The 56,617-nt window shown below is 68.2% G+C and carries 45 protein-coding genes and 1 other RNA gene (1 of these 46 running past the window's edge); 27 read left to right on the top strand and 19 right to left on the bottom strand.

Going from position 1 to position 56,617, the window contains the following annotated elements; all coding sequences use genetic code 11:
- The 5 genes from UU7_RS14075 to UU7_RS14095 form a co-directional block, all read right to left on the bottom strand.
- Positions 1-1,223: the 5' portion of a nucleoside permease gene (locus UU7_RS14075; protein ID WP_007809379.1), read on the bottom strand. Its footprint begins 58 nt before the window's first position; the window shows 1,223 of its 1,281 coding nt (coding positions 1-1,223); the start codon lies at positions 1,221-1,223; its stop codon lies off the left edge, out of view.
- A 119-nt stretch (positions 1,224-1,342) separates the two neighbouring features.
- A complete protein-coding gene (locus UU7_RS14080) occupies positions 1,343-1,972 on the bottom strand; it encodes a uracil-DNA glycosylase family protein (RefSeq protein WP_007809381.1) in 630 nt (209 codons plus the stop codon).
- A gap of 16 nt (positions 1,973-1,988) precedes the next feature.
- Complete coding sequence (locus tag UU7_RS14085; RefSeq protein WP_007809383.1) at positions 1,989-3,359, bottom strand: FAD-binding oxidoreductase; 1,371 nt, start codon at positions 3,357-3,359, stop codon at positions 1,989-1,991.
- Between the two features lie 26 nt (positions 3,360-3,385).
- Positions 3,386-3,742: a YraN family protein gene (locus UU7_RS14090; protein ID WP_007809384.1), complete on the bottom strand. Its 357-nt coding sequence runs from the start codon at positions 3,740-3,742 to the stop codon at positions 3,386-3,388.
- On the bottom strand, positions 3,742-5,658 hold the full coding sequence (locus tag UU7_RS14095) for a penicillin-binding protein activator (protein WP_007809386.1): 1,917 nt from the start codon (positions 5,656-5,658) through the stop codon (positions 3,742-3,744). The genes UU7_RS14090 and UU7_RS14095 overlap by 1 nt, the downstream gene beginning before the upstream one ends.
- Positions 5,659-5,739: 81 nt before the next feature.
- Between UU7_RS14095 and rsmI the strand changes: the two genes are divergently transcribed.
- The 17 genes from rsmI to lpxC all read left to right on the top strand — a co-directional run bounded on the left by rsmI (position 5,740) and on the right by lpxC (position 24,339).
- Positions 5,740-6,573 (top strand): 16S rRNA (cytidine(1402)-2'-O)-methyltransferase, encoded by an 834-nt coding sequence (rsmI, locus tag UU7_RS14100; RefSeq protein ID WP_040673497.1) that lies wholly within the window; start codon positions 5,740-5,742, stop codon positions 6,571-6,573.
- Positions 6,574-6,664: 91 nt separating this feature from the next.
- Positions 6,665-7,031: RNase P RNA component class A (gene rnpB / locus UU7_RS17450), an RNA gene on the top strand.
- 326 nt (positions 7,032-7,357) lie between these two features.
- Positions 7,358-7,804, top strand: a complete 447-nt coding sequence (gene mraZ, locus UU7_RS14105) for a division/cell wall cluster transcriptional repressor MraZ (protein ID WP_007809390.1) — start codon at positions 7,358-7,360, stop codon at positions 7,802-7,804.
- A 41-nt stretch (positions 7,805-7,845) separates the two neighbouring features.
- Complete coding sequence (rsmH, locus tag UU7_RS14110) at positions 7,846-8,772, top strand: 16S rRNA (cytosine(1402)-N(4))-methyltransferase RsmH (protein ID WP_007809393.1); 927 nt, start codon at positions 7,846-7,848, stop codon at positions 8,770-8,772.
- A gap of 5 nt (positions 8,773-8,777) precedes the next feature.
- Positions 8,778-9,038, top strand: coding sequence for a cell division protein FtsL (gene ftsL / locus UU7_RS14115; RefSeq protein ID WP_193385086.1), 261 nt, complete (start codon positions 8,778-8,780; stop codon positions 9,036-9,038).
- The gene (locus UU7_RS14120; RefSeq protein WP_007809396.1) at positions 9,035-10,849 is read left to right on the top strand and encodes a peptidoglycan D,D-transpeptidase FtsI family protein; all 1,815 of its coding nucleotides are present in this window, start codon (positions 9,035-9,037) and stop codon (positions 10,847-10,849) included. The genes ftsL and UU7_RS14120 overlap by 4 nt, the downstream gene beginning before the upstream one ends.
- A complete protein-coding gene (locus UU7_RS14125) occupies positions 10,846-12,408 on the top strand; it encodes a UDP-N-acetylmuramoyl-L-alanyl-D-glutamate--2,6-diaminopimelate ligase (RefSeq protein WP_007809398.1) in 1,563 nt (520 codons plus the stop codon). Before UU7_RS14120 ends, UU7_RS14125 begins: the two co-directional genes overlap by 4 nt.
- Positions 12,405-13,775 carry a UDP-N-acetylmuramoyl-tripeptide--D-alanyl-D-alanine ligase gene (locus tag UU7_RS14130; RefSeq protein ID WP_007809400.1) on the top strand — a complete coding sequence of 457 codons (1,371 nt, stop codon included), beginning with the start codon at positions 12,405-12,407 and terminating at the stop codon, positions 13,773-13,775. The genes UU7_RS14125 and UU7_RS14130 overlap by 4 nt, the downstream gene beginning before the upstream one ends.
- Positions 13,765-14,865 carry a phospho-N-acetylmuramoyl-pentapeptide-transferase gene (gene mraY / locus UU7_RS14135; RefSeq protein ID WP_007809401.1) on the top strand — a complete coding sequence of 367 codons (1,101 nt, stop codon included), beginning with the start codon at positions 13,765-13,767 and terminating at the stop codon, positions 14,863-14,865. Before UU7_RS14130 ends, mraY begins: the two co-directional genes overlap by 11 nt.
- A gap of 117 nt (positions 14,866-14,982) precedes the next feature.
- Positions 14,983-16,215: a putative lipid II flippase FtsW gene (gene ftsW / locus UU7_RS14140; RefSeq protein WP_007809402.1), complete on the top strand. Its 1,233-nt coding sequence runs from the start codon at positions 14,983-14,985 to the stop codon at positions 16,213-16,215.
- Positions 16,212-17,285 carry an undecaprenyldiphospho-muramoylpentapeptide beta-N-acetylglucosaminyltransferase gene (gene murG, locus UU7_RS14145; RefSeq protein WP_007809403.1) on the top strand — a complete coding sequence of 358 codons (1,074 nt, stop codon included), beginning with the start codon at positions 16,212-16,214 and terminating at the stop codon, positions 17,283-17,285. Before ftsW ends, murG begins: the two co-directional genes overlap by 4 nt.
- On the top strand, positions 17,282-18,721 hold the full coding sequence (gene murC / locus UU7_RS14150) for a UDP-N-acetylmuramate--L-alanine ligase (RefSeq protein ID WP_007809404.1): 1,440 nt from the start codon (positions 17,282-17,284) through the stop codon (positions 18,719-18,721). The genes murG and murC overlap by 4 nt, the downstream gene beginning before the upstream one ends.
- Before the next feature lie 5 nt (positions 18,722-18,726).
- Complete coding sequence (locus UU7_RS14155; protein ID WP_193385087.1) at positions 18,727-19,659, top strand: D-alanine--D-alanine ligase; 933 nt, start codon at positions 18,727-18,729, stop codon at positions 19,657-19,659.
- The gene (locus UU7_RS14160; RefSeq protein ID WP_007809406.1) at positions 19,656-20,390 is read left to right on the top strand and encodes a cell division protein FtsQ/DivIB; all 735 of its coding nucleotides are present in this window, start codon (positions 19,656-19,658) and stop codon (positions 20,388-20,390) included. The genes UU7_RS14155 and UU7_RS14160 overlap by 4 nt, the downstream gene beginning before the upstream one ends.
- Positions 20,391-20,400: 10 nt before the next feature.
- The gene (gene ftsA / locus UU7_RS14165) at positions 20,401-21,633 is read left to right on the top strand and encodes a cell division protein FtsA (RefSeq protein ID WP_007809407.1); all 1,233 of its coding nucleotides are present in this window, start codon (positions 20,401-20,403) and stop codon (positions 21,631-21,633) included.
- Positions 21,634-21,755: 122 nt separating this feature from the next.
- Complete coding sequence (gene ftsZ / locus UU7_RS14170) at positions 21,756-22,949, top strand: cell division protein FtsZ (protein WP_007809408.1); 1,194 nt, start codon at positions 21,756-21,758, stop codon at positions 22,947-22,949.
- A gap of 475 nt (positions 22,950-23,424) precedes the next feature.
- Positions 23,425-24,339, top strand: coding sequence for a UDP-3-O-acyl-N-acetylglucosamine deacetylase (gene lpxC, locus UU7_RS14175; RefSeq protein WP_007809409.1), 915 nt, complete (start codon positions 23,425-23,427; stop codon positions 24,337-24,339).
- Positions 24,340-24,518: 179 nt separating this feature from the next.
- On the opposite strand, the gene UU7_RS14180 is transcribed toward lpxC, so the two are convergent.
- The gene (locus UU7_RS14180; RefSeq protein ID WP_007809410.1) at positions 24,519-25,001 is read right to left on the bottom strand and encodes a DciA family protein; all 483 of its coding nucleotides are present in this window, start codon (positions 24,999-25,001) and stop codon (positions 24,519-24,521) included.
- Positions 25,002-25,028: 27 nt separating this feature from the next.
- Here UU7_RS14180 and UU7_RS14185 point away from each other — a divergent pair, with 27 nt between their 5' ends.
- Together UU7_RS14185 and secA are read left to right on the top strand one after the other, a co-directional pair.
- Entirely contained in the window at positions 25,029-25,958 is a 930-nt protein-coding gene (locus UU7_RS14185; RefSeq protein ID WP_007809412.1) for a M23 family metallopeptidase, read from the top strand.
- Between the two features lie 192 nt (positions 25,959-26,150).
- A complete protein-coding gene (gene secA / locus UU7_RS14190) occupies positions 26,151-28,886 on the top strand; it encodes a preprotein translocase subunit SecA (RefSeq protein ID WP_007809414.1) in 2,736 nt (911 codons plus the stop codon).
- A 69-nt stretch (positions 28,887-28,955) separates the two neighbouring features.
- Here secA and UU7_RS14195 read toward each other — a convergent pair whose 3' ends face one another.
- The 9 genes from UU7_RS14195 to UU7_RS14235 form a co-directional block, all read right to left on the bottom strand.
- Complete coding sequence (locus UU7_RS14195; protein WP_007809415.1) at positions 28,956-29,807, bottom strand: symmetrical bis(5'-nucleosyl)-tetraphosphatase; 852 nt, start codon at positions 29,805-29,807, stop codon at positions 28,956-28,958.
- 15 nt (positions 29,808-29,822) lie between these two features.
- A complete protein-coding gene (gene apaG / locus UU7_RS14200; protein ID WP_007809417.1) occupies positions 29,823-30,206 on the bottom strand; it encodes a Co2+/Mg2+ efflux protein ApaG in 384 nt (127 codons plus the stop codon).
- Positions 30,207-30,262: 56 nt separating this feature from the next.
- The gene (gene rsmA, locus UU7_RS14205) at positions 30,263-31,051 is read right to left on the bottom strand and encodes a 16S rRNA (adenine(1518)-N(6)/adenine(1519)-N(6))-dimethyltransferase RsmA (RefSeq protein WP_007809419.1); all 789 of its coding nucleotides are present in this window, start codon (positions 31,049-31,051) and stop codon (positions 30,263-30,265) included.
- Positions 31,051-32,100: a 4-hydroxythreonine-4-phosphate dehydrogenase PdxA gene (gene pdxA / locus UU7_RS14210; protein WP_007809421.1), complete on the bottom strand. Its 1,050-nt coding sequence runs from the start codon at positions 32,098-32,100 to the stop codon at positions 31,051-31,053. Before pdxA ends, rsmA begins: the two co-directional genes overlap by 1 nt.
- A gap of 15 nt (positions 32,101-32,115) precedes the next feature.
- Positions 32,116-33,453, bottom strand: a complete 1,338-nt coding sequence (locus tag UU7_RS14215) for a peptidylprolyl isomerase (protein ID WP_007809423.1) — start codon at positions 33,451-33,453, stop codon at positions 32,116-32,118.
- 33 nt (positions 33,454-33,486) lie between these two features.
- Positions 33,487-35,901: an LPS-assembly protein LptD gene (locus tag UU7_RS14220; protein WP_040673500.1), complete on the bottom strand. Its 2,415-nt coding sequence runs from the start codon at positions 35,899-35,901 to the stop codon at positions 33,487-33,489.
- A gap of 126 nt (positions 35,902-36,027) precedes the next feature.
- A complete protein-coding gene (locus tag UU7_RS14225; RefSeq protein WP_202946806.1) occupies positions 36,028-36,945 on the bottom strand; it encodes a histone deacetylase family protein in 918 nt (305 codons plus the stop codon).
- Positions 36,946-36,956: 11 nt separating this feature from the next.
- Positions 36,957-37,529 carry a cob(I)yrinic acid a,c-diamide adenosyltransferase gene (locus tag UU7_RS14230; protein ID WP_007809429.1) on the bottom strand — a complete coding sequence of 191 codons (573 nt, stop codon included), beginning with the start codon at positions 37,527-37,529 and terminating at the stop codon, positions 36,957-36,959.
- An 18-nt stretch (positions 37,530-37,547) separates the two neighbouring features.
- Complete coding sequence (locus UU7_RS14235) at positions 37,548-38,165, bottom strand: hypothetical protein (RefSeq protein WP_040673509.1); 618 nt, start codon at positions 38,163-38,165, stop codon at positions 37,548-37,550.
- A gap of 89 nt (positions 38,166-38,254) precedes the next feature.
- On the opposite strand from UU7_RS14235, the gene ubiH reads away from it, so the two are divergent.
- The 3 genes from ubiH to UU7_RS14250 all read left to right on the top strand — a co-directional run bounded on the left by ubiH (position 38,255) and on the right by UU7_RS14250 (position 41,559).
- Positions 38,255-39,484, top strand: coding sequence for a 2-octaprenyl-6-methoxyphenyl hydroxylase (ubiH, locus tag UU7_RS14240; RefSeq protein ID WP_040673501.1), 1,230 nt, complete (start codon positions 38,255-38,257; stop codon positions 39,482-39,484).
- Positions 39,481-40,692: a UbiH/UbiF/VisC/COQ6 family ubiquinone biosynthesis hydroxylase gene (locus UU7_RS14245; protein ID WP_007809434.1), complete on the top strand. Its 1,212-nt coding sequence runs from the start codon at positions 39,481-39,483 to the stop codon at positions 40,690-40,692. The genes ubiH and UU7_RS14245 overlap by 4 nt, the downstream gene beginning before the upstream one ends.
- A 72-nt stretch (positions 40,693-40,764) precedes the next feature.
- Positions 40,765-41,559, top strand: a complete 795-nt coding sequence (locus UU7_RS14250) for a dienelactone hydrolase family protein (protein ID WP_007809436.1) — start codon at positions 40,765-40,767, stop codon at positions 41,557-41,559.
- Between the two features lie 70 nt (positions 41,560-41,629).
- Here UU7_RS14250 and UU7_RS14255 read toward each other — a convergent pair whose 3' ends face one another.
- The gene (locus UU7_RS14255; protein ID WP_007809438.1) at positions 41,630-42,082 is read right to left on the bottom strand and encodes a hypothetical protein; all 453 of its coding nucleotides are present in this window, start codon (positions 42,080-42,082) and stop codon (positions 41,630-41,632) included.
- Positions 42,083-42,130: 48 nt separating this feature from the next.
- Positions 42,131-43,597, bottom strand: a complete 1,467-nt coding sequence (locus UU7_RS14260) for a GTPase (protein WP_007809441.1) — start codon at positions 43,595-43,597, stop codon at positions 42,131-42,133.
- Positions 43,598-43,769: 172 nt separating this feature from the next.
- On the opposite strand from UU7_RS14260, the gene UU7_RS14265 reads away from it, so the two are divergent.
- Both UU7_RS14265 and UU7_RS14270 read left to right on the top strand, forming a co-directional pair.
- On the top strand, positions 43,770-47,324 hold the full coding sequence (locus UU7_RS14265; protein WP_007809443.1) for a hybrid sensor histidine kinase/response regulator: 3,555 nt from the start codon (positions 43,770-43,772) through the stop codon (positions 47,322-47,324).
- Complete coding sequence (locus UU7_RS14270) at positions 47,324-50,881, top strand: hybrid sensor histidine kinase/response regulator (protein WP_007809445.1); 3,558 nt, start codon at positions 47,324-47,326, stop codon at positions 50,879-50,881. Before UU7_RS14265 ends, UU7_RS14270 begins: the two co-directional genes overlap by 1 nt.
- Position 50,882: 1 nt before the next feature.
- Here the strand turns inward: UU7_RS14270 and UU7_RS14275 are convergent, their stop codons facing one another.
- Both UU7_RS14275 and UU7_RS14280 read right to left on the bottom strand, forming a co-directional pair.
- Entirely contained in the window at positions 50,883-51,302 is a 420-nt protein-coding gene (locus UU7_RS14275; protein ID WP_007809447.1) for a DNA polymerase III subunit chi, read from the bottom strand.
- 84 nt (positions 51,303-51,386) lie between these two features.
- Positions 51,387-52,871, bottom strand: a complete 1,485-nt coding sequence (locus tag UU7_RS14280) for a leucyl aminopeptidase (protein ID WP_007809449.1) — start codon at positions 52,869-52,871, stop codon at positions 51,387-51,389.
- Positions 52,872-52,969: 98 nt separating this feature from the next.
- Here UU7_RS14280 and lptF point away from each other — a divergent pair, with 98 nt between their 5' ends.
- From lptF to ltaE, 3 genes are all read left to right on the top strand, one after another.
- Positions 52,970-54,085 carry an LPS export ABC transporter permease LptF gene (gene lptF, locus UU7_RS14285; RefSeq protein WP_007809451.1) on the top strand — a complete coding sequence of 372 codons (1,116 nt, stop codon included), beginning with the start codon at positions 52,970-52,972 and terminating at the stop codon, positions 54,083-54,085.
- Positions 54,082-55,182: an LPS export ABC transporter permease LptG gene (gene lptG, locus UU7_RS14290; RefSeq protein WP_007809454.1), complete on the top strand. Its 1,101-nt coding sequence runs from the start codon at positions 54,082-54,084 to the stop codon at positions 55,180-55,182. The genes lptF and lptG overlap by 4 nt, the downstream gene beginning before the upstream one ends.
- 337 nt (positions 55,183-55,519) lie before the next feature.
- Positions 55,520-56,539 carry a low-specificity L-threonine aldolase gene (gene ltaE, locus UU7_RS14295; RefSeq protein ID WP_007809456.1) on the top strand — a complete coding sequence of 340 codons (1,020 nt, stop codon included), beginning with the start codon at positions 55,520-55,522 and terminating at the stop codon, positions 56,537-56,539.
- Positions 56,540-56,617 lie beyond the last annotated feature (78 nt).

Raw genomic sequence — 56,617 nt, forward strand, 5'->3', positions numbered from 1 at the left:
GGCACGAACAGCAGCGCCATCACCAGCGAGTAGCCGGCGAAGGCCAGCCAGATCCCGGGCCAGTCCTTGCAGATCGCCACGGTGTCGTCGCACTGGTGGCTGGTGAAGAAGTGGTCGATCACGAAACCGGCGATCAGGCTGCCCAGCACCGCGCCGATGCCGTTGGTCATCAGCATGAACAGGCCCTGGGCGCTGGCGCGGATCTTCGGGTCGGCCTGGCTCTCCACGAACAGCGAGCCTGAGATGTTGAAGAAGTCGAACGCCATGCCGTAGATGATGCAAGAGAGCACGATCATCCACAGGCCGCCGGCCGGGTCGCCGAACGCGAACAGCCCGAAGCGCAGCACCCAGGCCAGCATGCTCATCGTCATCACCGCCTTGATGCCGAAGCGCTTCAGGAAGAACGGGATGGTCAGGATGAAGGCGGTTTCGGAGAACTGCGAGATCGAGATGATGATGGTGGAGTACTTCACCGCCAGCAGGTTGGCGTACGCGGGCACCTTGACGAAGTCGCTGAGGAAGGCGTCGCCATAGGCGTTGGTCAGCTGCAGCGCCGCGCCCAGCAGCATGGCGAAGATGAAGAACACCGCCATGTTGCGGTTCTTGAACAGGGTGAACGAGGTCAGTCCCAGCCGGTCGGCGAGTCCGCGGCCTTCCTCGGCGCGCAGCCGCGGCGGGCACTTGGGCAGGGTGAACGCGTAAAGGCCCAGCAGCAGCGAGGCAGCCGCGGCCACGTGGAACTGGGCGGGCGACGCCTTGAAGCCGAGCAGGCTGGTGGTCCAGGTGGCGGCGATGAAGCCGATCGTGCCCCACACGCGGATCGGCGGGTAGGTGTTCACCACGTCCAGGCCGTCCTGCTTCAGCGCGTTGTAGGTCACCGTGATGGCCAGCGAGATGGTCGGCATGTAGAAGCACATGTTCAACAGCATCACCCAGAACATCTGCTCCGGGCCCTGCACGTGCGGGATCGAGAACAGCACCGCGGCGCCGCAGATCTGCAGGATGCCGTACAGGCGTTCGGCGTTGATCCACTTGTCCGCCACGATGCCGACCAGCGAGGGCATGAACAGGGAGGCGATGCCCATGGTGGAGAAGATCGCGCCGAAGCTGGTGCCCGACCAGTGCTGGGTCTGGAACCACCACGTGCCGATGGTCAGCAGCCACGCGCCCCAGATGTAGTACTGGAAGAAATTGAGTACGGTGAGACGGAGCTTGAGGCTCATGAACGAGGATTCCCCTGCAAGGCCGGGGTCGGCCCCGTGGCCACGATATCGTAGCGGCGCAGGTTAGACGACGCTGCCGCCAAGCGGCAAGGTGCAATGCGGCAGCTCGTTCCGGCCGCTCACCCCGGCACGGCCAGCACATCGGCCACGCGCTGGCGCAGCACCGGCAGCAGCTCGGCCTCGAACCACGGGTTGTGCATCACCCACGGCCGGTTGCGCGGGCTCGGGTGGGGCAGCGGCAGCACGCCGCGGGCCAGGTGGGTGCGCCAGTTGCGCACGGTGTCGGTGAGCGTGGCATCGCGCGTGTCGCCGAGCATGCCCACCTGGGCGTACTGCCCGATGGCCAGGGTCAGCTGCACGCCGGTGAGCAGCGGAAACAGGCGGGGATGCCAGATCGCGGCGCACGCCGGTCGCGGCGGCAGGTCGCCGCTCCTGCCCTTGCCGGGGAAGCAGAAATCCATCGGCACGATCGCCACGCGCTCGGCATCGTAGAAGGTGGCGCGACCGATCTGCAGCCAGTCGCGCAGGCGCTCGCCGCTGACGTCGTCGAACGGGATGCCGCTTTCCTCCACCTTGCGCCCCGGCGCCTGGCTGACGATCAGCAGGCGCGAGCGCGTCGACGCCTGCAGCACCGGTCGCCGCCCCGGCGGCTGCTGCATCGCGCAGGTGTGCCCGCAGCGGATTTCCGCCAGCAGGGCATCCATGGCGCGTTGTTGCTGCATCGGGTCCAGCTTTCCTTTCTTCTCCATTCCCTGTTCCCGGCCCTCAAACCACCTTGCCCGGGTTGAGGACGCCGTCCGGATCGAACGCGGCCTTGACCGAGCGCATCAGCGCGAGGGTCGACTCGCCCAGCGCCAGCGGCAGGTACTCGCGTTTCACCACGCCGATGCCGTGTTCGCCCGACAGCGTGCCGCCCAGCGCGATCACCAGGGCGAACAGCTCGGGCAGCATCGCGTAGCCACGTTCGATCTCATCCACGTCGCGCGGCAGCAGGTTCACGTGCAGGTTGCCGTTGCCGGCGTGGCCGAAGCACACCAGCGGCACCGCGTGCTTCGCCGCCAGCGCCTGCGCGCCGGCGACCAGTTCGGGCAGGCGGCTCACCGGCACCACCACGTCCTCGTTGATCTTGTGCTCGGTCACCGCACGCTGGGCGAACGAGAGCGCCTTGCGCGCGGCCCACAGCGCGGTGTTTTCGCTGGCGTCGGCCGCGACGTCGAGGGCGAGCAGGCCGTCGCCGCGCGCGGCGCGTGCCACCGCGTCCTGGGCAAAGCGCACGGTCTCGGGCGTTCCGTCGACCTCGATCAGCAGCAGCGCTCCCGCTTCGGGCACGTCGGCATCCGGTGCGTGGTCGCGGGCGAGTTTGAGCGCCAGCGCATCCATGAATTCCAGCGCCGCGGGCGTCACCGGCTGCGCCATGATGCGCGCCACCGCCTGCGCCGCGCTGGCCGTGTCGCGATAGGTGGCGCGCAGCGAGCGCACGGCGGCGGGTCGCGGGGTGAGTTTCAGCGTCGCCCCGGTGATCAGTGCCAGCGTGCCTTCCGAGCCGATGAGCAGGCGGGTCAGGTCGTAGCCGGTGGAATCCTTGGTGGTTTGCGTACCGGCGATGAAACCTTCACCGGTGCCGGCCACTGCGCGCAGGCCCAGCACGTTGTCGCGCGTGGCGCCGTACTTCAGCGCGCGCGGTCCACCGGCGTTGCAGGCAAGGTTGCCGCCCACGGTGCACCAAGGTGCCGAGCCCGGATCGGGTGCCCAGAAGAACCCGTGCGGCGCCAGCGCCTGCTGCAGGGCCTCGTTGGTGACGCCCGGCTCGACCACCGCGAGGCGATCGTCCGGCGCGATGCGCACGATGCGATCCATGCGCTGGAAATTCGCCACCACGCCACCGGCCAGCGGCACCGACGCGCCGGTGGAACTGGTGCCGCCGCCGCGCGCGGTGAGCGGCACGCGATGTTCGCGGCAGGCGCGCACCAGCGATTCGACCTGGGCGTGCGTGGCGGGATGGACGACGACGTCGGGTCGATGCGCGTGGCGCGAGTGGTCGCGTGCCGCGAGGCGCAGCGCGTCGTCGCCGCTGTCCAGTGCGTCGCCGGGAAAGATCGTGCGCAGGCTGTCGAGCAGGGAAGCGGGCAGGGTCATGCCGCGATTATCGCACCGGGCGGGGTTCAGCCCGCCTCGAATGCACCGCGCAGCCATTGCCGCTGCGGTGCTTCCACCGGGCCGTCGTAGCTGACCACGTCGAAGCGGCAGGCCGCGCGCGCATGTTGCGGGTGCGCGGCCAGCCAGTGTTGTGCCGCGAGTATCAGCTTGCCCTGCTTGGCGGCGGTCACCGAAGTGGCGGCGTCGCCGTGGCTGGCGCTCTTGCGGTAGCGCACCTCGACGAAGACCACGGTGCCGCCGTCACGCATCACCAGGTCCAGCTCGCCGTGGCGCGTGGTGTAGTTGCGCGCCAGCAGTTTCAGGCCGGCGCGTTCGAGCTCGCCGCAGGCGCGTTGCTCGAAGTCGTCGCCGGCCGCGCGCATCAGCGCGATTCGGGCTGGAAGGTTCCGCTGGACGACGGACTCGCCGGCACCGGCTCCGCGTTGGCCGGCGGCGCGGTCGATGGCATGTCGTCCATCTGCAGGCTGCCGCCCAGCGGACGTGCCAGGCCATCCTGGAAGCGCGCCCAGATCAGCACGCGGCGCACGCGACCGAACTGGTCGGCGGCAAGCTGGCCGCTGGCGCCCGGCAGGTAGCTGCCCGGATGGGCGCGCATCCATTCGATGTAGGGCACCAGGTTCCAGGCATCCATGCCGAAGGCGAACAGCCGCGCCGCGCCGCCCCGGGCTGCGGGCAGGCGCGTGGCGATGTCGTCGTGGCTTGGCAGTCCCGGCTGGGCGTCGAACAGCCAGGGCGCGTCGCAGAATTCCAGGCCGTCCAGGTCGCGATTCGCGGCGGAGTCGTCATTGCCTTCATAGACGTGCGAAGTGCCGAACACCGGCAGGCCGACCCGGGCAATGTGCAACTGCGGCAACAGCAGTCGCGCCTGTTGCGGGCGCATGCTGATGAAGATGCCGCTGTCCACCACCACAGGATTGTCCGGTTGCGCCGTGCTGGCGCTGGCTGCGGGCTCGGCGGTCGCCGGTGCCGTCGGCAGTCGCATCCCGGCAATGACATCGGCGTAGCTGGTAACTCCGGGCGGCAGGGTGATCGAGCCCAGCAACTCGCCGCCGCGGGCCGTCAGCTCCGCCTTGAACGCGCCGGCCGCACGCTGGGCAAAGTCATCGACCGAGACCATCACGTAGGCCTTGCGGATGCCTCGTTCGATCATGTGATCGGCAGCCTGCGCGCCCTCGGTCTCCGGCAGCAGGCCGAATTCGCTGGTGTCACCGGCGGGCAGTTGCTTGTCGTCGGGATGATTCAGGGCCAGCAGCGGAACCGGCAGTTGCGCCTGGCCGAACACGGCGGCGACCTCGGCACGGGTCAGCGGGCCGACGACCAGTCGCGCGCCGTCACTGACGGCCTGCTGATACGCCTTGAGCGCACCGTCGGCGGTGCCCTGGCTGTCGTAGACCCGCACCGAGGGGCGCGGCGCGTGATTGCGGCCGGCATCGAGGTAGGCCGCGAAGAAGCCTTCGCGGATCGCCGTGCTGGCGGCGGCGTAATTGCCGTCGTTGGGCAACAGCAGGGCCACCTGGGTGGGCACCTGGTAGCCCTCGCGCACGTTGGCGTCGGCGCCGGGCAGCAAGGTGCCGACCGGTTGCTGGAGGTCGGGCGTCGGCTGCGCCACGGTGACGCCGAGCTGGCTGAGCGCCTCGTTCACCCACGGCAGCATGCGGTCGCCGCGCTGCATGCCGGCGGCACGCTGCTTAAGCGAATCGACGCCGACCTTGCCCAGCAGGGTGAGGATCTGCTGGCGATTCTGGCTGTGGTCGAAACCGCTGAGCTGCCCGTCCAGCTCCACGCGGGTTCGTGCGGCTCCCCACGGGTCGCCGCTGGCAGCCATCGCGCGGGCGCGGAATTCCAGCAGGCGCGGCTGCAGCGCCGCCGGGACGGCGACCCGCGGCTGCGTGGTCAGCCGCAGCGCGGTGGCCGCATCATGCTGGTCCAGCGCCAGTTCGGCGCGCAGCAGGTCCAGTCGTACCGGTTCGTCGCCGGCAAGGTTCTGCCGCTTGATGCCGGCCAGCACGGGCGCGGCGCGCTGGAGCTGGCCTTCCTCGCGCCACGCCTCGGCGGCGTACAGGCGATAGCTGTCGGCGTGTCCGCGCGATTGCCCGGCCAGTGCGAGCCATGCCTGCGCGGCCTGGTCGAACTGGCCCTGCGTGGCCAGTGCGGCGGCACTCTGCGCCGCGGCAAGCTCCGCCGGCGAGCGTGGTGCATTGCTGGGCACGCAGGCTGCCAGCAACAGCGAAAACAGCAAGGCAGTCGCGGCGACGCGCGAGTGGCGCATGAAGCGCATGGGAAATCCCTTGGTCGTCATGGTCGTCAATGCGCGATCATAACGGATTGGATTGTCGCCCCGTGGTGCAGGAGTTAGCAGATGTCGTCGGTTCAGTCAGGGTGTTTGTGGGTGGTGGCCACGCCCATCGGTCATCGCGACGATTTTTCAGCACGTGCGATCGCCACCTTGCGCGCGGTGGCGGTGATCGCAGCGGAAGACACCCGCCACAGCCGCCCGCTGCTGGTTCACCACAATATAGATACGCCGCTGCTCGCACTGCATGACCACAACGAGCGCGATGCCGTGGATGCGATCGTGCGTCGGATGCAGGGCGGCGATTCGGTCGCGTTGATCTCGGATGCGGGCACGCCGCTGATCAGCGACCCGGGCTTCCGGCTGGTACGCGCCGCGCGTGCCGCAGGCATCCGCTGCATTCCGGTGCCGGGCGCGTGCGCGGCGATCGCGGCCCTGTCGGTGGCCGGCCTGCCCAGCGATCGCTTCGTGTTCGAGGGTTTCCTGCCGCCGAAGGCGGCGGCGCGGCGCAGTCGCCTGCAGGAACTGGCCGGCGACCCGCGCACGCTGATCTTCTACGAGTCGTCGCACCGCGTCGCCGAAAGCCTGGCCGACATGCGCGACGTGTTCGGCGCCGACCGCGAGGCCGTGCTGGCGCGCGAGCTGACCAAGATGTTCGAAACCGTGCTGGGCGAGCCGCTGGCGGAGCTGGCGGCGCGGGTCGTCAGCGATCCGGACCAGCAGCGCGGCGAGCACGTGATCCTGGTGGCGGGGCGCGGCGAGGAAGCCGACGCGAAACTGGCCGAAGGCCGGCGCGTGTTCGCGATCCTGCGCGACGAGCTGCCGCCGGCGAAGGCGGCCAAGCTGGCGGCGGCGATCAGCGGGGCGCCGCGCAAATCTCTCTACGAGAGCGAGAAGTGAGTGGAGAGGAGTGAGGTAGGGGCAAACACGCATGCAGCGGCTTCTCTCTCGTTTCTCACTCCTCCTCACTCACTCCTGTATCCTTTCCCGTGGAGTCGGCCGGACAGTCGCGTCGCGCGCAAGCGCATCGAGGAAAGTCCGGGCTCCGCAGGGCAGAGTGCCAGGTAACTCCTGGGCAGCGTGAGCTGACGGCCAGTGCAACAGAGAGCAGACCGCCGAACGGCATCTCCGGATGTGCGTGGCAAGGGTGAAAGGGTGCGGTAAGAGCGCACCGCGTACGGGGCCAACGTCGTACGGCACGGTAAACCCCACTCGGAGCAAGACCAAATAGGGGAACGATAACGCGGCCCGCGTTGTTCCCGGGTAGGTTGCTGGAGCCAGGCGGCGACGCCTGGCCGAGAGGAATGACTGTCGCGTCGCAAGACGTACAGAACCCGGCTTACAGGCCGACTCCACCTCTTCGTGCATGTCATCGCCACCCCGACGTCTTCGTCAGGGTGGCGATGGCACGCCCATGTGAACGGGAAATTCAGTCCGCGGGCGCCAAATGGCGTGATTTCGCGTGGAATTCACCCCGTTCCGGCCCAAAGCAGCGCGGCCCTGATTGCAAAAAATTCCCTGCTTTCAAACACCTTGCTGGTGTTCCTGAGAATATGCTGCATGTACGGTCAGGATTTTGCCTTTACTCATTGATTCACAAGCGAAATTGCCTTGACAGTCTCAGGGGGCGAGATTATCGTGGGCTCCAGTGTGAAATTGTGGGTTTTCGTGGAGTCTGCTGATCGTGTTCCAGGGCGAAACCGCCATCACCATCGACGACAAGGGTCGCCTGACCATCCCGACAGCGTATCGGGAGCAGGTGGCGGGCGAGTGCGCCAATCGTCTGGTGATCACCTACAACCCGTTCGAGGCGGGCAGCCTGTGGCTGTTTCCGCATGCGGAGTGGGAAAAGGTGCGCGATCAGGTGAACGCCCTGTCCAAGGTCAAGGCGGCTCACCGCGACATGCAGATGAAGCTGGTCGGCGCCGCCGCCGTGGTCGAGCCCGATGGTGCGGCGCGCGTCCTGCTGCCGGCCAGCCAGCGTGCCACCACCGGCATCGAGAAAAAGGCGGTGCTGCTGGGCATGGGCAACAAGTTCGAGCTGTGGAGCGAACAGGCTCACCTGGCCAAGATCCGCCAGAGCATCGGCGAAGACGACATCACAAGCGAAATGGCCGAACTGCGCCTGTAAACGGCGCGGCGACACACGTGGGACGGGAGCGGGAGTGCGGCATGGCCGAGCAAGTTTTGCGGCACATCCCGGTGATGCTGGGTGAAGCAGTGGAGGGTCTCGCCGTGCATGCGGGCGGGCGTTATCTCGATGGAACCTTCGGTCGCGGCGGACACGCCCGCGAGGTCCTGTCGCGCCTGGGCGCCGACGGTCGCCTGCTGCTGATGGATCGCGACCCCGCCGCCATCGCCACGGCCCGTGCCGAGTTCGCCGCCGATCCGCGGGTATCGATCCGCCATGCGAATTTCTCCAGCCTGGCCGAGTGGGACGAAACCGCTGCCGGCCTCGATGGCGTTCTGCTCGACCTGGGCGTGTCGTCGCCGCAACTGGACGAGGCCGCGCGCGGTTTCAGCTTCATGGCCGATGCGCCGCTGGACATGCGCATGGACACCAGCCAGGGCGAGAGCGCGGCCGATTTCCTGGCCCAGGCCAGCGAGCGCGAGATCGCCGACGTGCTGTGGAACTACGGCGAGGAACGCCACAGCCGGCGCATCGCCCGCGCCATCGTGGCCGATCGCGAGGCGACCCCGTTCACCCGCACCGGCCAGCTGGCCGCGCTGATCGAGCGCGTGGCGGGCCGGCGCGAGCCGGGCAAGCATCCGGCCACGCGGAGCTTCCAGGCGCTGCGCATTCGCGTGAACGGCGAGCTGGATGCCTTGCAGCAGGGCCTGAATGCCGCGCTGGAACGGCTGAAGCCGGGCGGTCGCCTGTCGGTGATCAGCTTCCACTCGCTGGAAGACCGCGCGGTGAAGCTGTTCATCCGCGACCACTCCGGCCGCGTGCAGAACAGCCGTCGCGGACCGCCGGTGCAGGGCGCGCCGGCGCAACTGGCTGCGGTCGGCAAGGCGCAATTCCCGGGCGATGCCGAGCTGGCGGCGAACCCGCGCTCGCGCTCGGCTGTCCTGCGCGTGGCGGAGAAACTCGCATGAAGGCCATCGGCGCCCTCTGCCTGCTGGTGTTGCTGGTGGCCGTGCTGGCCAGCGCGCTCGGCGTGGTGTGGACGCGCCACGAGAGCCGCGTGCTGTTCGTCAACCTGACCGCGCTGCAGAACCAGCGCGACGAGTTGAACATCGAATACGGCAAGCTCGAACTGGAGCAGGCCACCTATGCCGAACCCCGGCGCATCGACGACGAGGCCCGGCAGAAGCTGGGCATGGTCGATCCGCGCCCGCAAGACATCCGGTTGCTGCGATGAGCTGGCGCAAGCACGTCAAGCCATCCCCGCCCGGTCGCCGCCGCGTCGCAGGTCCCAGTGCGCGGCGCCGCATGATCGTGGTGGTCGGCCTGCTGGGGCTGGTTTCCGCAGCGCTGGTCGCGCGCGCGTTCGACCTGCAGGTGGTGCGCAAGGAGTTCTACCAGCGCCAGGGCGACGCGCGCTTCCTGCGCGAAGTGCCGATCCCGGTGTCGCGCGGCACCATCTTCGACCGCAACGGCGAGCCGCTGGCGGTGTCGACGCCGATGATGTCGATCTGGGCCAATCCGTCCGAGGTGCTGGACAACGACGAGCGCATTCCCGCGCTGGCCCAGGCGCTTGGCGTGGAAGCGGACGGCCTGAAGGCGCAGCTGGCGCAGCGTTCGGATCGCGAGTTCGTCTACCTGCGCCGGCAGATGTCGCCGGCCGCGGCACAGGCGGTGCTGGACCTGGGCATTCCGGGGATCAACGGCCAGCGTGAATTCAAGCGCTACTACCCGTCCGGCGAAGTCACCGCCCACGTGCTCGGTTTCACCAACATCGACGACCGCGGCCAGGAAGGCCTGGAGCTGGCGTACGACGAATGGCTGGCCGGCAAGCCGGGCGCCAAGCGCGTCATTCGCGACCGCATGGGTCACGTGGTCGAGGATCTGGAGCAGGTGCGCGCGCCCAAGCCCGGCCAGAACCTCACGCTGAGCATCGACCGGCGCATCCAGTTCCTGGCCTACAACGAGCTGAAGAACACGCTGGAGAAATCGCAGGCCGACTCCGGCTCGATGGTGGTGCTCGACGTGCGCACCGGCGAAGTATTGGCCATGGTCAACCTGCCGACCTACAACCCGAATGCGCTGGGCGGCAGCAAGCCGGGCCAGCGCCGCAACCGGGCGATGACCGACGTGCTCGAACCCGGCTCGACGATCAAGCCGATCCTGATGGCGGCGGCGCTGTCCAGCGGCAAGTACACGCCGACCAGCCCGCTCATCGACACCACCGGCGGGCACTGGTACTTCCAGGGCCACGACATCCACGACACGCACAACTACGGCGTGCTGACCCCGACCGGGGTGATCACCAAGTCGAGCAACGTGGGCGCGGCGCACATCGCGATGCAGCTGGACACCTCGCTGATGTACGACACCTATCGCGCGTTCGGCTTCGGCAACAGCACCGAGAGCGGCTTCCCCGGCGAAGCGTCCGGCTACCTGCGCATCGGCCGCGACTGGCGCCCGCTGGAAAAGGCCATTCTCGGCTACGGCTACGGACTCAACGTCACCGTGCTGCAGCTGGCCAATGCCTACGCCACCATCGCCGATGGTGGCGTGATGCACAGCCCCACCTTCATCAAGGACAACGACAGCACCGCGAAGCAGATCATCTCGCCCGAGGTGGCGCACGAACTGCTGCAGATGATGGAGACGGTGACCGGGCCGGGCAGTACCGGCACGATGGCGCGCATCGCCAACTACAGCGTGGCCGGCAAGACCGGCACCGCGCACAAGGCCGCCGGCGGCAGCTATGCCAAGAGCAACTACACCTCGGCGTTTGCCGGCATCGTGCCGGCCTCCAGCCCGCGCCTGGCGGCGGTGGTGGTGATCGACAACCCGCAGAAGGGCAGCTATTACGGCGGCACCGTGTCCGGTCCGGTCTTCTCCAAGGTGATGGAGGGCGCGCTGCGCCTGCTCGACGTGCCGCCCGACAATATCGGTCGCTGGTATGTCGGCGGTCCGCTGCAGAGCCCGGACGGGCTGGTCGGCAGCAAGCCGCCGGTGGATGCGCCGATCGACGACGCGCCCGTGGACGAGGACACGCCATGAACACCGGCCACCTCGATCAATTACTGCTGGGCATCGCAGACGCGCAACTGGCAGCGATGCCGGAAGCCGCGCGCATGACGGTCTCCGGCCTGAGCCTGGATTCGCGCAGCGTGCAGCGCGGTGACGCGTTCTTCGCGCTGCATGGCACCCGCGCCCATGGCATCAGCTTTGCGCCTGCCGCCGTGCAGCGCGGCGCGCGCATCGTGCTGGCCGAGGCGCCGGCGGCTGGCGAGTCGCTTCCCTCGCTGGCAGGGGAAATTGACGAGGGCGGAAGGGATGCACTGCCGCAGGCAGTCGGCGAGGTGCCGGTGCTGTGGATCGACGACCTGCACGCGCAGGTCGGCGAGATCGCCGCGCGCTTCCATCAGCGACCCAGCGAATCGCTGCGCCTGATCGGCGTGACCGGTACCAACGGCAAGACCTCCTGCGTGCAGCTGCTGGCCCAGGCGCTGACCCTGCTGGGCCATCGCGCCGCCTCGATCGGCACGCTCGGCGCAGGCGTGCACGGCCAGCTGCATGAGGGCGAACGCACCACCCCCGACGCGATCAGCGTGCAGGCGCAGCTGGCGGCGTTCCGCGACGACCGGGTCAGCCACGTGGCGATGGAAGTTTCCTCGCACGCGCTGGTGCAGGGGCGCGTGGCTGCGGTCGACTTCGAAGTGGCCGCATTCACCAACCTCACCCGCGACCACCTCGACTATCACGGCAGCATGGAAGCCTACGGCGCCGCCAAGGCCATGCTGTTCGCGTGGCCGGGTCTGCGCAGCGCGGTGATCAACATCGACGACGCGTTCGGCCGCGAGCTTTCGAGTCAGCTGTCCGATGATCTGCAGTTGCTGCGCTTCAGTGCGGCCGGCGACGACGAGGCGGAAGTTGCCGCCAGCGACATTGTCACCTCGGCCGAGGGCCTGGCCTTCCATCTGCGCACCCCGTGGGGCAGTCAGGCGATCCGCAGCCAGCTGATCGGTCGCTTCAACGTGGCCAACCTGTTGGCCGTGGTGGCCAGCCTCGGCGCGCTGGGCGAACCGTTCGCGCGCATCGTCGAAGTGGTCGCCCGGCTGCAGCCGGTGAATGGCCGGATGAACCGGATCGGCGGCGTGCACGGCCAGCCGCTGGTGGTGGTCGACTACGCGCATACCCCGGATGCGCTGGAGCAGGCACTGAATGCCGTGCGCGCCCACTGCGCCGGCAAGCTGATCTGCGTGTTCGGTTGCGGCGGCGAGCGTGACGCCGGCAAGCGCCCGTTGATGGGCGAGATCGCCGCCAGGCTGGCCGACGTGGCGATCGTCACCGACGACAACCCGCGGGGTGAGGACGGCGACGCGATCGTGGCGCAGATCGTGGCCGGCATGACTGCCGCGCCGGCGATGGCGGTCGAGCGCGATCGCGCGGTGGCGATCGCCGACGCGCTGGCGCTGGCCAGGCCGGGCGATGCGGTGCTGATCGCCGGCAAGGGCCACGAGACCTATCAGGACGGCGCGACCGGCAAGCATCCGTTCGACGACCTGCTGGTGGCTCGTGCTGCGCTGGAGCAATGGCAGCGGGAGCAGCGCGCATGATGGCGCTCGCCACCATCGCCGTGTGGACCGGCGGCCGCCTGCTTGCGGGCGATGCCGAGATCACCGGCGTGGCCATCGATACGCGCAAGCTCAAGCCCGGCGACCTGTTCGTCGCGATCAAGGGCGAGCGCGCCGACGGCCATGACTACCTGGCCGAGGCTGCCGCGAGGGGCGCGGTGGCCGCGATGGTCACGCGCAAGGTCGACAGCGACTTGCCGCAGGTGCTGGTCGACGACGCCGGATTGGCGCTGGGCGACCTGGCCAGTGCGGTGCGCGCCCAGCGCGACGTGCGCGTGGTCGGCATCACCGGCTCCAACGGCAAGACCACGGTGAAGACCCTGGTCGCCTCGATCCTGTCGCGGCACGGTCGCACCCATGTCAGCGGCGGCAACTACAACAACGAACTGGGCCTGCCGCTGAGCCTGCTGGCGATGCCGGCCGACACCGAATACGCGGTGTTCGAGATGGGCGCGGGCAAACCCGGTGACATCGCGTACCTGGCTGCCATCGCGCGGCCCGATATCGGCCTCGTCACGCTCATCGCGCCGGCGCATCTTGAGCGCATGGGCAGCATCGAGGGCGTGGCCGAAACCAAGGGGGCGCTGTATCAGGCACTGCCGGTCGACGGCACCGCGATCATCAACGCCGACGATGCGTTCGCCAGTTTCTTCGGCGGCCTGGCCGGTTCGCGCCAGGTGCTGCGGTTCGGCCTGGAGCACCGGGCCGACGTGGGCGCCGACATCATCGAGCAACGCGTGGACGGTTCGCGTTTCGTGCTGAGCACGCCCCGGGGCGACGCCGAGGTGGCGCTGCCGCTGCCCGGTCGCCACAACATCGCCAACGCATTGGCCGCGGCCGCGGTGGCGCTGGCGCTCGATGTGCCGCTGGACACCATTGTCGCCGGGCTCGAGCAGTCCTCCGGCGTGGCCGGCCGGCTGCGCCGCGTGGTGGCTGCCGGTGGCTGGACCGTGATCGACGACAGCTACAACGCGAACCCCGGTTCGATGGCGGCGGCGATCGACACGCTGCTGCTGGCCGGTGGCGAGCGCTGGCTGGTGCTGGGCGACATGGCCGAGCTGGGTGCCGATGCGCGGGCACTGCATGCAGGCATCGGCGCGATGGCGCGCGAGCGCGGCATCGAGCGCCTGTTGGCGGTGGGCCCGTTCGGTGCGGCGACGGTCGAGGCCTTCGGCGCCGGCGCCACGCACTTCGACGACAAGCCGGCGCTGATTGTCACGCTGCAGGCGCAACTGCATCCGGGCGTCACCTGCCTGGTCAAGGGTTCGCGTTCGGCCGGCATGGAGCAGGTCGTGGCCGCCATCGACGGTGGCGCAGAGAAGAAGGGGGAGGCATCCCATGCTGCTTGAGCTGGCCGACTGGATGGCACGGCACTTCACCGCGCTGCACCTGTTCCAGTACATCACCTTCCGCACGATCATGGCCGCGCTCACCGCGCTGGCGATGTCGCTGCTGTGCGGGCCGTGGCTGATCAATCGGCTGGCTGCGCTGAAGGCGGGCCAGGTGGTGCGCAGCGACGGTCCGCAGACGCACCTGGTCAAGGCCGGCACGCCGACCATGGGTGGCGTGATGATCCTGCTGTCGGTCACCGTGGCCACCCTGCTGTGGGCCGACCTGCACAACCGCTATGTGTGGGTGGTGCTGGCGGTACTGCTGAGCTTCGGCGCGATCGGTTTCTACGACGACTACCGCAAGCTGGTGCTGAAGGACAGCCGCGGCCTGGCCAGCCGCTGGAAGTATTTCTGGCAGTCGGTGTTCGGGCTCGGTGCGGCGCTGTTCCTCTACTACACCGCACCGCATGCCGCGGCCGCCGGGCCGGTGGCGGAAACGGCGCTGTATCTGCCGCTGTTCAAGCACGTGGTGTTGCCGCTGGGCCTGTTCTTCATCGCCATCACCTACTTCATGATCGTGGGCTTCTCCAACGCGGTGAACCTCACCGACGGCCTGGATGGCCTGGCGATCATGCCGACCGTGCTGGTCTCCGGCGCGCTGGGCGTGTTCGCCTATCTGGCCGGCAACAAGGTGTTCTCCGAATACCTGGGCATCCCCTCGATTCCCGGTGCGGGCGAGCTGGCGATCTTCACCGGCGCGCTGGCCGGTGCGGGGCTGGGCTTCCTGTGGTTCAACACCTATCCGGCCCAGGTGTTCATGGGCGACGTGGGCGCGCTGGCGATGGGCGCGGCGCTGGGTTGCGTTGCGGTGATCGTGCGCCAGGAAGTGGTGCTGCTGGTGATGGGCGGCGTGTTCGTGATGGAAACCGCCTCGGTGATGATCCAGGTCGCCAGCTTCAAGCTCACCGGCAAGCGCGTGTTCCGGATGGCGCCGATCCACCACCACTTCGAGTTGAAGGGCTGGCCCGAGCCGCGTGTGATCGTGCGCTTCTGGATCATCAGCGTCGTGCTGGTGCTGATCGGCCTCGCCACGTTGAAGGTGCGGTGATGATCAAGGCCGGGAATCGGGCATCGGGAATCGGGAAGCGGAAGGGCGTGCGCCTGTGCGCTTTTGCCCATTCCCCATTCCCCATTCCCCATTCCCGTGCCTCCAAGGGAGGCACCCATGTTTGACGCCTCGCAAGCCAGACGCCGGACCGGGCCGCGCGGCAGCTTCGACTTGTGGCTGCTGGTCGCGCTGATCGGTCTGGCCAGCGTGGGCGTGGTGATGGTGACGTCCAGCTCGATCGCGGTGGCGGACAGCCAGCACATCGGCGCGTTCTACTTCCTGAAGAAGCACCTGCTGTTCCTCAGCCTTGGCCTGCTCGCCGCTGCCCTGGCCATGCGCACCGAGCTGAAGCTGCTGGAGAAGTACGCGTTCCCGCTGCTGGCGCTGGCCTTCCTGATGCTGCTGGCGGTGTTCGTGCCGCACTTCGGCATGCGCATCAACGGCGCGCGGCGCTGGTTGAACCTGCTGGTGACCACGTTCCAGCCGGTCGAGGCGGTAAAGCTCATTCTGGTGATCTACGTGGCCAGCTACCTGGTGCGCCATCGCGACAGCGTGGAGACGAAATTCCTCGGCCTGTTCAAGCCGTTGCTGGTGGCCGGCCTGATCGTGCTGCTGCTGCTGGCGCAGCCGGACTTCGGCTCGGCCACGCTGGTGATCGCGGTGACCATCGCGATGGTCTGGCTGGGCGGCGCGCGGCCGATCTTCCTGTTCCTGATGGGCCTGCCGCTGATGCCGCTGCTGTATGTCGCGGCGACCGGCGAGAGCTACCGCATGAAGCGACTGACCTCGTTCATGGACCCGTGGAAGGACCCGTTCAACGACGGCTTCCAGCTGACCCAGTCGCTGATGGCGATCGGCCGCGGCGAGTGGACCGGCGTGGGCCTCGGTTCGAGCGTGTTGAAGCTGTCCTACCTGCCTGAGGCGCATACCGATTTCATCTTCGCGGTGATCGGCGAGGAGCTGGGCCTGGCTGGCGTGATCCTGGTGATCAGCCTGTTCGGACTGGCGGTGGGCCGCGGCCTGTACATCGGCCTGAAGGGCGTCGAGGTGGGCCAGCGTTTCGCCGGCTACGTGGCGTTCGGCATCTCGCTGATGCTGGCGATGCAGGCCTTCGTGTCGGTGGGCGTGAATCTCGGCGCGCTGCCGACCAAGGGGCTGACGCTGCCGCTGATCAGCTACGGTGGTTCGTCGATGGCGCTGACCTGTGCCATGGCCGGCGTGCTGCTGCGCGCCACCTACGAGATCAACCGTGCGCTGGACGCGCGGCAGATGGCCACCCGGATGCCGGCAGCTGTCGCTGCTGTCGACGCGAGCGCCGCGGCAACGCCGCGCGAGGCGGTGGCTGCATGACCGCGCAGCGTCCCGTGCTGATCATGGCCGGCGGCACCGGTGGCCATATCTTCCCCGGACTGGCCGTGGCCGAATGCCTTCGGGCGCAGGGCGTGCCGGTGGTGTGGCTGGGTGCGGTCGGCGGGATGGAAACGAACGTGGTGCCGTCCCAGCGGATCGAGCTGCACACGGTGGCCGTCGGCGGTCTGCGCGGCAAGGGTTGGAAGACCCGGTTGCTGGCGCCGCTGATGCTGTTGCGTTCGCTGCTGGCCTCGCTGGCCGTACTGCGCCGGGTGAATCCGCGCAGCGTGCTGTCGATGGGTGGTTATGTCGCCGGCCCCGGTGGCGTGGCTGCCTGGCTGTTGCGCCGACCGTTGCTGGTGCACGAACAGAATCGGGTGGCCGGCTTCACCAATCGCAAGCTGGCCGCGCTGGCGAAGCGCGTGCTGGCCGGTTTCGCCGATGCCTTGCCGCAGGCCGAATGGGTCGGCAATCCGGTACGCGACGCGATCGCCGCCCTGCCGCCGCCGGCGCAGCGCATGGCGGGGCGGGAGGGCAGGCCACGCCTGCTGGTGCTCGGCGGCAGCCTGGGCGCGCGCGCACTGAATCTCGCGCTGCCGCAGGCACTGGCCCTGTTGACGGCGGAACAACGGCCCGAGGTGCTGCACCAGTGCGGCAACCGCGGTCTGGACGAGGCGCGCGCCGCGTATGCGAAGGCCGGCGTCGAGGCGCAGGTGGTGCCGTTCATCGATGACATGGCGGCTACCTACGGCCGCGCCGACCTGGCCGTCTGCCGCGCCGGCGCGCTGACCCTGGCCGAGCTGGCTGCGGCCGGACTGGGTGCGGTGCTGGTGCCGTTCCCGCACGCGGTGGACGACCACCAGACGCGCAATGGTGAAGTGCTGGTGGCGGCCGGAGCCGCCGAACTGATGCAGGAGAACGAGCTGGACGTACAGATTCTGGCGCAGCGACTGGAGTCGCTGCTGGGTGACCGCAAGCGCCTGCTGGCGATGGCCGAGGCCGCGCGCACGCTGGCGAAACCCGACGCGGCGCAGGTCATCGCCCGCGCATGCCTGGAGGTGGCCGCATGACGCCGCGTCGCCTGCATGCGCACGAAGATCCGATGAGCACGTTCCGCCGGGTGCACTTCATCGGCATCGGCGGCGTCGGCATGAGCGGCATCGCCGAAGTGCTGCACAACCTGGGCTACGCGGTCTCCGGCTCCGATCGGGCGAACTCGCCGACGGCACAACGGCTGCAGCAACTGGGCATCGTGGTGCACGTGGGCCATGCGGTGGAAAACATCGGCGACGCCGACGTGGTGGTGACATCCAGCGCGATCAGGCAGGACAACCCCGAGCTGGTCGCCGCCCGCGCCGGCCGCATTCCGGTGATCCCCCGCGCGGAGATGCTGGGCGAACTGATGCGTTTTCGCCGCGGCGTGGCGATCGCCGGCACCCACGGCAAGACCACCACCACCAGCCTCACCGCCAGCGTGCTGGCCGAGGCCGGTTACGACCCGACCTTCGTGATCGGTGGCCAGCTCAACGCGGCCGGCGCCAATGCCCGGCTGGGCACCGGCCAGTACCTGGTGGCGGAAGCGGACGAATCGGACGGCTCGTTCCTGATGCTGTCGCCGGTGATCGCGGCGGTGACCAACATCGACGCCGACCACCTGGAGAATTACCACGGCGATTTCGCCGAGGTGAAGCAGGCGTTCGACGACTTCCTGCACCGGCTGCCGTTCTACGGCCTGGCCGTGCTGTGCGTGGACGACCCGGAAGTGGCGGTGCTGGCCAAGTCCACCACGCGGCGGGTGATGACCTACGGCATCGACAGCGCGGACGCCGACGTGCGCGCGCTGAAGGTGAGCCAGCACGGCTTCGAGATGCACTTCGACCTGCAACTGCCGGGGCGCGACGAGGTGCTGCCGGTGAAGCTCAACCTGCCCGGTCGCCACAACGTGCTCAATGCGCTGGCCGCCGCGGCGATCGGCTGGCAGCTCGGCGTCGAGGCCGATGCGCTGGCCCGTGCGCTGGAGAATTTCCAGGGCGTCGGCCGGCGTTTCCACCGGCGCGGGGAGCTTGCGCTGGACCACGGCAGCGTGCTGCTGGTCGACGACTACGGCCACCACCCCCGCGAACTGGCCGCGGTGTTCGCCGCCGCCCGCGGCGGCTGGCCCGACCGGCGCCTGGTGGTCGGTTTCCAGCCGCACCGCTACAGCCGCACGCGCGACCTGCTGGACGACTTCGCCAACGTGCTGGCCGAGGCCGACGTGCTGGTGCTGACCGATGTCTACCCTGCTGGCGAGGCGCCGATCGCCGGCGCCGACGGTCGCGCCCTGGCGCGCGCCGTGCGTGCGCGCGGCAAGGTCGATCCGGTGCTGGTCGAGCATCCGCGTGATCTGAAAGAGAGCCTGCCGGCGCTGCTGCGCGATGGCGACCTGCTGCTGCTGCTCGGCGCGGGCGACATCGGCGCGGCGGCGGTGGAGCTGGCGCAAACGGGCAACCTGAGGACAAGCAAGTGAGCACGATGATCAAGGACCCTGCCCAGTTCGGACGCGTCGCCGTGGTGATGGGCGGCAGCTCGGCCGAGCGCGAGGTGTCGCTGGATTCCGGCCGCAACGTGCTCGCTGCACTGCGCGCGCGCGGCATCGACGCCCATGCCATCGACGGCATCCCGGCCCTGCTCGACGCGCTGCGTGCCGGCCACTTCGCCCGGGTCTTCAACATCCTGCACGGCCAGCATGGCGGCGGCGAGGATGGCGTGCTGCAGGGCGCGCTGGAATCGCTCAACGTGCCGTACACGGGCTCCGGCGTGCTGGGTTCGGCGCTGTCGATGGACAAGACCCGCTCCAAGCGCGTGTGGCAATCGCTGGGCCTGCCGACCCCGAAGTTCGTGGAGCTGCCGCGTGGCGCCGACGTGCACGCGGCGGCGAAGCAGGTCGGCTTTCCGCTGATCGTGAAGCCGGCCTGCGAAGGTTCCAGCGTTGGCGTCACCCGCGTGTTCGACGAATCGCAACTGGACCAGGCGGTGGAGCTGGCCGCGAAGTATCCCGGCGACCTGCTGATGGAAACCCTGATCGAGGGTGACGAACTGACCGTCGCGATCCTCGGGCGCCAGGTGCTGCCGTCGATCCACATCGTGCCGAAGGGCGCGTTCTACGACTACAACGCGAAGTACATCGCCGAGGACACCCTGTACCTGTGCCCCGGCCAGGAAGGCGAGGCCGAGGCGGAACTGCGCGCGCTGGCGCTGCAGGCGTTCGACGCGCTGGGCTGCGCCGGCTGGGGTCGGGTCGACGTGATGCGCGATCGCGCCGGTCGCAACTGGCTGCTGGAAGTGAACACCGCGCCGGGCATGACCTCGCATTCGCTGGTGCCGAAGGCCGCCGCGGTGGACGGCATCGACTACCAGGAGCTGTGCTGGCGCGTGCTGGAAACCAGTTTCCGGGAGGGCCTGTGAAGGGAGTCGTCCGCCTCGTCGCCTGGTGCCTGGCCATCGCCCTGGTCGCGCTGCCGATCGTCGGCGTGCTGCGCGGCTGGTTTGCGGCCGGGCGCTGGCCGGTGACCCGGTTGACGGTGCAGGCCGAGTTCAAGCACGTCAGCGAAAGCGACCTGCGCGCCGCGGTGCGGCCGCGGTTGGGCAAGGGCTTCTTCGCGCTGGATCTGGATGCGGTGCAGAAAGCCGTGGCCGCGCTGCCGTGGGTGGAATCGGTCGAGGCGCGCAAGCGCTGGCCCGACACGCTGCAGTTGCGCATCTACGAACGCCAGCCGTTCGCGCGCTGGAACGACAGACAGCTGATCAGCCGCCAGGGCCTGGTGTTCGATGCGCCCGGCATGAATGACCTCGGCGACCTGCCGGAACTGCATGGCCCGGATGCCAGGCTGGCCGAGGTGGTGAGCTTCTACGCCCAGACACAGAAGGCCTTCGCCGGCACGCACCTGCGCATCACCGGCGTGGCGCTGACCGAGCGCGGCAGCTGGAGCATCGGCACCGCGGGCGGTGCGCAGATCGTGATCGGCGACCGCGAGCAGGCGGGTCGTCGCCTGCGCCGCTTCCTCGAGGTCTATCCACAACTGATCGCCGGACACACCGAGGGTTTTGCCTACGCCGACCTTCGCTACACCAACGGATTCGCCGTGCGCTGGCCCGATGCGGCCGCCGCCAACGCTGGGGGTTCGCCTCGCACATGAGCATTTTTCTATGAAGCCGCGCAACGACAAGCAACTGGTGGTGGGGCTCGACATCGGCACCTCGAAAGTGGTGGCGATCGTGGGCGAGTACGAGCCGGGCGAGCCGATCACCGTGATCGGCATCGGCACCCACGTCTCGCGCGGCATGAAGCGCGGCTCGGTGGTCGACATCGAATCGACCGTGCACTCGATCCAGCGAGCGGTGGAGGAAGCCGAGCTGATGGCCGGCTGCGACATCCGTTCGGTCTACGCATCGATCTCCGGCAGCCACCTGGAAACCCGCAACTCGCACGGCAACGCGGCGATCCGCGACCGCGAGGTCACCGCGGCGGACCTGGAGCAGGTGCTGGAGGCGGCCAGCGCGGTGGCGATCCCGGCCGACCGCAAGGTGCTCTACAAGGAGTCGCAGGAATACCGCATCGACGGCCAGGACGGCATCCGCGCCCCGGTCGGCATGAGCGGCGTGCGGCTGGAGGCCAACGTGCACCTGGTCACCGGCGCGGCCGCGGCGGTTCAGAACATCTCCAAGTGCATCCAGCGCTGCGGCCTCACCGTGGATGAACTGGTGCCGTCGGCGCTTGCCAGCGCCAAGGCGGTGCTCACCGACGACGAGCGCGAGCTGGGCGTGTGCCTGGTCGACATCGGCGCCGGCACCACCGACATCGCGATCTACACCCAGGGCTCGATCCGCTACACCGCCTCGCTGCCGGTCGGCGGCGACCAGGTCACCAGCGACATCGCCTACGGCGTGCACACGCCGACCGCCCACGCGGAGGAGATCAAGATCAAGTACGCCTGCGCCCAGACCGGGCTGGCGCACGCCGAGGAAACCATCCAGGTACCCAGCGTGGGCGACCGCCCGCCGCGCCGGCTCGCGCGGCAGTCGCTGGCGCAGAGCGTGCAGGCCCGCTACGAGGAAATCTTCGAGATGGTGCAGGACCAGCTGCGCCGCTCCGGCTACGAAAGCCTGGTCGCGGCCGGCGTGGTGCTGACCGGCGGCGCCTCGAAGATGGAAGGCGCGCTGGAGCTGGCCGAGGAGATCTTCCACAAGATGGTGCGCATCGGCGTGCCGCAGCAGATCGACGGCCTCGGCGAAGTGGTCTCCAGTCCGCTGCACGCCACCGGCGTGGGCCTGCTGCTGCACGGCGCGCGGGCGGGCGGCATGCGTGTGGGCGGGCCGGTCGGCGGCAGCGTCGGTGGCCTGGTCGGGAAAGTGCGTGGCTGGCTGACGCGGAATTTCTGAAACACGGTTGCGGATGACGCAGGACGCGTCATCCAGGGTGGAGGGACATCCACCCATCACCATGGACCGACAGGAGTCGTCATCCATGGTTAAAACGACAACAACTCTACGGAGGACGGGAAATGTTTGAACTGATCGATAAACTCGCACCCAATGCAGTCATCAAGGTGATCGGCGTGGGCGGCGGCGGTGGCAATGCCGTGGCGCACATGCTCAACGCCAACATCGAAGGCGTCGACTTCGTCGTCGCCAACACCGACGCCCAGGCGATGACCAGCTGCGGCTCGCGTACCCACCTGCAGCTCGGTGGCAACGTGACCAAGGGTCTCGGCGCCGGCGCGAACCCCGAAGTCGGCCGGCAGGCTGCGCTGGAGGATCGCGAACGGATCGAGGCGATGCTGGAAGGCGCCGACATGGTGTTCATCACCGCCGGCATGGGCGGCGGCACCGGTACCGGCGCCGCGCCGGTGGTGGCGCAGCTGGCCAAGGAGAAGGGCATCCTGACCGTGGCCGTGGTGACCAAACCGTTCCCGTTCGAAGGCCGTCGGCGCATGCAGGTCGCCCTGAAGGGCATCGAGGACCTGTCGCAGCACGTCGACTCGCTGATCACCGTGCCGAACGAGAAGCTGCTCAGCGTGCTCGGCCGCGAAGTGACCCTGCTCAACGCGTTCAAGGCGGCCAACGACGTGCTGCAGGGCGCCGTGCAGGGCATTGCCGACCTGATCACGGCCCCGGGCCTGATCAACGTCGACTTTGCCGACGTGCGCACCGTGATGTCGGAGATGGGCCTGGCGATGATGGGCTCGGGCACCGCGCGCGGCGACGATCGTGCCCAGGCCGCGGCCGAGGCGGCGATCAAGAACCCGCTGCTGGAAGACGTCAACTTGAATGGCGCCTGCGGCATCCTGGTCAACGTCACCGCCGGTCCGAACCTCACCATGCGCGAGTTCGACGAGATCGGCCGCATCATCCACGACTTCGCCAGCGAAGACGCCACCGTGGTGATGGGCACCTCGCTCGACCCGGAGATGAAGGACGACGTGCGTGTAACGGTGGTCGCCACCGGCCTCAACCGGGCGATGGCCTCGCGCCAGCAGCCGCCGATCCGCATGGTGGAAACGAGCCAGCAGGTGCAGATGCGTCCGCGCCCGGTGGTGCTGCGCACCGGCACCGGCAACGAGGTGGTCGACTATGCCCAGCCTGACGTGGTGCATTCGAACCAGGGCAGGACCGAACCCGCGGCGCCGGCGAAGCACGCCGAGCCCGGCTTCGACTACCTGGACATTCCGGCGTTCCTGCGCCGCCAGGCCGACTGAAGAGGTGACTTCCGGCAGGCTGACTTCCGACAGGTTCAAACTGTTGGGGGAGATGCGAAAGTATTGAACAAATCCGCGTTGGGCCGGTCACTGCAGGACTCACCGGGCTCGCCGCCTGCCGATGGCAGCGTGGCGGATTCGGGTGTCCTGGCCGGTACACGCAGGTCCAGGCACGCTGCCGGTAGTGCCCCGTGATACCGCAACAAGACTGTGCATCAGGACGATGCATGGCCTGTCGCCACGGCTTTGCCGTGACGGCAGATCCGATGTCCCGTGCCGGATTCCCGTCCCCGGCACGGGACGTCGTGTCGGTCGCCGTTCTCCCCGGGAAATCAGATGGATACCCGTCGCTTCAGGGATGAAGGAACCATGAAGGCATAATCAGACTGTACGGTACGGTTTGCTTTTACCACAGGTTAAAACTGTGTTAGCATCCGCCCCTGATTGGCTGCTGCCTACACAGGTACCAACAAAAATGATCAAGCAGCGTACCCTCAAGAACATCATCCGGGCGACCGGTGTCGGCCTGCATACCGGCGACAAGGTCTACATGACCTTGCGTCCCGCGGCGCCCAATACCGGCATCGTGTTTCGACGAACGGATCTCGATCCGCCGGTCGATATCCGCGCGCGTGAGGATCATGTCGGCGATACCCGCCTGTCGACCACCCTGGTCAATGGCGACGTGCGCGTCTCCACGGTCGAGCATCTGCTCTCGGCGATGGCCGGACTGGGCATCGACAATGCCTATGTCGACCTTTCCGCGCCGGAAGTGCCGATCATGGACGGCAGCGCCGGTCCCTTCGTGTTCCTGCTGCAGTCCGCCGGCATCGAAGAGCAGGCCGTGGCCAAGCGCTTCATCCGCATCAAGAAGCCGGTGAAGGTGCAGGAAGGCGACAAGTGGGCCAGCTTCGAGCCGTTCGAAGGCTTCAAGGTGGGCTTCTCGATCGACTTCAACCATCCGATCATCAGCCAGCGCACCTCGCGTGCCGAGATCGACTTCTCCACCACCTCCTTCGTCAAGGAAGTGAGCCGCGCCCGCACGTTCGGCTTCATGCGTGACATCGAGATGCTGCGCGAACACAACCTGGCGCTGGGCGGTTCGATGGACAATGCCGTGGTGCTGGACGACTACCGCGTGCTCAATGAGGACGGCCTGCGTTACGAGGACGAGTTCGTCAAGCACAAGATCCTCGATGCGATCGGCGACCTGTACCTGCTCGGCCACAGCCTGATCGGCGCGTATCACGCGCACAAGTCGGGTCATGAACTGAACAACAAGCTGCTGCGCACGCTGATGGCCGACGCCTCGGCGTGGGAAGAGGTCAGCTACCAGGACGATCCGGCCACCTCGCCGATCTCCTACGCCCATCCCGCCCAGGCGATCTGAGCCGACGCCGCGGCAGCGGCGCTCCTGTCAAAACGAACGGCCGTGTCTCGCGACACGGCCGTTTTCGTGACGGGCGTCACATTTTGCCCGCGTCATGTTTCACGCCCGCGCGACATCCCGGCTTATTCCTTAACAAAGTGCATGCTATAAACCTCACACCGAATTGACGGGCGGCGACTTCAGCCCGCGTCGGCAGCAGGGGAATCAGCGGTTTCGGCGAAGGACGCCAGCTCAAGGAACAGTGCCCGCAATTCGGGGTCTGTGAATGACGCGGCGGCCGCCACGAGGTGGGCGGCGGCGGCAGGCGAAAGCGGTTTTGACCGATCCGGTGGTGTTGCGGCCGGTGGTTGGGGGACCACTTTCACGGTGACTGAACTGGCGCGCGTGCCGATGGCATGTGCGGCGGCAAGGATCTGTGTCTGCATCAAGCGCAGACGCGATGCCCAGCCCGGTGAAGACGCCAGGAAGACGAGGCGGTCGTGGCGCAGGTTGGCGAATCTCACCTGCTCGCGCAACGGCGATGGCAACGTCTGGCGCAATGCGCGATCCAGCGCTTCCAGCGACTCGGCCTTCTGGGCCAGGGTCGCGAAGGAGCCGCAATCGACAAGTGACTTCGGTCCGTTGTCGCGGCGGCGGGAAGTGGCCGGGGTAACGCGTTGCATGGTGCCGGAAATCGATCTTGGAAAGACATGCAAATCATACTCGTATCACGTGCCCGGAAATTGCCGCAAACCCTTGATCTGGCGAACCGACGCCTGCGCTGGAAGCTGTTCGCCCTGGCATCGGTGGCGGTGCTGGCCTGCATGAGCGCCGGCGTGGCGCTGGCGCTGCTGGTGGCCAGCCCGAGAGATCGCTCGCTGGCCGAGATCCATGCCTTGCAGCAGGAGATCGGTCAGCAGAAAGCCCAGTTGGGCACCGTGCGCGAGGATGCCCGGCGCGGGCTGGACGCGCTGGCCGTGAAGCTGGGTCAGCTGCAGGCCCAGTCGACCCGCCTGAACGCGTTGGGCGAACGCCTGGCCGAGGTCGGCAAGCTGGACAGCGGCGAGTTCAACTTCGACCAGCAACCCGCCGTGGGCGGTGTCGAGGACGCCAGCGGCACGGCCTATGCGCTGCCGCCCTCGCTGGACAGCGGCATCAACCAGCTCGCCAGCCAGTTCGACCGCCAGCAGGCCCAGTTGTCGGCGTTGCAGAGCCTGCTGCTCGACGCCAAGATCGAATCGAATCTGAAGCCCACCGGCATGCCGGTGCCGGGTTACATCTCCTCGTACTTCGGCGTGCGCGCCGACCCGTTCGACGGCCATTCGGCGAGGCACACCGGCATCGACATATCGACGCCCCTGGGTACCGCCGTGCACACCGTGGCCGAGGGCATGGTGACGTTTGCCGGCGTGCGCAGCGGCTACGGCAAGGTGATCGAGATCGACCACGGCAACGGCTACATGACCCGCTACGCCCACAACAGCGCGCTGGAAGTGCGTCCGGGCCAGCACGTGCAGGTCGGCGACGTGGTCGCCAGGGCCGGCTCGACCGGTCGCTCCACCGGTTCCCACGTGCATTTCGAAGTCTGGTACGACGGCCGCGTGGTCAACCCGCTGGCCTTCGTGCGCAATCACCGCTGAGCCTTTTCCGGCGGTTGCCGCCACTTGAATCGGGCGCCCGCCGGCGCCATTCAGGATGGCGGGTGCGGCATCTGCGACTGCACGCATCCCCTCCAGTCCGGCCTGACGGGCAGTGCCGAGCGGGCATGTAGTAACATGCCCGATTGGCCCGCGCCCGTGGCGGGCGTTTCAACTCTCCAACCCGGAAAATCGATGTTCAATCGTGCCCTGACGAGCCTGTTTGGTAGCCGCAACGAACGCGTGCTGCGCCAGATGTCCAAGAGCGTCAACCGCATCAATGCGCTGGAGCCGGAATTCGAGAAGCTGAGCGACGACGAGCTGCGCGGCAAGACCGACGAGTTCAAGCAGCGCGTCGCCGCCGGTGAATCGCTGGACAAGCTGCTGCCGGAAGCGTTCGCCGTGGTGCGTGAGGCAGCCAGGCGCACGCTGGGCATGCGCCATTACGACGTGCAGATGATCGGCGGCATGGTGTTGCACCAGGGCAAGATCGCCGAGATGCGCACCGGCGAAGGCAAGACCCTCGTCGGCACGCTGCCGGTGTACCTCAATGCGCTGGCCGGCAAGGGCGTGCACGTGGTCACCGTCAACGACTACCTGGCGCGGCGCGACTCGGCCCAGATGGGCAAGCTGTACAACTTCCTCGGGCTGACGGTGGACGTCGTGTATCCGGGCATGGACCACGCCGACAAGTACGCCGCCTACCGCGCCGACATCACCTACGGCACCAACAACGAATTCGGTTTCGACTACCTGCGCGACAACATGGCGCTCAGCAAGGAGCAGCGCTACCAGCGCGGCCTGCACTACGCCATCGTCGACGAAGTCGACTCGATCCTGATCGACGAGGCGCGCACGCCGCTGATCATTTCCGGGCCCGCGGAGGATTCCCCGCAGTTGTATCTCGCGGTCAACAAGATCGTGCCGCGGATGATCCGCCAGGCCGAGGAAAACGGCGAGGGCGACTACTGGGTCGACGAGAAGCAGAAGCAGGTGCATCTGTCCGAGGCCGGCATGCAGCACGCCGACGAGCTGCTGCGCGAGGCCGGCGTGATCGACCAGGACAGTGGCCTGTACGACTCCAAGAACCTGGCGGTGGTGCACCACCTCAACGCGGCGCTGAGAGCCAACGGCATCTACCAGCGCGACGTGGACTACATCGTGCGCGACGGCGAGGTGATCATCGTCGACGAGTTCACCGGCCGTACCCTGGCCGGCCGGCGCTGGTCCGACGGCCTGCATCAGGCGGTCGAGGCGAAGGAAGGCGTGCCGATCCAGCGCGAGAACCAGACGCTGGCCACGGTGACGTTCCAGAACCTGTTCCGCATGTACAAGAAGCTGGCCGGCATGACCGGCACGGCCGATACCGAGGCGTTCGAGTTCCAGAGCATCTACGGCCTGGAGGTGGTGGTGATCCCCACCCACAAGCCGATGATCCGCAAGGACAACCCGGACATGATCTTCCTGTCGCAGACGCCGAAGTACAACTCGGTGATCGAGGACATCAAGGATTGCCACAGGCGCGGCCAGCCGGTGCTGGTCGGCACCACCTCGATCGAGGTGTCCGAACTGCTGTCCGGGCTGTTGAACAAGGCCGGGGTGAGGCACGAAGTGCTGAACGCGAAGCAGCATGAGCGCGAAGCGCACATCGTGGCCCAGGCCGGTGCGCCGGGGCAGGTGACCATCGCCACCAACATGGCCGGTCGCGGTACCGACATCGTGCTCGGCGGCAGCCTCGAGGCTGCGCTGGCGGCCTTGCCGGAAGGCGCCAGCGAGGTCGATCGCGCCCGCGTCAAGGCCGAGTGGAAGAAGCTGCACGAACAGGTGCTCGCCGCTGGCGGTTTGCACATCATCGGCACCGAGCGGCACGAATCCCGGCGCATCGACAACCAGCTGCGCGGCCGTTCCGGTCGCCAGGGCGATCCGGGCTCCTCGCGTTTCTACCTGTCGCTGGAAGACAACCTGCTGCGCATCTTCGGTGGCGAAGGGCTGGTGCGCTGGATGAAGCGCTTCGGCATGAAGGACGACGACGCGCTGGAAGATCGCATGATCAGCCGGCAGATCGAGAAGGCGCAGCGCAAGGTCGAGCAGCACAACTTCGACATCCGCAAGCACCTGCTGGAATTCGACGACGTCGCCAACGACCAGCGCAAGGTGATCTACCGCCAGCGCGACGAATTGCTGGACGGCGAGGAAGTGCAGGCGACTGTTGCGGACATCCGCGAGGACGTGGTGCAGTCGATGGTGCGTGCCTACGTGCCGGACGAGAGCATCGACGACCAGTGGGACCTGGCCGGGCTGGATCGCGAGCTGGAAAGCGAGCTGGGCCTGTCGCTCGACCTGAAGTCGTGGATCGAGCAGCAGCACGAGGTCGACGCGAAGATGATCCTCGAGCACGTCCGTGGCGCGGTGAACGAGCTGTTCCAGGCCAAGGAAGCGCAGATCGGTGCCGAAACCATGCGCCAGCTCGAGAAGCACATCATGCTGACCGTGGTGGACAACGCCTGGAAGGATCACCTGGCCAGCATGGATTACCTGCGCCAGGGCATCTACCTGGTGGGCTACGCGCAGCAGGACCCGAAGCAGGCGTTCAAGCGCGAGTCGTTCAAGCTGTTCTCCGGCATGCTCGAACGGATCAAGGGCGAAGTGATCCAGATGCTGGCGCGCATCCGCATCCGCAGCGAGGAGGAAGTGGCGGCGATGGAGGCCGAGCAGCAGCGTCTGGCCGACCGCCTGCAGCAGCAGATGCTGGCCACGGGCGGCGGTGCGCCGCCGGCCGGTGCATTCGGCGGCGACTCTGCCGACGAATCCGCCGTCGGTGCCGGTATCCGCATGGCGCCGCAGGCCGAAGGCCCCAAGGTCGGCCGCAACGAACCCTGCCCCTGCGGCTCGGGCAAGAAGTACAAGCACTGCCACGGCCAGCTCGCCTGAGCTGCCGCGACAGTCCCCATGAAAAACCCCGCCGCGGCGGGGTTTTTCATGGCTGGAGGCGCTCGCGAATCAGTCTTCGCCGCCGGGTGGGCGTTTCCGGTGGGGTTCCGCGTCGACCGTGACGTAGCGCGGTTCGTCGCCGTCCAGCTGCAGCGCGGTGAGTTGTCCGCCCCAGACGCAGCCGGTGTCGATCGCGTGCACGCCCAGTCCGGCGAAGCGACCCAGTGCCGACCAGTGGCCGCAGACGATGCGGGTATCACGCTTGCGCATGCCGGGCACCGAGAACCACGGATACAGCCCCGGCTTCTGCGTGCCGGGAACGCCCTTGGCATCGAAGTCGATGCGGCCGTTGACGTCGCAGTAGCGCATCCGGGTGGTGGTGTTGATGGTGGCACGCTGGCGGTCCAGCCCCTGCAGGCGTGCCGACCAGACGGCCGGCCGATTGCCGAACAGGTTGCGCAGCAGACGCGGGTGGCGCGGACTGGACAGTTCACGCTCCACGTCCTGCGCGGCCCGCAATGCCTGGCGCAAGGTCCACATCGGGGCCAGCCCGGCGTGCACCATGGTCCAGTTGAGCCGTTCGTCGTGGTGCACCAGCTTCTGCGAGCGCAGCCATTCGAACAGCACCGGCGCATCGTCGGCGAACAGCACTTCGCGCAACTCGGGATTGACCCGCGCCTGCGCGTCCGGGCGGCGCTGCGAGATCGCCAGCAGGCTGAGGTCGTGGTTGCCCAGGGTGATGATGCTGGACTCGCGCAGGCCGTGAATCAGCCGCAGCGTGTCCAGCGACTGCCCGCCGCGGTTGACCAGGTCGCCGCAGAACCACAGCTGGTCCTGCGCCGGATCGAAGCGCAGCTTTTCCAGCAGGCGTTGCAATTCGGGATAGCAGCCCTGCACGTCGCCGATTGCGTACGTCGCCATGTCAGTCCCTGACCATCAATGCAGCGTACGCGGAATGGACAGGGTGAAAGTCGGGATCGGCGCCTCGAATTCCGTGCCGTCGTCGGCGAGCATCTGGTAGCTGCCGCCCATGGTGCCCACCGGCGTTTCCAGCACCGCGCCGGAGGTGTATTCGAAATCGTCGCCCGGGCGCATCCACGGCTGTTCGCCGACCACTCCTTCGCCGCTGACTTCCTCGACCTTGCCGTTGGCGTCGGTGATCATCCAGCGTCGGGCGAGCAGGCGTGCCGGCATCGCTCCGGCATTGCGCAGGGTGATGGTGTAGGCAAAAACGTAGCGATTGTCACCCGGCTTGGACTGGTCCGGAACAAAGCGTGTCTGGACCTGCACGTCGATCGTGTAGGAAGGTTTTTCAGTCATGTCGCGATTGTACGGCCTGCCGCCGTGATTGGGTGGCGTTGCCGCGGGTGCGTCGATCAGCGATCGCCGTAGACCTTGGCCAGGCGCACGAAATCCGCCGGCGCCAGTGTCTCGGCGCGGGCGCGCGGATCGACGTCGGCGCGGCGGATCGCGTCGGCATCGAGCAGTTGCGCCAGGGCATTGGACAGGGTCTTGCGGCGCTGTCCGAACGCCGCCTTGACCACGCTGTAGACGTGTTCGGGTCGCGCATCGTGCAGTTCTTCCGGAGCCAGCGGCAGCAGGCGTACCACAGCCGAGTCCACCTTCGGCGGCGGGCGGAACGCTTCCGGCGGAACCTCGAACAGCGGTTCCACCCGGCAAGCCAGCTGCAGCATCACCGACAGCCGTCCATACGTCTTGCTGCCGGGCTCGGCCGCCATGCGGTCGACCACTTCCTTCTGCAGCATGAAGTGCATGTCCTGGATGGCGGCGGCATGTTCGACGCAGTGGAACAGGATCGGGCTGGAGATGTAGTAGGGCAGGTTGCCCGCGATGCGCAGACGGGAGACGCCGTGGCTGTGCGCCATCGCGGTGAAGTCCACCTTGAGCACGTCGGCATGGACGATGTGCAGTTCGCCCGCGCTGGCCGCGCGCGCCTGCAGGCCGGGGATCAGGTCGGTGTCCAGTTCGATCGCGGTGAGCCTGCGGGCCGCGGCCAGCAGCGGCAGGGTCAGCGCTCCCTCGCCCGGCCCGATCTCGACCACGAAGTCCTCGGCGCGCGGCCTGATCGCGCTGACGATGCGATCGATGTAGCGGCCGTCATGCAGGAAGTGCTGGCCGAAGCTTTTCTTGGGGCGCGCGTTCATCAGGCGGATGCTTCCGGGGAAAGCGGTCCTTCGGCATGCTCTTCGCCCCGCGGGGAAGCGGAGGAGCGAGCGGCGCCGCGTGCCACCAGGTCCATCGCCATCTTCGCCGCGGCGATCAGGCTGGAAGGATCGCCGCGGCCAGTGCCAGCCAGATCCAGCGCGGTGCCGTGGTCGACCGAGGTGCGGATGAACGGCAGGCCGAGGGTAAGGTTGACGGTACGGTCGAAGGCTTCGCTCTTCAGTACCGGCAGCGCCTGGTCGTGATACATCGCCAACACCGCATCGTAGCTCTTGCGTTGCGCCGGCACGAACGCGGTATCGGCCGGCAGCGGCCCGATCAGCTGCATGCCTTCGCGACGCAAGGCCTCGATCACGGGGATCAGCGTGTCGATTTCCTCGTGGCCGAGGTGGCCGGCTTCACCCGCGTGCGGGTTGATGCCGAGCACGGCGATGCGTGGCGAGGCCAGGCCGAACTTCGTCTGCAATTCCGCGTGCACGATGCGCAGCGTGCGCATGAGCGTGGCCGAAGTGATCGCGGCAGGCACGGCCGCGAGTGGCAGATGGGTGGTAGCCAGCGCCACCCTCAGCTCGGGGCTGGCCAGCATCATCACCACCTCGGCATGGGCGCGTTCGGCGAAGAATTCGGTGTGTCCGCTGAAGCGGATGCCGGCGTCGTTGATCGAGGCCTTCTGCAGCGGCGCGGTGACGACTGCGGCGTAGCGACCCGCCATGCAGCCGTCCGCTGCTTCGCTCAGCGTGTCCAGCACGTGGCGGGCATTGCGTGGATCGGGTCGACCCGGCGCTTCGTCGACCGCCAGGGGCACATGCCGCACGCGCAGCGTGCCGGGTTGACGTTCGGTGATGTCCGAACCGTCGTCATCGATCAGCGTGACCGGAACTGCGCAGCGCGAGGACGCGCGGCGCAGCAGGCTGCGGTCGGTGATGGCGACGAGATTGGCCGGCAGGGACGTGCCAGCCAGCCGGACCAGCAGCTCCGGGCCGATGCCTGCCGGCTCTCCGGCGGTGACCGCGAGCCGGGGCAGCGGCATGGCGTCCAACCGCGCTTACGGCGACTTGGCGGACTGGTCGTCCGCGCTGCGCAGCTCGGGTACCAGCACGTTGATGTAGGCGTTGGAACGCAGGTCGCGCAGATAGTCTTCGTATGCCTGCTCGGACTTGCGGGTGCCGATCGCTTGGCGTGCCTGGTCGCGGGCGATCTGCACCGTCTGGTCGCTCTGGCGCTCGCCGAGGCGTTGCAGGATGTGCCAGCCGGCTTCGCTCTGGAACGGCTTGGATACCTCGTTGTCCTTCAACTGGTCCAGCTGGTTGGCGATGGTCTTGCCCCAGGCATCCTTGGGGAACCAGCCCATGTCACCGCCGACGTTGGCCGAGGTGTCGTCCTTCGAATATTCCTTGGCCAGGGCAGCGAAGTCCTCGTGCTTGTCGACGATGCGCTGGTACAGGTCGCGCGCCTTCTGCTCGGCCTGCTCCGGCGTCACCAGCTCGCTGGGACGGATCAGGATCTGCCGGGCATGCAGCTCGGTGACCATCTTGCGGCTGCTGTCGCGCTGGTCGACCAGCTTGAGGATGTGGAAACCGGTCGGACCGCGCAGGGCGGGGCTGACGTCGCCGGGCTTCATGGTGGCGATGGTGTCGGCGAACGCGGGCGGAATCTCGTCCAGCCGGCGCCAGCCGAGGTCACCACCTTCCAGCGCATCCGAAGCGTCGGAATAGCGGATCGCGGCCGCGTTGAAGTCCATGCCGCCCTTGATCGCGGCCATTGCCGCCTCGGCCTTGGCCTGGCTGGCCTGGATGGCCGCGGCGTCGCCGCCGGCGGGAATGCTGATCTGGATATGCGCCAGGTGCACTTCGCCGGACTTGTAGGTCGGGCTGCTGAGCAGGTTGTCGATCTCGCTGTCGGTCACCGACACGGAGTCCTGCACCACGCTCTGGTGCAGGCGCTGCACCGTGATCTGGTCACCGATCTGCTCGCGGAAGGCCGCGAAGCTGCTGCCGCTGCGCTCGACCTCGGTACGCAACTGGTCGGGGCTGAGATTGTTCTGCTGCGCCACACCCTGGATGGCCTGATCGATGTCGGCGTCGGACACCCGAATGCCCTGGTCCTGCGCCTTCTGCACCTGCAGGCGCATCAGCACCAGCCGGTTCAGTACCTGCTGCTGCAGCACGTTCATCGGCGGCAGTTGGTCGGTATGGCCGGCGTACTGCTGCTGCACCGAGAGCACGGCGTCGTTCAGCTGGCTCTGCAGGATCACGTCTTCGTTGACCACGGCCACGATCCGGTCCAGCGGCTGGCTGGCCGGCGCAGTCGGGGTCAGCAACTGGGCGTGAGCGGGCAGGATGATCGCAAGCGCGAGCAGAAGGGATGCGAAGGTTTGCTTCATCAGTGGAAAGCCTGGTCGCCGCAGCGAGTGTGTTTATTGATAGCCGAGAATATCACGGCGCAGCAGGGGGTCGATCTGGCCACCGGTGGAACCCAGGCCCTTGAACACCACTTCGAACATCACCGCGTTGTCCCGCCGATCGGGCCTGCCGGCCGTCGCGATCGGGCCAAAACCGTAATACGCCTGGTTGACGTAGCTGCGACCGACCAGGCGCAGCGACACGCAGCAGCTGTCGTATTCCACGCCGGCCAGCGCGTCAATGCTCTGGCGATCCTTCACCGAGTACGTCCACGCGCCCACCAGCCGCCAGCGTTCCGACACCGGGTAGACCACGGAAGCGTTGTATTGTTCCAGCAGGCCTCGACGATAGCGGTAGGAGAAGTTGAAGATGCCGTCCGTGCCGATCCGGCGCTGCAGTTCCAGCATGCCCATGTCGGTGAGCCGGCTGTTCGGGCTCCACTGGTACGAGCTGGCGAGGCGCCAGCGGTCATTCAGGCGGATGTCGAGCTGGGCCACGTAGTCCGAGCGGGTCCAGTCGGTGGGGGGCACCACGCTGTTCTGGCCGCGCGCCAGCTGCACCCGTTGCGGGCTGAAATAGTGGATCTGGCCAAGGCTGGCCGACAGCCGCTCCACGCCGCCCTCGTCGAGCAGACGCGTGGTGAGCGCCCCGGTGAGGTTGTTCGCGTCCATCTGCCGGTCGGCACCGGAGAAGCGGTTCGGCGAGAACAGCTGCCAGTAGTCGAACGTCATCGCGTTGGTGTCGAACAGCGGCAGGTTGTCCTGGTTGCGATACGGCACGTACAGGTAGTACAGCCGCGGTTCCAGGGTCTGCGTGTAGCTGTGGCCGAACAGTGACGCTGCCCGATCGAACACCAGCCCCGAGTCCAGGCTGACCACCGGCAACGAGCGGCTCGGCGACTCGTCGGTGAACGGCGTGCTGGCACCGCTGGCCAGCAGGCCGGAATAACCGTAATCCTGGTAGCCACCATCGAGCTGGTAGGCGGTGTAACGCCAGGCCACCTTCGGTCGCACGAACCACGCCGAACTGCCGAAATCGGCGGCGAGGTACGGATAGAGGTCCTCGCGCTGGCCCTCGACATAGCCGTTCTTGCGGAAGGCGACCGCCTCGCTGTCGAGGCCGAACTCCAGCCAGCGTGACAACGGCACGTCCATGCCGAAGCGGGCATACGGCAACTGCTTGTACGGCAACCCGCGGTCGGTGATGAACGGATTGACGTTCTGGTAGATCGTGCCGCCGACCGCGGCGTTCCACCACTTGCCTGAACCCACCAGTGCGGCGTTGGATGACAGCGTATAGATCGCGCTGTGGCTCAGGCTGTCGCCGAAGTCGTACAGGTAGCTGGCGTCCGAGGCGTGGTTGTACGAGCTGACGAACTGCCAGCCCTTCCACAATTGCGTGCTGTCGGAGAACTGCACCAGATAGCGTGAATCCCCCCGGGTGTCGGCCAGCCCGTCGTTCTCGCCATGATCCCTGGGCACGTACTGCGCGTTGAGCTGGCCGGTGCTGCCGGGCACCAGGTAGCGGAATTCGCCGCCCAGCATCGCACCCCGTGCGCTGTAGTAGCGGGGGTCCAGCGTGGCGTCGTAGTTCGGCGCCAGGTTGAGGTAGTAGGGCGTGCTGATTTCGTAGCCCGAGCGTCCGCTGTGGCCGATGGTCGGGTACAGGAAGCCGCTCTTGCGCCGGTCATCGATGGGAAAGCTGAAATACGGCAGGTACAGGAACGGCACCTTGCCCACGCGCATGGTGGCGTCGCGCGCCACGCCGACGCCGTTGACCTTGTCGATGGTGATCGACCTGGCGCGGAATTCCCACACGTGATGACCCACGTCGCAGGTGGAGTAGGTGGCCTGCGAGTAGCGCGTGTGCTGCGCGTCCAGCATCTGGCCCTGGCTGGCGGTGCCATTGCCGCGCGCTTCGAGCATCTGGTAGCGCACATCGTTGGCGACGCCGTGGCTGGCATTGGTGTTGCCGCGCATGTGCGAGGCGGCCAGCAGCTGCCCCGCGTCCTGATAGCGCACGTTGCCGCTCGCGTCGTAGTCGGTGCTGCCGTTGTTGTAGTCGATGCGATCGGCGCGCAACAGCTGATCGGCCCGCTCCAGCCGCACGTCGCCGCTCAGGTGGTAGACCGACTGGTTGGAGCTGTCCACATGCTGCGCCTGCACCTGGGTCGGGCTGCTGTCGCGCAGGCTGCTGTCCCGCATCAGGCCGGGGTCGTAGAACTCCAGCAGGGCGTTCGGGCGGCACATCGCGTAGTCGAGTGGACGCGGGGCGCAGTGGAACGAGCCCAGCGGGCAGGCCAGGTCGGCTGCTCCGGAGGCGTCGCGGGTGGCAGGGCTCTGGCCGTTGCTGGCGTCGGCCTGACCGCCGACCAGGGCGAGTGCGGCGGCAACCGCCAACAGGCGGCGTGGAGGTAGCTTGCGCGTCACGGGAAATCTGCCGGCTTCGAAGGCTCGTTAAGCTAACAGAAAGCCCCTCTCGGCGGCAGATGCTGGTTAGTAGAAAGCCGTCGGGATTCAGCGTGCGAAGGCCTGCCACCGGATTGGCGGAGGCCTTCAGTCCATCAGCGCGGCGACGTGCGCACTGCTGCTGGCCGCCAGCGCCGCCAGGTCGTAGCCGCCTTCCAGCGAGGAAACCAGCCGCCCGCCGGCGTGCGCTTCAGCCAGCGCCACCAGTCGTTCGGTGATCCATGCATAGTCCTCGCTGCCCAGCCGGATGTCGGCCAGGGGATCGTTGCGATGGGCGTCGAAACCGGCCGAGATCAGCACCAGTTGCGGCTTGAACGCATGCAACCGCGGCAGCAACACACCGTCCCACAGTTCGCGGAACTCGTGCGAGCCGGCGCCGGGCGAGAGCGTGCCGTTGACGATGTTGCCGACGCCGCGCTCGTCCTCGTAACCGCTGTCCGGATACAGCGGCGACTGGTGGCTGGAGGCGAACAGCACACGCGGTTCGCGCTCGAAGATGTCCTGGCTGCCGTTGCCGTGGTGCACGTCGAAATCGGCGATCGCCACCCGTTTCAGCTTGTGCAAGGCCAGCGCGTGGGCCGCGGCCACCGCGATGTTGTTGAACAGGCAGAAACCCATCGAGCGATCGGCGGTGGCATGGTGGCCCGGCGGACGCACCGCGCAGAACACGCGCCGGGTCGTGCCGCCCAGCACCGCGTCGACCGCCGCCACCACCGCGCCGGCAGCGCGCAACGCCGCGTCGGTCGAGCCGGCGCCCATCACCGTGTCCTGGTCCAGCGCCAGCATTTCGCCGGGAGGCGGGCCGGCCAGTATTTCCGCCACGTGGGCGGCACCATGCACGCGCAGCAGCTGTTCGCGGGTGACCGGCGGCGCCTCGATGCGATCGAGCGCGGCGAAGCGGTCGTGATCCAGCGCCTGCAACACCGCGCGCAGCCGCGACGGTCGCTCGACGTGGCCCGGACCGGGGTCGTGCTGCAGGCAGGCGGGGTGCGTGTACAGCCGCAGCATGCAGCGATTCAGACGGTCGGCTTGGGCTTGCGCCGGCGCTCGTGCTGCCACAGCACTTCGCCGTGGCCGCTGGCACGCGCCAGCACGCGCGAGATCACGAACAGCAGGTCGGACAGGCGATTCAGATAGCGCTGCGGCTGGCCGCGAACCTCTTCCACCCGGGCCAGCGCGATCACCTCGCGCTCGGCGCGGCGGCACACCGTGCGCGCCAGATGGCCGCAGGCCGCGGCCATGCCGCCGCCGGGCAGGATGAATTCCTTCAGCGGCGGCAGCGGTTCGTTGAGTTCATCCAGGATCGACTCCAGCCGGCTGATGTCGCTGTCCTCGACCATGGCCATGCCGGGAATGCACAACTCGCCACCCAGGTCGAACAGGTCGTGCTGCACCTGGGTCAGCGCCTCGCGCACCTCGTCGGTGACCCCGTCGGCGGCCAGCAGCATGCCGATCGTGCTGTTGAGTTCGTCCACCGTGCCGTAGGCATTGACGCGCAGCGAATCCTTGCCGACCCGGGAGCCGTCACCGAGCCCGGTGCTGCCGTCGTCGCCGGTGCGGGTATAGATTTTCGAAAGTCGGTTGCCCATCGTTGTCCGGCGCGCCGCTCAGCGTGGCAGCTTGGCTTGGTCGGCATGCATCGTCCTGGCGATCTGGATCGCCAGCACGTGCAGCACGGCCCCGACGCCGACATAGAGCGCCGTGGTCTGCAGGAACGGCAGGTACCAGTCACCCAGGTTGGCGAACCAGGCCGCGAAGTTGCGCGGCAGCGGCACGCTGTCGCTGAGCCAGTAGAAGCTGCCATTCGACAACAGGTAGCACGCGGTCCAGCTGACCAGCAGCGCCACCACGGCCATGCCGAGCGTGTGCAGGCGCAGGCCTGCCTGGTGCTTCGCCAGCCAGCTGCCGCCCAGCCACAGGCTGAGGTAGGACGGAACCAGGAACCAGTAGGCCGCCGAGACGCAGTAATGGCTCCAGAAATCGAGGCCCTGGCCGCTGATCACCAGATAGTCGACCAGCACCGCCTCGGCCATCAGCAAGGGGAACGCCCAGCGAAGGCCGGCCCAGCGGCCTTCGCCGCGCAGCCAGAAACCGGCAAGGAAGAAAATCGCCCACGACGCGTCGTCCACGCTGTGATGGAGCAGGGACAGGTGGATGCGGGTAACCGCCATCACCGCGGCGAGTGCCAGGAAGATGCCGAGGCGTTGGGTCATGGTCTTGACCATGGTGAGCTCCATGTGGACGTCTGGATATAGACCGCTAGTCTAGCCCAATGCAATGCAACACAGGCGGCGCCAGCGCGTATCATCGCCGCATGAATGTCTCCGAATCTCCCGCCTCGGGCGGGTCAGGCGTACTCATCGTCGGCGGTGGCCTGGTCGGCGCCAGCCTGGCGATCGCGCTGGATGCCGCCGGCGTCGCTGCCACCCTGGTCGAGACGGCGGCACCGCGCGCCGATGCCCAGCCCAGCTACGATGAACGCAACCTCGCGCTGGCCAGGGCCACCGTCAACGGGCTCGACGCGATCGGTGTCTGGCGTCACGCCGCTGCCCGCGCCACGCCGATCCGGCACATCCGGGTCAGTCGTGCCGGTGAATTCGGCAGCGCCCGCATCGACGCCGACAAGCAGGGCGTCGACGCACTGGGCTGGACCTTGCCGGCACGCGAGCTGGGCGCCGCCCTGCTGCGACGGCTCGACGAATGCACCCGGCTGACCCGGCTCGCTCCCGCGACGCTGTCCGCGCTGGAGCCGTTGGCCGATGGCTGGCGCGCCCGGATCGACACGGCGGACGGCCCGCGCGGCATCGATACACCGCTGCTGGTCGGCGCCGACGGCACGCATTCGTTCGTGCGCGACCGGCTCGGCATCGAGGCCGGGCATCACGATTACCGGCAAAGCCTGTTCGTGTGCACGGTCACGCCCGAACGCGCGCACGCGAACCGCGCCTTCGAGCGCTTTTCCGATGACGGCCCGATTGCCTTGCTGCCGCTGGCCGAGCGTCGCTGCGGATTGGTGCTCACCGTTTCGGCGGATGAAGCCGACGCGGTGGCCGCGCTGGACGATATCGGCTTCCTCGACCTGGCCCAGCGTCGCTTCGGCTGGCGGCTGGGTCGCCTGACGCGGCCGGGCAAGCGCCATCCTTACGCGATCCATCGCGTGGCCGCCACGCAGCTCGTCGCACCGCACGCAGTGCTGGTCGGCAATGCCGCGCAGACGGTGCATCCGATCGGCGCGCAAGGGTTCAACCTGGGCTTGCGTGACGCGTTGACCCTGGCCGAGCTGGTCACGGCGGCGACCGATCCGGGCGATCCCGCCCTGCTCGCGGCCTACGCGGCGCGCCGCGCGCCGGATCGCGAGGGCACCATGGCGATGAGCCACGGGCTGGTCCGGCTCGCCTGCCTGGAGCAGCCGTTGCTGGCGCCGCTGCGTTCGCTGGCGTTGCTGGCGTGCGACCGGCTGCCGCCGCTGCAACGGGCGCTGGCGCGGCGGGGCATGGGATTCCGCGGTGAGCCGCCACGAGCGGTGCTGGAGCGCCTGCCATGACTGCACCCGTCCAGGAACTGGCGTCCCGGCGTCGTCCACCCGCGCTGGACGTGGCGGTGGTCGGTGGCGGCATGGCCGGTGCCGCCACCGCGCTGGCGCTGGCCCGCGCAGGCTTCAGCACGGCCCTGCTGGAGGCGCGCGCGCCGGCTGCGTGGGATGCACAGGCCGAGGTGGACCTGCGCGTGGTCGGGCTGGCGCCGTCCTCGGTGGCCCTGCTGGATGACCTGGACGTCTGGACGTCCATTCGCAAGGCGCGCGCGGCGCCGTATGTCCACATGCACGTCTGGGACGCGGAAAGCGGTGCGTCGATCGACTTCGACGCCGCCAGCGAAGGACGCGACCTGCTCGGCCATATCGTCGAGAACTCGCTGGTGCAGTGGACGCTGTGGCAGGCCCTGCAGTCGGCCGGCGTGCGGGTGATCTGCCCCGCCGAGGTGACGGCGTTCGAGGCGCGCGAGGGTCGCATCCAGCTGGAGTTGGCCGGTGGGGAAACCCTGTCGGCGGCCCTGCTGGTGGCCGCCGATGGCGCTGCTTCGCCGCTGCGCCGGCTCGCCGGCATCGGCACCCGTGGCCGCGATTACGCGCAGCGCGCGGTGGTGGCGCACGTGACGACCGAACGACCGCACCAGGCCACCGCGTGGCAGCGTTTCCTGCCCGGCGGCCCGCTGGCCCTGTTGCCGTTGGCCGACGGTCGCAGCTCGATCGTGTGGTCGTTGCCGGAAGCCGAGGCCCGGCGGGTCCTGACGCTGGACGAGCCCGCGTTCCTCGATGAACTGGGCGTGGCCAGCGACTTCCGGCTGGGCCGGGTCATCGCCAGCACGCCGCGCGCCGCGTTTCCGCTCAAGCTGCAGCTGGCCGAGCGTTACCAGGCGGAGCGCCTCGTGCTGCTGGGCGACGCGGCGCATGCAGTGCATCCGCTGGCCGGGCAGGGCGTGAACCTGGGCCTGCGCGACGTGGCCGAACTGCGCGACGTGCTGGTCGACGCCCGCGCCGCCGGTCGCGACATCGGCGCGGTTCACGTGTTGCGCCGCTACGCACGCCGCCGGCGCAGCGCCGACACGCTGGACGCGCTGGGCTTCGACGCACTGGCGCGGGTCTATGCATGGCAATCGCCGGCGCTGGTGGCCGCGCGAGGACTCGGCGTGTGTGTGCTGGATCGCCTTGCGCCGTTGAAGCGGCGACTTTCGGAACACGCTGCCGGGTATTGAAACCTTGCTCCTCCCTCTGCTCGCAGAGGAGGGGTCAATCAATCCGCGTCAATCAACCCACGGAGAATCATCATGCGCATCTCCCGACTCTGCTGCCTGCTGCTGCTTGCCGGTTCGAGCTTCGCCCTGCAGGCGAAGATGGTGCACCGTCCGGTCGAATGGACCCAGGACGGCACCCGCTTCCACAGCGTACTGGTGTACGACGATGCCTCGACCGCGCAGCGGCCAGGCCTGGTGATGGTGCCGAACTGGTATGGCATCAACGATGTGGCCGTAAAGAAGGCCGAAATGATCGCCGGCAAGGATTACGTGATCCTGCTCACCGACATGTACGGCGCCAGCGTGCGCCCCCAGGTGGGCAATGCGGCGCAGGCGCAGGCCGCGGTGAAGCCGCTCTACGGCGACCGCGCGCTGATGCGCAAGCGGATCAACGTGGCGCTGGACCAGTTGAAGGCGCAGGCGGCGGGCGCACCGATCGACCTGAAGAAGCTGGGCGCGATCGGCTTCTGCTTCGGCGGCTCGGCCGTGCTCGACCTGGCCCGCAGCGGTGCCGATGTCGCCGCGGTGGTGTCGTTCCACGGCGGGCTGGACACCGACAACCCGGCGCTGGCGAAGAACATCAAGGCCCGCGTGCTGGCGATGAACGGAGCCGACGACAAGGGCACCATGCCGGACGCGGACAAGTTCATGGACGAGATGCGCCTGAGCCCGGCCGACTGGCAGTTCGTGGTGATCGGCCACGCCGTGCACTGCTTCACCGAAGTCGGCGAGAACTCGCCCGGCTGCCGCTACGACGAACGCGCCGCCACGCGCAGCTACCGCCTGATGCATGACTGGCTGCGCGCCGCGTTCGCCGGCACGCCGTAAGCCTGGTCCGCAACGCGGATCTTCCCCGACCATCGCCGCGTGCGCGAGCACGCGGCGATGGTCGTCACGCTCAGTCCAGCTCGCGCCAATGCGTCGCGGAGCGGAGGCATCCGGACAGCGCGTAGATCGCGATGACGGTGAACAGGAAGATGTACATGTAGGACATCCAGAATGCGACCGGCTGGAACGTCATGGAGACGAAGTGCTGGAAGCTGTAGTGCCGGTGGCCCATGAGGTCGGTGAAATCGTAGCCGTGACAGTGCTTGCCCATGCATCTCATCGTGCCGCAGGTCAGTACCCGGTATGACAGGTACACCAGCGGGCCGGCGGTCAATGACGAGGCGACCAGCCCAAGCAGCACGCCACCACGAAAGCCGACCATGACCTTGCGCGTTTTCCGGAAGCGGATCGCTTCGAGAGCGAGGCCCGCGCCCAGGGTGGCGACGCCGATGGCGATCATCACCCACAGCGGCAACCGATCGGCATCCCGGGCAATCCCGGCGGCATGGAAGAACTCGGCCATTTCTGGCGGAAGCGGTTTTGGCATGGGCCGTCCCTGGGTGGTGTTCGATCAGCTGGCGTTGTCGCGCTCGCGCACCGCATCCATCGTCAGCGCGGCCAGCTGGCGCAGGCGGTTGCCGCCGGCGTCGGCGAGCAGTTCCTTGAGGCGGGCGCCGGCGTCGTCCTGGTCCAGGCTGTGGCGTTCGGCGAGCGAGGCGGCCAGCGCGCGGCCCATCGAGTCGAAGATCAGCGCGTAGGCAAATGCGTGCAGCACGCCGCCGCCCAGCGTGCCCAGACCGGGGAACGCCTTCAGTGCGTTGCCGGCCACGGCCAGCACGATCGAACTGCCGCTGCGCAGGGTGAGCTTCGCCTGCTGCACGAAATCCTCTATCTGCACCTCGCTGACTTTCACGCCGTAGAGTTCGGCCAGCGCGCGGGTGAGGCCGGTGGCCAGCACGCCCTGGATCACCAGGTCGCTGCCCGGCGCCACCGCGGCCAGCGCGCCGACGATGGCGCGGCGCGCGTACTTGCGCACGATCTGCTCGGCGGCTTCGGCCCGGGTCCGTGCTTCGAGCATGCTGGTGCGCTGGTGCAGGCCAGCCAGTACGGCGTTCTCGCGCATGTCCTCCAACCCCTCCGCACCGGGTGCGGTGATCCGGGCCAGTGCCTGCAGCAGCGGTTCGATCGACGGCTTGCGCTGGCGTTCCACCGACTCGGTGCTGCCATCGGCCAGCTGGCGCTGGTAGCGCTCGCTGCCGCCGGCGCTGATCGCCAGCACCGCACTGGCGACGCCTCGCCCATGCCGGCGCAGGCGCTCCAGCAACGTGTCCCGTTCGGCGTCGCTCCACTGGTCGGCCTTGTTCAATACCAGCAACAGGGGCTTGCCGAAGTCGGCCAGCCAGCGCAGTTCGTCGGCCTGGGCCCGGTTGAGGTCGCCGGCGCACAGATAGATCACCGCGTGCGCCCGCAGCGCTTCCTCGCGTGCGAGAGTTTCGTGCGTCTCGCCGCCGCTTTCGCGGCTGCCCGGCACGTCGGCCAGCACCAGGCTGCGACCGTCGGCGAGCGTGCCGTCGTAGTGGCCCACGGCGCGGGTGGTGCCGCCGCGCGCGTCGCTGGCGACGTGCGCCTGCGGGGCCAGCGCGCGGATCAGGCTGGATTTGCCGGTGGAGATTTCGCCGAACAGCGCCACGTAGACGCGGGCGCTGGCGCGGCGGCGATCGAGTTCGCCCAGTTCGGACGCCAGCGCGCCGGTATCCGCGCCGTGCTCGCGCAACTGGCCGATGCGCTGTTCCAGGCTGCCGCGATCGGGTACCGGCAACGGCCGCCGCTTGCGCCGGGGGCGCAGCAGCCACCACAGCACGCTGACGCCCGCGGCGACGAACACCAGCAACACGCCGCCCAGGGTCCATTGCAGCCAGGTCGGCAGTTCGAGGAAACGCTGGGCCAGCGCCAACGCACGTTCGGCGGCGGCGAACAGCAGCCACAGCAATGCGGCCAGGGTCAGGGCGGTGAACAGCAATCGCAGGCGTCGTGACATGGGGACATTCTAGCCAGCTTGCGTTCGCGCACCGGCGGGGGTCTCGGCTCGCGCTGGCAGCCCGGTTTTGGCACTATCGGACGGGGCGATCGGATCGATGTTGGCGCCGGCATGTTGCCGTGCGACTTCGCCAAGGGGAGTTATGGGGAGCGGAACGAGATGGTTGGCCAGGATGGCGCTGGCGCTCGCCTGGCTGCTGCCCGGGCTGGCGGCTGCCGCGGTCGCCCCGTCGGCAGGCGCGGGGGCGCGCTCGTCCGATCCGCTGCCGACGCCGCAATTTCGCCGCTATCAGACCTCCGATGGACTGCCGGGCAGTACGGTGTATGCGGTGGCACAGGATCACCAGGGTGCGATGTGGTTTGGCGTCGGCGTCGACCTGGTGCGTTTCGACGGCGTGGACTTCCGCGTGTTCGGCCACCACTCGGATGATCCGGCGTCGCTGCCCGAAGGTACGGTGTACAGCCTGTTCGTCGACCGCACCGGGGAACTGTGGGTAGGCGGCTTCGGCTCGGGACTGAACCGCTACCGGCGCGACACTGCCGACTTTGCGCATTGGCGGCACGATCCGGCCGACCCGCGCAGCCTGGCCAGCGACAACGTCTGGTCGACGACGCAGACAGTGGACGGCACGCTGTGGGTGGCCACGGACGCCGGTCTGGACCGGATGCTTCCCGACGGCCGGCATTTCGAGCATGTCGGCAATCCACTGGAGAAGGACCCGGCCGCGGGATTCGGGGCCGTGCGTGCCCTGCTGGCGCGGCCGGACGGAAGCTTGTGGATCGGCTCCAGCCAGGGTCTGTTCGTGCGCGGGGCGGATGGCCGGGTGCGCCAGGTGACCATCGATCCGCAGCTGCAGAACCTCAAGATCTGGCGCATCCAGGCCGATGGCGACGACGTGCGCATCGCCGTGCGCGGCGGCCTGCTGCGAATGGACGCCAGCGGTGCGGCGATGCTGTACCGGCCCGCGCAGATCCCCCCCACCGACGTGTACAGCAGCACGCTGGACCAGGCCGGCAACCTGTGGATCAGCACGCGCAGCGGGCTCTACCTGGACGATGGGCGGGCGCATATCCACGCCATCGCGGGCCAGCCCTTGCTGCTGGGCAGCCTGCCGGCGCAGCAGGTGTGGCAGTCGCTGTGCGACAGCGAAGGCGGGCTGTGGTTCGTGATGGGTGATGGCGGCATTGCCTATCTGGCGCCGGGCTGGAACCAGTTCACCCGTTTCACCCACGTGCCGGATGATCAGCACAGCCTGCGCGACAACATGGCCTCGTCGGTGCTGGCCGGTGCGGATGGCTGGCTGTGGGTGGGTGGACACGAGCTGGTCGACCAGCTCGACCCGGTCACCGGCGAGGTGCGGCACGTGGTTTCGGGCCTGCAGGGCAACGTGCTGGACATGGTGGAGGACGCGCGCCAGCGGTTGTGGATCGTCAGCGAAGGCGGTGTCTACCGCTACGCCGGCGGCAAGCTGCAGCAGGTGGATCTGGCCCCCGCGGGCGCCACCCACCCGCGTCGCGTGACCCTCGGTCCGGACCAGCGCATGTACCTGGTGTCCAGTCGCGACGGCTTGTTCCGCATCGATCCGGACACCATGGCGGTCGATCCGAAGCCGGTGGCGCCCGCTGACGAAACCGGCTTCGTCGGCAATCGGCTGACCCGCTGGAACAGCCTCGGCTGGTACGTCGACAAGGGCACGCTGCTGCGCTGGAAGGCGGCTGCCGGCAAGCTCGAAGCGGTCGCCGGCCTGTCGGACGAAGGCTATGTCTACGCGCTGGAGTTCACCGCAGACGGGTTCTGGGCGGCGCGCAACAAGATGTTCGAACGCTACCGGCTGGACGGCGACAAGGTAGTGCGCGAGCAACTGGTGCCGATTCCGCCGAGCTGGCCGTCGATGGTGCTGATCGCCCTGCACGTCGACAACGAGGGACGTTTCTGGCTGTTCTGCAAGAACGGCCTGTGGCGGTTCGACCCGGCCAGCGGCGAGCTGAAATCCTTCGGTCTGCGCAATGGTCTGGTCAATGGCGAAGTGCGCGGCGACTCGCCGGCGATGATGCCCGACGGCACCATCTACGTGGCCAGCCTGGGCGGCGTGTTCGGTTTCCAGCCGGACCGCGTGCCGGCCATCGCCAGCCCGGCGGGCGTGGTGATCACCGCGGCCAGCGTGCGCCGCGATGGCGCGATCCATGATCTGCCGACCCGGGCGGTGCCGATCCAGCTTGCCTGGAGCGACCGCGAGCTGCGTTTCGAGGCGCGTTCCAGTTCCTACGTGGACCCGGGCGCCAATCGCTACCGCTTCCGCCTGCGGGGATTCGACCGCAACTGGGTCGACACCGGCAACCACGGCGAGCGCGAGTTCGCCGGCCTGGGCGCGGGTGACTACACGCTGGAAGTGCAGGCGGCCGGTGCCAACGGACGCTGGGCCGACCTGCAGCAGCCGCTGCGCATCCATGTCGAAGCGCCGCCATGGGAGCGCTGGTGGGCCTGGCTGGCCTACCTGCTGTTGCTGGCGGCCCTGGTCGGCGTGATCCTGCGCAGCTGGCGCCGGCGCCTGGCCCAGCGCCATCACATGCAATTGGTCGAGCAGCAGCGGCAGATGGCCGAGGCGGCCAGCGCGGCGAAGACCCAGTTCCTGGCCACGCTGAGCCACGAGATCCGCACCCCGATGACCGGCGTGATGGGCATGGCCGAACTGCTGCTGAGCACCCCGCTCAATCCGCTGCAGCACGACTACACCCAGGCCATGCAGCGCTCCGGCACGATGCTGCTGAAGCTGCTCAACGACGCGCTGGACCTGGCACGGATCGAGGCCGGTCGGCTGGAGCTGGAGCCGGTCGCGTTCGACCCGCGGCAGTTGCTGGAAGAGGTGGCGCAACTGGAGCAGGGGCTGGCGCATGCGCGGGGCCTGCGCTTCGTGCTGGACATCGCCGCCGGGCTGCCGCCGCAGTTGCTCGGCGATGCGCTGCGGATCAAGCAGGTGTTGCTGAACCTGGCCAACAACGCGCTCAAGTTCACCGAGCAGGGCAGCGTCACCCTGCGTGCGCAACGAATCGAGGGCGGCCTGCAATTCAGCATCGTCGATACCGGCCCGGGCATTCCCGAGGCGAGCCAGGCGCGCCTGTTCCAGCGCTTCGAGCAGGTCGAGGGTCCGCAGCGTCGGGCGGGCAGCGGCCTGGGGCTGGCGATCTGCCGCGAGCTGGTGGACATGATGGGCGGCAGCATCGAACTGGAATCGCGGCTCGCCCACGGCAGCACGTTCCGGGTGCGCTTGCCGCTGGTCGAGCCGCCGGCGTCGCTGCCCACGGCGGTACCGTCTTCCGACCGGTGCTATCGCCTGCTGCTGGTGGAGGACGACACCATCGTGGCGGCGGTGATCCGCGGCCTGCTGGAACGCGAACGACACGCGGTGGTGCACGTGGTGAACGGCCTGGCCGCGCTGGCCGAGCTGGCCCAGTCCAGCTTCGATGCCGTGTTGCTGGATCTGGACCTGCCCGGCGTGGACGGGTTCCAGATCGCCCGGTTGATCCGCCAGCGCGAGCACCGGCAACAGCACCTGCCGATCATTGCGGTCACCGCGCGCTCGGGCAACAAGGACGAGGCGATGGCCCGCGATGCGGGCATGGACGGTTTCCTGCGCAAGCCGTTGACCGGCGAGCAGTTGAGCCAGGCGCTGGCGCGGGTGATCGGGCCGGCGGCGGCCACCCCCACCGTTCCGCAGGAAGCGGACTGATGCTGGCGGCCGCCTTGCTGGGCATGGCTCTTGGCGTGGCCGCGCCCGTCGCGCCGGCCGCTGCCGCTACCGTCGTGCCTGCGGCGAGCGGGCTGTTGCCCACGCCGCAGTTCCGTCGTTACGCCACCACCGACGGCCTGCCCAGCAGCAGCGTGTACGCCGTGGCGCAGGATCGCGACGGCGCGATCTGGTTCGGCACCAAGGGCGGCATCGCCCGCTACGACGGCGTCGACTTCAAGGTGTTCCGGCACGCTGCCGACGACCCCGGCTCGCTGTATGACAACGGCATCGCCAGCCTGCTGTTCGATCGCGACGGCACGCTGTGGGCGGCCGGGCTGGAGGCGGGGCTGAACCGCTACGACGCCGCTAGCGGCCGCTTCACCCACTGGGGCAACGACCCGCACGATCCGGCCAGCCTCAGCAGCGACAAGGTCTGGTCGATGGTTGCCGATGCCGAAGGCAACCTGTGGATCGGCACGGTGCGGGGGCTGGACCGGATGCGGCCGGGTCATCGCGGTTTCGAGCACGTGACCAATCCCCTGCTGGGCACCGATCCGGCCGCGTTCGGCCTGGTCGCTGCGCTCTATATCGATGATCGGCAACAACTGTGGATCGGCAGCAGCCGCGGACTGTTCCGTCGCGACATCGCCGGCAGCATCCATCGCGTTTCGCAGGACGGCACGGCGTTGCCGATCGATGCCTGGCACATCGATGGCGAAGCCGGAGAGATTCGCGTCGAGAGTACCCACGGCCTGCTGCTGGTGGGCAGCGACGACGTGGCCCGCCCGCTGGCCAGCGTGGGCGCGCCCGACGGCAATGTGTTCGCCAGCGCCCGTGACCGCAACGGGCGCCTGTGGATCGGCACCCAGCATGGCCTGTTCGTGCAGATGCAGCCATCGGCGCCGATGCTGGCAGTGACCGACCAGCCGGTGCTGCACGGAGACCTGCCCGGCACCTGGGTGTGGTCGATGCTGGTCGACCACGAAGGAGGGCTGTGGGTGACCATGCTGGACGGTGGCGTGGGTTACCTCGCGCCCGGCTGGAACGACACCAGTCGCTTCACCCACATCCCCGACGACCCGACCAGCCTGCGCGATTCGATCGTCACGGCGATGGCGCGCGGACACGATGGCCGCGTCTGGGTCGGCGAACGCTCCGGCCGGGTGGACAAGCTCGACCCGCACACCGGCAAGGTCGAGCATGTGCTGTCCGGTCTTGGCGGCGACGTGCTGGGCATGACCCAGGACCCGCAGGAGCGCCTGTGGATCGCGGTGCGTGGCGCACTCTATCGCGACACCCTCGGCCAGCCGCCGCAGCGCATCGACCCGGAAGGCCACTGGCTCAAGCATCCGCTGGAAGTGGAGCCCGGCCCGGATGGGCGCATGTACGCGCGCACGTTCGGCGAAGGTCTGTTCCGCATCGATCAGGACACCTTGGCGGTGACCCGGGTGGCGATGGACCAGCCGAACCAGCGCGTGTTGTGGGGTAGCCAGCTCACCCTGCACGGCGGTTGCTTCTGGTACGCCAGCGATGGCGGCATGCTGCGCATGAGCCCCGATCGCGACCGCTTCGAGGTGATCCCCGGGGTCACCAACGACCGGGCGGTGAACGCGTTCGATTTCGATGACGGCGGCATCTGGATGGTCCGCCCCGACGGTCTCGAGCACTACCACTACCGGGACGACACACTGGTGCTGGATCGCACCGTCGACGCCTCGCAGGGCTGGCCTTCCATCAACGTCGTCGACCTGCAGGTCGATGCCGCGCAGCGGGTCTGGATGCTCGGTCACGACGGCTTGTGGCGATTCGATCCGCGCACCGGCCGGTTCCGTTCCTTCGGCCTGCAGAACGGCCTGGCCAACGGCGAATTTTCCCGCGGCTACGCCGTCATGCCCGATGGCAACATGTATGCGCCGACGCTGGGCGGTGTGGCGGGCTTCAACCCCGACCGCATCCGTGATGACAACACCGTGTCGCCGCTGGCGGTGACCCGGGTCAGCCTGCGTCGCGACGGCAAGCTGCAGCCACTGGCACCGCAGCAGCAGGCGATCACCCTGGGCTGGAAGGATCGCGGCCTGAACGTCGCGACGCGGCTTTTCTCCTATGTCGACCCGGCGGCGAACCACTATCGGTTCCGCCTGCGCGGTTTCGACAGCACATGGATCGACAACGGCAACCACGGCGAGCGCGAATTCACCGGCCTGGCTCCCGGCGACTACGTGCTGGAGGTGCAGGCCGCGGGCGCCAACGGCCAGTGGGTGCACCTGGCTCATCCGCTGCAGATCCAGGTGCAGGCGCCGCCGTGGCAGCGCTGGTGGGCGTGGCTGGGTTACGTGCTGATCGCGTTGCTGGGCATCTGGTTCGGCCTGTGGATCTGGCGGCGCCGGCTGGCGCGGCGGCACCACGTGGCGATGGTGGAACAGCAACGGCAGATGGCCGAGGCGGCCAGCGCGGCGAAGAGCCAGTTCCTGGCCACGCTGAGCCATGAGATCCGCACGCCGATGACCGGCGTGATGGGCATGGCCGAACTGCTGCTGAGCACGCCGCTCAACCCGCTGCAGCACGACTACACCCAGGCCATGCAGCGTTCCGGCAGCATGTTGCTGAAGCTGCTCAACGACGCGCTGGACCTGGCCCGCATCGAGGCCGGGCGGCTGGAGCTGGAACCCTCGCCGTTCGACCCGCGCCAGCTGCTCGAAGAGGTGGCGCAACTGGAGCAGGGCCTGGCCCACGCGAAGGGCCTGCGCTTCATCCTGGAGATGTCCGACGACCTGCCGCCGCAATGGGTGGGCGATGCGCTGCGGATCAAGCAGGTGCTGCTGAACCTGGCCAACAATGCGCTGAAGTTCACCGAGCACGGCGAAGTGATCCTGCGTGCGCGGCGATCCGATGACGGCCTGCTGTGCAGCGTCAGCGACACCGGGCCGGGCATTTCCGAGGCCAGCCAGGCACGGCTGTTCCAGCGCTTCGCGCAGGCCGAGAGCCCGCAGCGCCGGGCCGGCAGCGGCCTGGGCCTGGCGATCTGTCGCGAACTGGTCGACATGATGGGTGGCTCGATCGAGCTGGAGTCGCAGCTCGGTCATGGCAGCACCTTTCGTGTGTACATGCCGCTGGCCGAGCCGGCGGTGGCGGCGCCGGTGGACGAGTTCGCCAGCGGGCGGCACTACCGCCTGCTGTTGGTGGAGGACGATCCGATCGTGGCGACGGTGATCTGCGGCCTGCTGGAACGCGAAGGCCATCGGGTCAAGCACGTGGGCAACGGGCTGGCGGCGCTGGGCGAACTGGCCCATGCGCCCTTCGACGCCGCGCTGCTGGATCTGGACCTGCCGGGCGTGGACGGTTTCCAGATCGCCCGGCTGATCCGCCAGCGCGAGCACGCGGGCCAGCACTTGCCGCTGCTGGCGGTCACCGCCCGTTCGGGCACCGGCGACGAGGCGAAGGCGCGCGAGTCGGGCATGGACGGGTTCCTGCGCAAGCCGGTCAGCGGCGAGCAGCTGATCACGGCGCTGGCGCGCGTGGTGCCGGGCACCGTGGCCAGCGAGGAATTGCCCGCCTGAACTACATGTCGTGCTTGCGCACCTCGAAGCCGCGGCGCTGGTATTCGCGCCAGCGCGCCCGCGAACCTTCGCGCGCGTCCGGGTCGGCGGCCACCACTTCCAGCACGCGCTGGTAGTGGCCGGGGGCGCAGGCCTCGCGCAGGTTGATCACCAGCGGACGGTCCGCCGTGTCCACGCCCGGCGGCACGATCAGCACGGCGGTGTGTTCGTCGTCGTCATCGCCGGCCAGCTGGTGCGGGATCATCGCGTCGTCGTCGAATGCCCACAGCAATTCGTCCAGTTCCTCGGCCTCGCTGAAATCGCGGACGAGGATCAGCGTGGGCTGCTGCGCCGCGAACGCCTTCTTCGCCAGCTCGCAGGCCAGCAACAGCGGCTGTTCGCGGAAGCGCGGCTTGTCGATCAGGTAGAAGTCGGCACGCATGGAAGCCGGGAATCGGAATGGAGAATAGGGAATAGTAAAGGCAAAAGCCGCGTTGCGTTCCTGGCTTTTCCGATTCCCTATTCCCTATTCCCTGTCCAGCAGCCACTGCGCCAGCAGCGCCACCGGGCGGCCGGTGGCCAGGCCCTTGCGACCTTCGTCCCAGGCGGTGCCGGCGATGTCCAGGTGGGCCCAGCGCTGGCCGTCGGTGAAGCGCGACAGGAAGCAGGCGGCGGTGATCGCGCCGGCGCTCTTGCCGCCGATGTTGGCGACGTCGGCGAAGCCTGAGTCGAGCTGGGCCTGGTAGTCGTCCCACAGCGGCAGGCGCCAGGCGCGGTCGAGGGTTTCCTCGCCGGCGGCGAGCAGTTCGGCGGCGAGGTCGTCGTGCTTGCTCATCAGGCCGCTGGCATGCTTGCCCAGCGCGATCACGCAGGCGCCGGTGAGCGTGGCCGCATCGATCAGCGCCTGCGGCTGGTACGTCTGCGCGGTGTAGGTCAGCGCGTCGCACAGGATCAGTCGGCCTTCGGCGTCGGTGTTGAGCACTTCGATGGTGAGCCCGGACAGGCTGGTCAGCACGTCGCTGGGGCGGTAGCTGTCGCCGTCGGGCATGTTCTCCACGGCCGGCACCACGCAGACCAGGTTGAGCTTGAGGCCCATCTTCACCGCGGCCACGAACGCGCCCAGCACGCCGGCGGCGCCGCCCATGTCGAACTTCATTTCCTCCATGCCGGCGCCAGGTTTCAGGCTGATGCCGCCGGAGTCGAAGGTGACGCCCTTGCCGACGAACGCATACGGCTTGTCGCCGTCGTTGCCGCCCTTGTATTCCAGCGCGATCAGGCGCGGCTTGTTGACCGAGCCGCGGCCCACGGCGAGCAGCGAGCCGAAGCCCAGCTTCTCCATCGCCACTTCGTCGAGCACGTTGCAGCTGACCTTGTCGTGGCCGTCGGCGAAGGCCTGCGCCTGCGCCGCGATATGGGCGGGGGTGCAGATGTTCGGCGGCAGGTTGGCCAGCTCGCGGGCGAAGCGCACGCCTTCGGCGATCGCCACGGCCTGCGCCAGTCCGCTGGCGGCTTCGTCGCCACCGGCGAAGGTCAGCCGGGCCAATTCGACCTGCTTGCTCCGGTCGCGGGGCTTGAAGGTGGCGGTGTAGCGGTAGGCCGCGTAGTCGCTGGCCAGCGCGGCGATGCGCACGCGCCAGGCACTGTCGCGGCCGGGCACGTCGACGCTGCTGAGGCAGGAGACGGCATCGGCCACCGGCAGCCGACCCAGTGCACGCGCAGCCTCGATGTTCACTTTCTGGAAGCGCGCCGCGTCGAACGACTTCTGCGCGCCCAGCCCCACCACCAGCACGCGCCGTGCGGTGATGCCAGCCGGGGCGAACAGCAGCGTGGTCGAACCGGCCTTGCCGCTGATGTCGCCGCTTTCGATCTGGCGCCTGATCGCGCCGCCGCTGGCGTCGTCCAGCTGGGCAGCCGCGCTGGTCAGCACGCCCTGTTCGTACACGCCGACCATCACGCAGGCACTGTCGACGGTGGCGGGGGCAATGCTGGCGAGGCTGAACTGAAGTGTCATCGGAGGGTTCCTGCATGAGCCCGGCTATGGCCGGACAGGCTAGACTTGCGGTTTGCCGGCGCTGCTGCCGGGCCGGTTCAAGCGGACAAGTTTATCGCATGCTGAGCATCCTCGACCGCTATTTCCTGCGCGAGCTGGCGCAGACCGTGGCCGCCACCGTGGTGGTGCTGCTGGTGATCGTGGCCGGCAGCGCGTTCGCCCACGTGCTGCAGCAGGTCGCCAACGGCAGCTTTCCCGCCAGCGTGATGTTCCAGGTGCTGGGCCTGCGCACGCTTGACGGCCTCACCAACATGATGCCGCTGGCCAGTTTCATCGGCATCCTGCTCGGTCTCGGGCGGATGTACCGCGAAAGCGAGATGCACGTGCTGTCGTCGTCGGGCATGGGGCCGCGCGGACTGCTGCGGCCAGTGCTGATACTGGGCGCCGTGCTGGTCGCGATCACCGCCGGGGTTTCGCTGTGGCTCGGGCCGTGGGCCGTGCGCACCAGTGACGCGATGGTCGCCGCGGCGAACCGTTCGGTGATCGCCGCCGGCCTCGATGCGGGACGCTTCACCGAGCTGCCCGGCAAGGGCGGCATCATCTTCGTCGACAGCCTGAGCCGTGACGGCAGCAAGCTGGGGCGCACCTTCGTGGCGACCCAGAGCGAGGGCAAGGGCGGCCCGGCGCATCTGAAACTGGTCAGTGCCACCAGCGGCGAGCTGTACCAGGAGAGCAACGGCGACGGCCGCTTCATCGCCTTCAAGGACGGCTGGCAATACGACATTCCGCTGGGCGCGAACAACTGGCGGCAGATGCAGTACCAGCGCAACGACACCTCGCTGTCCGAGGTGCGGGCCGACGAGGACGACGATCCCGCGCATTCCAAGAGCAGCTGGGCACTGTTCCAGTCCGATGATCCGGATGATCGCGCCGAGTTCGCCTGGCGCGCCAATGCGCCGCCGCTGACCCTGGTACTGCTGCTGCTGGCGTTGCCGCTGTCGCGGCAGAGTCCGCGTGAACCCAGATACGGCCGGCTGCTGCTGGCGGTGGTCACGTTCTATCTCTACTACACCTTGCTCGCGCTGGGCCGCGCCCAGATCGGCAAGGACCACTGGCACAACCAGGCGCCGCTGTGGGCCCTGCATGCGCTGGTGCTGGGCATGGCCGGCTGGATGCTGTGGAAACAGTATTCACCGCGCAAGCTGCGGACGCCGCCCACCGGTGTGGCCGCATGAGCATGTTCAACATCAAGCGGGTCGACCGGCTGGTCGCGCTGAGCGTGCTCGGCTCGATGCTGATGGTGTGGCTGGTGCTGACCGGTTTCGACGCGGTCACCCAGTTGCTGCGCCAGCTCGGCAACGTGGGCAAGCACGGCTACACGCTGAGCAATGCGATTGCCTATGTGCTGGTGACATTCCCGCGCCGGGCCTACGAGATGTTCGGCAATGCGGCGCTGATCGGTGGCCTGCTGGGCCTGGGTGGGCTGGCCGGGACCGGCGAGCTGACTGCCTTGCGCGCCGCCGGCATGTCGCGGTTGCGCATCGCCGGTTCGGCGGTGGGCGTGGTCGCGGTACTGATCGTGGGCGTGGTGATCATGGGCGAGACGCTGGCGCCGTGGGGCGACCAGCAGGCGCAGGTGATGCAGGCGCGGATGAAGTCCGGCAACCTCGGCATGACCTCCAGCAGCGGACTGTGGGCACGCGACGGCGATGACGTGATCAATGCACGCGGCACCTCGCTGAAGCAGCATGACGGCCTGGCCACCGTGCAGCTCAGCGACGTGCGCATCTTCAACTTCAGCAGGGATGGCCAGCTGCATCGCTTCACCTGGGCCAGGACCGCCCAGCACGACGGCAGGCAATGGATGCTGCACGACGTGCGCATCACCACGCTGGACGAAGCCGGCACGCATGCGAGCACCGAGGCGGAGTTGCCGTGGAAGTCCACGCTGAATCCGCAGGTGCTGGCGCAGTCGGTGATCCAGCCGCAGTACCTGTCGATGCGCGACCTGCGCCGCAACATGGATTACCTGGAAGGCAACGGGCAGAGTCCCGGCAGCTATGCGGTGGCATTCTGGGGACGCGCGCTGTATCCGCTCAACGTGCTGGTGCTGGTGTTGTGCGCGATGCCGTTCGCGTTCGGGTCGCTGCGTTCGGGTGGCCTCGGCAAGCGCATGTTCATCGGCATCCTGCTGGCGCTGGGCTGGTATTTCCTGCAGCAGGCGATGGTGAACTTCGGTACGGTCTACGGCATGCCGCCGCTGCTGGCCAACCTGCTGCCAGCGGTGATCCTGGTGCTCGTCGCCTGGTTGTACTTCCGGCGACGGGTCTGATCGCCGCCGCTGTCTTTCCCCGGCAGTGTGACTGCGTTCTCAGCATCGTCGACCCGCCCACCCCCACTATCGGATGGACGCCGGGGCGATGCCTGCCCCGCGTCATCGCAGGACGGAAGCCGCCGGCTTCCGTCATCACCAACTCTCGGGGGGGAGTCATGTCCAAGCCTTTCTGGCACAAGGATGCCTGCGGATTCTGGTTGATCGCCTGTATTCAGCTGAGCGCTTCGGCCGGCTGGGCGATGGTGCATTACCAGCTGCTGCAATAACCGGATCAACTTGCCGGCGATGACGGATCGAGCCAAGCTGTCGGCTTTGCCGACAGCAGGGGTGAGCCGTGGAATGGGTTGATCTGCGCAGCGATACGGTGACGCGGCCGACGGCCGCGATGCGCGAAGCGATGCTCGGTGCCGAGGTCGGCGACGACGTCTACGGCGAAGATCCCACCGTCAACGCGCTGCAGCGGCGACTGGCCGACGAGCTCGGTTTCGACGCCGGCCTGTTCGTGCCCAGCGGCACGCAATCCAACCTGCTGGCCCTGCTGGCGCATTGCGAGCGCGGCGACGAATACCTGGTCGGCATGGACGCGCATACCTACAAGTTCGAGGGCGGTGGCGCGGCAGTGCTGGGCTCGATCCAGCCGCAACCGATCGTGCACGCCGACGACGGCACGCTGCCGCTGGCGCGGATCGAGGCGGCGATCAAGCCGGTCGATCCGCACTTCGCGCGGACGCGTCTGCTGGCGCTGGAAAACACCTGGCACGGCCGCACGCTGCCGCTGGATTACCTGGTCGCCGCGCACGACGTGGCGCGCTCGCATGGCCTCGGTCTGCACCTCGATGGCGCACGCCTGTTCAACGCCGCCGTGGCGTGCGGCGTGCCGGCGCGCGAGATCGCGCGGCATTTCGACACCGTCTCGATATGCCTGTCGAAAGGCCTCGGCGCGCCGGTGGGTTCGGTACTGGTCGGCTCGCACGCGCTGATCGACAAGGCGCGCCGCTGGCGCAAGGTCACCGGCGGCGGCTGGCGCCAGGCCGGCATGCTCGCCGCGGCGGGCATGCACGCGCTGGATCATCATGTGACGCGGCTGGCGCAGGATCATCATCGCGCCGAATATCTGGCGGGCCGCCTGCGCGAGGTCGCCGGCATCGACCTGCTGGGCCAGTACACCAACATGGTCTTCATCGACGTGCCGGCCGAACGCCTGCGCGATCTGGACGTCCATTTGCGCGCGGCCGGCATCCGCATCAGCATCGGCTACCTGCCCACGCTGCGCCTGGTGACGCATCTGGATGTCGACGATGACGGCATCGAACGCACGGCCACCGCGTTCCGCGAGTTTTTCGCGCGGCATTGATTGTCTGCTTCTCGTCGGCTTGCTACGCAGGCCGCTTTTGCCGGCCCTTGCGCATCAGAGCGAAAAGCTTTCGTCTGC

The organism is Rhodanobacter spathiphylli B39, from assembly GCF_000264295.1.
Lineage (GTDB): Bacteria > Pseudomonadota > Gammaproteobacteria > Xanthomonadales > Rhodanobacteraceae > Rhodanobacter > Rhodanobacter spathiphylli.

What these genes read in the sequence shown, in the direction of transcription:
- rsmI (WP_040673497.1), top strand. Translation starts at nt 5,740, where the DNA reads ATGTCGTCGGTTCAGTCAGGGTGTTTGTGGGTGGTGGCCACGCCCATC.
- UU7_RS14280 (WP_007809449.1), bottom strand. Translation starts at nt 52,871, where the DNA reads ATGACACTTCAGTTCAGCCTCGCCAGCATTGCCCCCGCCACCGTCGAC.
- UU7_RS14120 (WP_007809396.1), top strand. Translation starts at nt 9,035, where the DNA reads ATGAGCTGGCGCAAGCACGTCAAGCCATCCCCGCCCGGTCGCCGCCGC.
- UU7_RS14260 (WP_007809441.1), bottom strand. Translation starts at nt 43,597, where the DNA reads ATGTCACGACGCCTGCGATTGCTGTTCACCGCCCTGACCCTGGCCGCA.
- UU7_RS14195 (WP_007809415.1), bottom strand. Translation starts at nt 29,807, where the DNA reads ATGGCGACGTACGCAATCGGCGACGTGCAGGGCTGCTATCCCGAATTG.
- murG (WP_007809403.1), top strand. Translation starts at nt 16,212, where the DNA reads ATGACCGCGCAGCGTCCCGTGCTGATCATGGCCGGCGGCACCGGTGGC.
- UU7_RS14230 (WP_007809429.1), bottom strand. Translation starts at nt 37,529, where the DNA reads ATGGGCAACCGACTTTCGAAAATCTATACCCGCACCGGCGACGACGGC.
- UU7_RS14255 (WP_007809438.1), bottom strand. Translation starts at nt 42,082, where the DNA reads ATGGCCGAGTTCTTCCATGCCGCCGGGATTGCCCGGGATGCCGATCGG.
- UU7_RS14125 (WP_007809398.1), top strand. Translation starts at nt 10,846, where the DNA reads ATGAACACCGGCCACCTCGATCAATTACTGCTGGGCATCGCAGACGCG.
- UU7_RS14130 (WP_007809400.1), top strand. Translation starts at nt 12,405, where the DNA reads ATGATGGCGCTCGCCACCATCGCCGTGTGGACCGGCGGCCGCCTGCTT.
- UU7_RS14275 (WP_007809447.1), bottom strand. Translation starts at nt 51,302, where the DNA reads ATGCGTGCCGACTTCTACCTGATCGACAAGCCGCGCTTCCGCGAACAG.
- UU7_RS14180 (WP_007809410.1), bottom strand. Translation starts at nt 25,001, where the DNA reads ATGCAACGCGTTACCCCGGCCACTTCCCGCCGCCGCGACAACGGACCG.
- UU7_RS14155 (WP_193385087.1), top strand. Translation starts at nt 18,727, where the DNA reads ATGATCAAGGACCCTGCCCAGTTCGGACGCGTCGCCGTGGTGATGGGC.
- rsmA (WP_007809419.1), bottom strand. Translation starts at nt 31,051, where the DNA reads ATGAACGCGCGCCCCAAGAAAAGCTTCGGCCAGCACTTCCTGCATGAC.
- UU7_RS14080 (WP_007809381.1), bottom strand. Translation starts at nt 1,972, where the DNA reads ATGGAGAAGAAAGGAAAGCTGGACCCGATGCAGCAACAACGCGCCATG.
- UU7_RS14185 (WP_007809412.1), top strand. Translation starts at nt 25,029, where the DNA reads ATGCAAATCATACTCGTATCACGTGCCCGGAAATTGCCGCAAACCCTT.
- ftsW (WP_007809402.1), top strand. Translation starts at nt 14,983, where the DNA reads ATGTTTGACGCCTCGCAAGCCAGACGCCGGACCGGGCCGCGCGGCAGC.
- ftsA (WP_007809407.1), top strand. Translation starts at nt 20,401, where the DNA reads ATGAAGCCGCGCAACGACAAGCAACTGGTGGTGGGGCTCGACATCGGC.
- rsmH (WP_007809393.1), top strand. Translation starts at nt 7,846, where the DNA reads ATGGCCGAGCAAGTTTTGCGGCACATCCCGGTGATGCTGGGTGAAGCA.
- mraY (WP_007809401.1), top strand. Translation starts at nt 13,765, where the DNA reads ATGCTGCTTGAGCTGGCCGACTGGATGGCACGGCACTTCACCGCGCTG.
- lptF (WP_007809451.1), top strand. Translation starts at nt 52,970, where the DNA reads ATGCTGAGCATCCTCGACCGCTATTTCCTGCGCGAGCTGGCGCAGACC.
- apaG (WP_007809417.1), bottom strand. Translation starts at nt 30,206, where the DNA reads ATGACTGAAAAACCTTCCTACACGATCGACGTGCAGGTCCAGACACGC.
- lptG (WP_007809454.1), top strand. Translation starts at nt 54,082, where the DNA reads ATGAGCATGTTCAACATCAAGCGGGTCGACCGGCTGGTCGCGCTGAGC.
- UU7_RS14270 (WP_007809445.1), top strand. Translation starts at nt 47,324, where the DNA reads ATGCTGGCGGCCGCCTTGCTGGGCATGGCTCTTGGCGTGGCCGCGCCC.
- UU7_RS14090 (WP_007809384.1), bottom strand. Translation starts at nt 3,742, where the DNA reads ATGCGCGCGGCCGGCGACGACTTCGAGCAACGCGCCTGCGGCGAGCTC.
- UU7_RS14085 (WP_007809383.1), bottom strand. Translation starts at nt 3,359, where the DNA reads ATGACCCTGCCCGCTTCCCTGCTCGACAGCCTGCGCACGATCTTTCCC.
- pdxA (WP_007809421.1), bottom strand. Translation starts at nt 32,100, where the DNA reads ATGCCGCTGCCCCGGCTCGCGGTCACCGCCGGAGAGCCGGCAGGCATC.
- ftsZ (WP_007809408.1), top strand. Translation starts at nt 21,756, where the DNA reads ATGTTTGAACTGATCGATAAACTCGCACCCAATGCAGTCATCAAGGTG.
- UU7_RS14250 (WP_007809436.1), top strand. Translation starts at nt 40,765, where the DNA reads ATGCGCATCTCCCGACTCTGCTGCCTGCTGCTGCTTGCCGGTTCGAGC.
- UU7_RS14095 (WP_007809386.1), bottom strand. Translation starts at nt 5,658, where the DNA reads ATGCGCTTCATGCGCCACTCGCGCGTCGCCGCGACTGCCTTGCTGTTT.
- lpxC (WP_007809409.1), top strand. Translation starts at nt 23,425, where the DNA reads ATGATCAAGCAGCGTACCCTCAAGAACATCATCCGGGCGACCGGTGTC.
- secA (WP_007809414.1), top strand. Translation starts at nt 26,151, where the DNA reads ATGTTCAATCGTGCCCTGACGAGCCTGTTTGGTAGCCGCAACGAACGC.
- ubiH (WP_040673501.1), top strand. Translation starts at nt 38,255, where the DNA reads ATGAATGTCTCCGAATCTCCCGCCTCGGGCGGGTCAGGCGTACTCATC.
- UU7_RS14265 (WP_007809443.1), top strand. Translation starts at nt 43,770, where the DNA reads ATGGCGCTGGCGCTCGCCTGGCTGCTGCCCGGGCTGGCGGCTGCCGCG.
- UU7_RS14235 (WP_040673509.1), bottom strand. Translation starts at nt 38,165, where the DNA reads ATGGTCAAGACCATGACCCAACGCCTCGGCATCTTCCTGGCACTCGCC.
- UU7_RS14245 (WP_007809434.1), top strand. Translation starts at nt 39,481, where the DNA reads ATGACTGCACCCGTCCAGGAACTGGCGTCCCGGCGTCGTCCACCCGCG.
- UU7_RS14215 (WP_007809423.1), bottom strand. Translation starts at nt 33,453, where the DNA reads ATGAAGCAAACCTTCGCATCCCTTCTGCTCGCGCTTGCGATCATCCTG.
- murC (WP_007809404.1), top strand. Translation starts at nt 17,282, where the DNA reads ATGACGCCGCGTCGCCTGCATGCGCACGAAGATCCGATGAGCACGTTC.